General features: G+C 66.3%; 49 protein-coding genes (1 of these 49 running past the window's edge). 32 read left to right on the top strand and 17 right to left on the bottom strand.

The window, feature by feature from the left end; translation table 11 throughout:
• On the bottom strand, nt 1-1,114 hold the 5' portion of the coding sequence (locus AB4061_RS30115; protein ID WP_318235482.1) for an acyl-CoA dehydrogenase family protein. It extends 56 nt beyond the left edge of the window; the window shows 1,114 of its 1,170 coding nt (coding positions 1-1,114); it begins with the start codon at nt 1,112-1,114; its stop codon lies off the left edge, out of view.
• Nucleotides 1,115-1,534: 420 nt separating this feature from the next.
• On the opposite strand from AB4061_RS30115, the gene AB4061_RS30110 reads away from it, so the two are divergent.
• Nucleotides 1,535-2,536 carry a tripartite tricarboxylate transporter substrate-binding protein gene (locus AB4061_RS30110; protein ID WP_441639886.1) on the top strand — a complete coding sequence of 334 codons (1,002 nt, stop codon included), beginning with the start codon at nt 1,535-1,537 and terminating at the stop codon, nt 2,534-2,536.
• A 285-nt stretch (nt 2,537-2,821) separates the two neighbouring features.
• Here AB4061_RS30110 and AB4061_RS30105 read toward each other — a convergent pair whose 3' ends face one another.
• The 3 genes from AB4061_RS30105 to AB4061_RS30095 form a co-directional block, all read right to left on the bottom strand.
• Nucleotides 2,822-3,430: a C39 family peptidase gene (locus AB4061_RS30105; RefSeq protein ID WP_441639871.1), complete on the bottom strand. Its 609-nt coding sequence runs from the start codon at nt 3,428-3,430 to the stop codon at nt 2,822-2,824.
• Between the two features lie 327 nt (nt 3,431-3,757).
• Nucleotides 3,758-4,075 (bottom strand): hypothetical protein, encoded by a 318-nt coding sequence (locus tag AB4061_RS30100; protein WP_441639870.1) that lies wholly within the window; start codon nt 4,073-4,075, stop codon nt 3,758-3,760.
• Nucleotides 4,076-4,090: 15 nt separating this feature from the next.
• Complete coding sequence (locus AB4061_RS30095) at nt 4,091-5,017, bottom strand: hypothetical protein (protein ID WP_441639869.1); 927 nt, start codon at nt 5,015-5,017, stop codon at nt 4,091-4,093.
• 511 nt (nt 5,018-5,528) lie between these two features.
• Between AB4061_RS30095 and AB4061_RS30090 the strand changes: the two genes are divergently transcribed.
• Together AB4061_RS30090 and AB4061_RS30085 are read left to right on the top strand one after the other, a co-directional pair.
• Nucleotides 5,529-6,962 (top strand): TldD/PmbA family protein, encoded by a 1,434-nt coding sequence (locus tag AB4061_RS30090; protein ID WP_441639868.1) that lies wholly within the window; start codon nt 5,529-5,531, stop codon nt 6,960-6,962.
• A complete protein-coding gene (locus AB4061_RS30085; RefSeq protein WP_441639867.1) occupies nt 6,962-8,290 on the top strand; it encodes a TldD/PmbA family protein in 1,329 nt (442 codons plus the stop codon). The genes AB4061_RS30090 and AB4061_RS30085 overlap by 1 nt, the downstream gene beginning before the upstream one ends.
• Nucleotides 8,291-8,456: 166 nt before the next feature.
• Here the strand turns inward: AB4061_RS30085 and AB4061_RS30080 are convergent, their stop codons facing one another.
• The gene (locus tag AB4061_RS30080; protein ID WP_441639866.1) at nt 8,457-9,359 is read right to left on the bottom strand and encodes a LysR family transcriptional regulator; all 903 of its coding nucleotides are present in this window, start codon (nt 9,357-9,359) and stop codon (nt 8,457-8,459) included.
• Between the two features lie 208 nt (nt 9,360-9,567).
• On the opposite strand from AB4061_RS30080, the gene AB4061_RS30075 reads away from it, so the two are divergent.
• The 7 genes from AB4061_RS30075 to AB4061_RS30045 all read left to right on the top strand — a co-directional run bounded on the left by AB4061_RS30075 (nt 9,568) and on the right by AB4061_RS30045 (nt 15,581).
• Entirely contained in the window at nt 9,568-10,560 is a 993-nt protein-coding gene (locus AB4061_RS30075) for a Bug family tripartite tricarboxylate transporter substrate binding protein (protein WP_441639865.1), read from the top strand.
• Between the two features lie 58 nt (nt 10,561-10,618).
• A complete protein-coding gene (locus tag AB4061_RS30070; protein WP_441639864.1) occupies nt 10,619-11,620 on the top strand; it encodes a tripartite tricarboxylate transporter substrate binding protein in 1,002 nt (333 codons plus the stop codon).
• An 86-nt stretch (nt 11,621-11,706) separates the two neighbouring features.
• Nucleotides 11,707-12,621 carry an SDR family NAD(P)-dependent oxidoreductase gene (locus tag AB4061_RS30065; protein WP_441639885.1) on the top strand — a complete coding sequence of 305 codons (915 nt, stop codon included), beginning with the start codon at nt 11,707-11,709 and terminating at the stop codon, nt 12,619-12,621.
• 4 nt (nt 12,622-12,625) lie between these two features.
• Nucleotides 12,626-13,489, top strand: coding sequence for a MaoC/PaaZ C-terminal domain-containing protein (locus AB4061_RS30060; protein WP_441639863.1), 864 nt, complete (start codon nt 12,626-12,628; stop codon nt 13,487-13,489).
• Entirely contained in the window at nt 13,486-14,730 is a 1,245-nt protein-coding gene (locus AB4061_RS30055; RefSeq protein ID WP_441639862.1) for a CaiB/BaiF CoA transferase family protein, read from the top strand. The genes AB4061_RS30060 and AB4061_RS30055 overlap by 4 nt, the downstream gene beginning before the upstream one ends.
• Nucleotides 14,731-14,891: 161 nt before the next feature.
• Complete coding sequence (locus AB4061_RS30050) at nt 14,892-15,110, top strand: YdcH family protein (protein WP_441639861.1); 219 nt, start codon at nt 14,892-14,894, stop codon at nt 15,108-15,110.
• Nucleotides 15,111-15,146: 36 nt separating this feature from the next.
• The gene (locus tag AB4061_RS30045; protein WP_174423784.1) at nt 15,147-15,581 is read left to right on the top strand and encodes a universal stress protein; all 435 of its coding nucleotides are present in this window, start codon (nt 15,147-15,149) and stop codon (nt 15,579-15,581) included.
• 139 nt (nt 15,582-15,720) lie between these two features.
• On the opposite strand, the gene AB4061_RS30040 is transcribed toward AB4061_RS30045, so the two are convergent.
• Nucleotides 15,721-16,899 carry an AraC family transcriptional regulator gene (locus AB4061_RS30040; RefSeq protein WP_441639860.1) on the bottom strand — a complete coding sequence of 393 codons (1,179 nt, stop codon included), beginning with the start codon at nt 16,897-16,899 and terminating at the stop codon, nt 15,721-15,723.
• Nucleotides 16,900-17,234: 335 nt separating this feature from the next.
• On the opposite strand from AB4061_RS30040, the gene AB4061_RS30035 reads away from it, so the two are divergent.
• The 9 genes from AB4061_RS30035 (at nt 17,235) to AB4061_RS29995 (ending at nt 29,521) form a co-directional block, all read left to right on the top strand.
• Nucleotides 17,235-18,239 (top strand): tripartite tricarboxylate transporter substrate binding protein, encoded by a 1,005-nt coding sequence (locus tag AB4061_RS30035; protein ID WP_441639859.1) that lies wholly within the window; start codon nt 17,235-17,237, stop codon nt 18,237-18,239.
• Between the two features lie 64 nt (nt 18,240-18,303).
• Complete coding sequence (locus tag AB4061_RS30030) at nt 18,304-19,296, top strand: Bug family tripartite tricarboxylate transporter substrate binding protein (protein WP_441639858.1); 993 nt, start codon at nt 18,304-18,306, stop codon at nt 19,294-19,296.
• 60 nt (nt 19,297-19,356) lie between these two features.
• Nucleotides 19,357-21,099, top strand: a complete 1,743-nt coding sequence (locus AB4061_RS30025) for a long-chain fatty acid--CoA ligase (RefSeq protein ID WP_441639857.1) — start codon at nt 19,357-19,359, stop codon at nt 21,097-21,099.
• 57 nt (nt 21,100-21,156) lie between these two features.
• Nucleotides 21,157-22,143, top strand: a complete 987-nt coding sequence (locus tag AB4061_RS30020; protein WP_441639856.1) for a Bug family tripartite tricarboxylate transporter substrate binding protein — start codon at nt 21,157-21,159, stop codon at nt 22,141-22,143.
• A 60-nt stretch (nt 22,144-22,203) separates the two neighbouring features.
• The gene (locus AB4061_RS30015; RefSeq protein WP_441639855.1) at nt 22,204-22,983 is read left to right on the top strand and encodes an enoyl-CoA hydratase/isomerase family protein; all 780 of its coding nucleotides are present in this window, start codon (nt 22,204-22,206) and stop codon (nt 22,981-22,983) included.
• A 74-nt stretch (nt 22,984-23,057) separates the two neighbouring features.
• Nucleotides 23,058-24,245 carry an acyl-CoA dehydrogenase family protein gene (locus AB4061_RS30010; protein WP_441639854.1) on the top strand — a complete coding sequence of 396 codons (1,188 nt, stop codon included), beginning with the start codon at nt 23,058-23,060 and terminating at the stop codon, nt 24,243-24,245.
• A gap of 421 nt (nt 24,246-24,666) precedes the next feature.
• Entirely contained in the window at nt 24,667-26,589 is a 1,923-nt protein-coding gene (locus AB4061_RS30005) for a PrkA family serine protein kinase (protein WP_318235460.1), read from the top strand.
• 37 nt (nt 26,590-26,626) lie between these two features.
• Nucleotides 26,627-27,904, top strand: coding sequence for a YeaH/YhbH family protein (locus tag AB4061_RS30000; RefSeq protein ID WP_441639853.1), 1,278 nt, complete (start codon nt 26,627-26,629; stop codon nt 27,902-27,904).
• Between the two features lie 90 nt (nt 27,905-27,994).
• Nucleotides 27,995-29,521, top strand: coding sequence for a SpoVR family protein (locus AB4061_RS29995; protein ID WP_309406016.1), 1,527 nt, complete (start codon nt 27,995-27,997; stop codon nt 29,519-29,521).
• Here the strand turns inward: AB4061_RS29995 and AB4061_RS29990 are convergent.
• A complete protein-coding gene (locus AB4061_RS29990) occupies nt 29,430-29,873 on the bottom strand; it encodes a hypothetical protein (protein ID WP_441639852.1) in 444 nt (147 codons plus the stop codon). The genes AB4061_RS29995 and AB4061_RS29990 overlap by 92 nt on opposite strands.
• Nucleotides 29,874-30,403: 530 nt before the next feature.
• Here AB4061_RS29990 and AB4061_RS29985 point away from each other — a divergent pair.
• Complete coding sequence (locus AB4061_RS29985) at nt 30,404-31,069, top strand: TetR/AcrR family transcriptional regulator (RefSeq protein WP_441639851.1); 666 nt, start codon at nt 30,404-30,406, stop codon at nt 31,067-31,069.
• Nucleotides 31,070-31,103: 34 nt separating this feature from the next.
• On the opposite strand, the gene AB4061_RS29980 is transcribed toward AB4061_RS29985, so the two are convergent.
• The 4 genes from AB4061_RS29980 to AB4061_RS29965 form a co-directional block, all read right to left on the bottom strand.
• Entirely contained in the window at nt 31,104-32,105 is a 1,002-nt protein-coding gene (locus tag AB4061_RS29980; protein WP_441639850.1) for an acyl-CoA dehydrogenase family protein, read from the bottom strand.
• A 13-nt stretch (nt 32,106-32,118) separates the two neighbouring features.
• Entirely contained in the window at nt 32,119-33,279 is a 1,161-nt protein-coding gene (locus AB4061_RS29975; RefSeq protein ID WP_441639849.1) for an acyl-CoA dehydrogenase family protein, read from the bottom strand.
• Between the two features lie 19 nt (nt 33,280-33,298).
• Entirely contained in the window at nt 33,299-33,760 is a 462-nt protein-coding gene (locus AB4061_RS29970) for a MaoC family dehydratase (protein WP_441639848.1), read from the bottom strand.
• A gap of 69 nt (nt 33,761-33,829) precedes the next feature.
• Entirely contained in the window at nt 33,830-35,038 is a 1,209-nt protein-coding gene (locus AB4061_RS29965; protein WP_441639847.1) for a CaiB/BaiF CoA transferase family protein, read from the bottom strand.
• 156 nt (nt 35,039-35,194) lie between these two features.
• Between AB4061_RS29965 and AB4061_RS29960 the strand changes: the two genes are divergently transcribed.
• Entirely contained in the window at nt 35,195-36,085 is an 891-nt protein-coding gene (locus AB4061_RS29960) for a LysR substrate-binding domain-containing protein (protein ID WP_441639846.1), read from the top strand.
• On the opposite strand, the gene AB4061_RS29955 is transcribed toward AB4061_RS29960, so the two are convergent.
• Together AB4061_RS29955 and AB4061_RS29950 are read right to left on the bottom strand one after the other, a co-directional pair.
• Nucleotides 36,082-37,233: a helix-turn-helix transcriptional regulator gene (locus AB4061_RS29955; protein ID WP_441639845.1), complete on the bottom strand. Its 1,152-nt coding sequence runs from the start codon at nt 37,231-37,233 to the stop codon at nt 36,082-36,084. The two genes, AB4061_RS29960 and AB4061_RS29955, sit on opposite strands and share 4 nt — an antisense overlap.
• A gap of 330 nt (nt 37,234-37,563) precedes the next feature.
• The gene (locus tag AB4061_RS29950; RefSeq protein ID WP_441639884.1) at nt 37,564-39,837 is read right to left on the bottom strand and encodes a mechanosensitive ion channel domain-containing protein; all 2,274 of its coding nucleotides are present in this window, start codon (nt 39,835-39,837) and stop codon (nt 37,564-37,566) included.
• Nucleotides 39,838-40,228: 391 nt separating this feature from the next.
• Here AB4061_RS29950 and AB4061_RS29945 point away from each other — a divergent pair, with 391 nt between their 5' ends.
• The 6 genes from AB4061_RS29945 to AB4061_RS29920 all read left to right on the top strand — a co-directional run bounded on the left by AB4061_RS29945 (nt 40,229) and on the right by AB4061_RS29920 (nt 45,015).
• Entirely contained in the window at nt 40,229-40,645 is a 417-nt protein-coding gene (locus tag AB4061_RS29945; RefSeq protein ID WP_441639844.1) for a signal protein, read from the top strand.
• Between the two features lie 31 nt (nt 40,646-40,676).
• The gene (locus AB4061_RS29940; protein WP_441639843.1) at nt 40,677-40,922 is read left to right on the top strand and encodes a GlsB/YeaQ/YmgE family stress response membrane protein; all 246 of its coding nucleotides are present in this window, start codon (nt 40,677-40,679) and stop codon (nt 40,920-40,922) included.
• Between the two features lie 211 nt (nt 40,923-41,133).
• The gene (locus tag AB4061_RS29935; protein WP_043357193.1) at nt 41,134-41,916 is read left to right on the top strand and encodes an SDR family NAD(P)-dependent oxidoreductase; all 783 of its coding nucleotides are present in this window, start codon (nt 41,134-41,136) and stop codon (nt 41,914-41,916) included.
• Between the two features lie 64 nt (nt 41,917-41,980).
• Nucleotides 41,981-43,558 (top strand): fatty acid--CoA ligase, encoded by a 1,578-nt coding sequence (locus tag AB4061_RS29930; RefSeq protein ID WP_441639883.1) that lies wholly within the window; start codon nt 41,981-41,983, stop codon nt 43,556-43,558.
• A 404-nt stretch (nt 43,559-43,962) separates the two neighbouring features.
• A complete protein-coding gene (locus AB4061_RS29925; protein WP_441639842.1) occupies nt 43,963-44,673 on the top strand; it encodes a response regulator transcription factor in 711 nt (236 codons plus the stop codon).
• Nucleotides 44,674-44,700: 27 nt separating this feature from the next.
• Nucleotides 44,701-45,015, top strand: coding sequence for a DUF7696 family protein (locus AB4061_RS29920; protein ID WP_441639841.1), 315 nt, complete (start codon nt 44,701-44,703; stop codon nt 45,013-45,015).
• Between the two features lie 6 nt (nt 45,016-45,021).
• Here the strand turns inward: AB4061_RS29920 and AB4061_RS29915 are convergent, their stop codons facing one another.
• Entirely contained in the window at nt 45,022-46,257 is a 1,236-nt protein-coding gene (locus tag AB4061_RS29915) for an acyl-CoA dehydrogenase family protein (RefSeq protein WP_441639840.1), read from the bottom strand.
• Between the two features lie 47 nt (nt 46,258-46,304).
• Entirely contained in the window at nt 46,305-47,450 is a 1,146-nt protein-coding gene (locus tag AB4061_RS29910) for an acyl-CoA dehydrogenase family protein (RefSeq protein ID WP_441639839.1), read from the bottom strand.
• Between the two features lie 323 nt (nt 47,451-47,773).
• Here AB4061_RS29910 and AB4061_RS29905 point away from each other — a divergent pair, with 323 nt between their 5' ends.
• Both AB4061_RS29905 and AB4061_RS29900 read left to right on the top strand, forming a co-directional pair.
• Nucleotides 47,774-49,318 (top strand): AMP-binding protein, encoded by a 1,545-nt coding sequence (locus AB4061_RS29905; protein ID WP_441639838.1) that lies wholly within the window; start codon nt 47,774-47,776, stop codon nt 49,316-49,318.
• Nucleotides 49,319-49,536: 218 nt separating this feature from the next.
• Entirely contained in the window at nt 49,537-52,308 is a 2,772-nt protein-coding gene (locus tag AB4061_RS29900) for a LuxR C-terminal-related transcriptional regulator (RefSeq protein WP_441639837.1), read from the top strand.
• A gap of 173 nt (nt 52,309-52,481) precedes the next feature.
• On the opposite strand, the gene AB4061_RS29895 is transcribed toward AB4061_RS29900, so the two are convergent.
• Nucleotides 52,482-53,153, bottom strand: a complete 672-nt coding sequence (locus tag AB4061_RS29895; RefSeq protein WP_441639836.1) for a nitroreductase — start codon at nt 53,151-53,153, stop codon at nt 52,482-52,484.
• Nucleotides 53,154-53,181: 28 nt separating this feature from the next.
• Nucleotides 53,182-54,069, bottom strand: coding sequence for a crotonase/enoyl-CoA hydratase family protein (locus tag AB4061_RS29890; protein ID WP_441639835.1), 888 nt, complete (start codon nt 54,067-54,069; stop codon nt 53,182-53,184).
• A 129-nt stretch (nt 54,070-54,198) separates the two neighbouring features.
• Here AB4061_RS29890 and AB4061_RS29885 point away from each other — a divergent pair, with 129 nt between their 5' ends.
• The 3 genes from AB4061_RS29885 (at nt 54,199) to AB4061_RS29875 (ending at nt 57,066) form a co-directional block, all read left to right on the top strand.
• A complete protein-coding gene (locus tag AB4061_RS29885) occupies nt 54,199-55,230 on the top strand; it encodes an NAD(P)H-dependent flavin oxidoreductase (protein ID WP_441639834.1) in 1,032 nt (343 codons plus the stop codon).
• Between the two features lie 12 nt (nt 55,231-55,242).
• Nucleotides 55,243-55,707: a PaaI family thioesterase gene (locus AB4061_RS29880; RefSeq protein ID WP_441639833.1), complete on the top strand. Its 465-nt coding sequence runs from the start codon at nt 55,243-55,245 to the stop codon at nt 55,705-55,707.
• 180 nt (nt 55,708-55,887) lie between these two features.
• Nucleotides 55,888-57,066: an acetyl-CoA C-acetyltransferase gene (locus tag AB4061_RS29875; RefSeq protein WP_441639832.1), complete on the top strand. Its 1,179-nt coding sequence runs from the start codon at nt 55,888-55,890 to the stop codon at nt 57,064-57,066.
• Nucleotides 57,067-57,671: the final 605 nt, after the last annotated feature.

Genomic DNA, 57,671 nt, shown 5'->3' with positions numbered 1-57,671 from the left:
TGGTGGAGATCGGCGCGACCTGGTACAGGCGCGTCTCGCGGAACTTGCGCTCGATGTCGTATTCGGCGGCAAAGCCGAAGCCGCCGTGGGTCTGCAGGCAGACGTTGGCCGCTTCCCACGACGCATCGGCGGCGAGCAGCTTGGAGATGTTGGCTTCCTTGCCGCAGGGCTTGCCGGCGTCGAACAGCGCGGCGGCCTTGTAGCGCATCAGGCTGGCCGCTTCCACGTTCACATAGGCACGCGCGATGGGGAACTGGATGCCCTGGTTCTGGCCGATCGGACGGTCGAACACGATGCGCTCGCGCGCATAGCTGCTGGCGCGCTCGATAAACCAGTAGCCGTCGCCGACGCATTCGGAGGCGATCAGGATGCGCTCGGCGTTCAGGCCGTCCAGGATGTACTTGAGGCCCTTGCCTTCCTCGCCGATCAGGTTCTCGGCGGGGATCTCCAGGTTGTCGAAGAACAGTTCGTTGGTCTCGTGGTTGACCATATTGCGGATCGGCCGCACCGTCAGGCCCTTGCCGATGGCCTCGCGCAGATCCACCACGAACACCGACAGCCCCTCCGACTTGCGCTTGACCTGGTCCAGCGGCGTGGTGCGCGCCAGCAGCAGCATCAGGTCCGAGTGCTGCACACGCGAGATCCAGACCTTCTGGCCGTTGATGACGTAGCGGTCGCCCTTCTTCACGGCGGTGGTCTTGAGCTTGGTGGTATCGGTGCCGGTGGTGGGCTCGGTCACCGCCATCGACTGCATGCGCAGCTCGCCCGAGGCAATGCCCGGCAGCCAGCGCTGCTTTTGCTCGGCCGAGCCGTGGCGCAGCAGGCAGCCCATCACATACATCTGGCCGTGGCAGGCGCCGGAGTTGCCGCCGGTGCGGTTGATCTCCTCCATGATGACGGACGCGGCGGTCAGCGGCAGGCCCGAGCCGCCGTACTCCTCCGGGATCAGGGCGGACAGCCAGCCGGCCTTGGTCAGCGCCTGCACGAACTCTTCCGGGAAGGCGTTCTGCTCTTCCACGCGTTGCCAGTAGGCGGAATCGAAGCCGGTGCACAGGGCACGCACGGCTTCGCGGATGTCGGGATACGGCTGGTCGTGCGATTGTTCTGCGAACATGAAAAGGGGCCCCGGTATGGACTTATCTGGATGTTATGGAATCTAGCTTGCGGCCATTATTCCCGAGGGCCTGCCGTGCGGTAATTCGGATTTGCGAAAGAGCGGCTTAGCGCCCCCGGAAGCAGGCCGGGCGGGCACGGCACGGGTTTGGGCGGCGCCGCGCGCACTCGCCGGCGCCTGGCGGCTTCTGGCCTGCCTTGCCCACCCTTAGGGAAATCCGTATTGCATAGGCGTCGCTTTATCGCCACGCTTGCCGGAAACGATAACGCGGTAACGCGATAGCGCCGCACGCCCGCACGGGCCGACGCAGGCGAGCCCCGGCCGGCATAGCCCGGCCAATCCACCACGATGGAGACGAAAGACATGGCAGGCAGCAAACAGCAGCGGCACCGGCGGGTCGGCAGCGAACACGCAGCGCAGATGAACCGGGCCCAGGCACCATGGCGCTGGATGGCGCTCGCCGCGCTGGGCGTGGCGGCGGCACTCATCGCGCCTGCCCCGGCGCGGGCCGCCGATGCCTACCCCACCAAGCCGATCACCATGGTGGTCCCCTTTGCCGCGGGCGGCCCCACCGACGTGGTGGCGCGCACCATGGCCGCGGCCATGTCCAAGACCCTGGGCCAGAGCGTGGTGGTGGAAAACCGGCTCGGCGCCGGTGGCACCGTCTCCGCCGCCTACGTGGCCAAGGCCGCGCCGGACGGCTACACCATCCTGATCCACCACAACGGCATGGCCACCGCGCCGGCGCTGTACAGCAAGCTCCCCTACAAGCCGCTGACGGATTTCAGCTTTGTCGGCCAGGTAGCCGACGTGCCCATGACCCTGCTCGGCCGTCATGACCTGCCAGCCAGGACATTGCCTGAGCTGATTGCCTACATCCGCCAGAACCAGGGCAAGGTCAACCTGGCCAATGCCGGGCTGGGCGCGGTCTCGCAGCTGTGCGGCATGCTGTTCCAGAAAGCCATCGGCGTGGAGCTGACCGCCATTCCCTACCAAGGCACCGCGCCCGCGATGACCGCCCTGCTGGGCAGCCAGGTCGATATCCTGTGCGACCAGACCACCCAGACCCTGCCGCATATCAAGGCCGACAAGGTCAAGCTCTACGGCGTCACCACCACCACGCGCATCAAGGCCTTGCCTGACACCGCCACGCTAGCCGAGAGTGGGCTCAAGGGCTTCGAGGTCAAGGTCTGGCACGGCATCTATGCCCCGCATGGCACGCCGCCGGCGGTCATCGACCGGCTCAACGGCGCCTTGCGCACCGCGTTGAAGGATCCGGCGGTAGCGGCACGGCTGGCGGACCTGGGCGCCGAGATCGTGCCGCAGGACAAGCAGACGCCAGAAGGGCTGCGCACCTGGCTGAAGGCCGAGATCGAGAAATGGTCGCCGATCATCAAGGCAGCAGGGGTGAAGGCGGACTAATGGCGGGGGGCAGTCTGTCCCGAGAGAGAAGGCAGCGTGTGGCCCTTGCCCAATTGGGAATTTTTCAGCCCTCATATTCAGACACTACTCAATTCTGGCTGCCAATCCTGCCTGGCTCGATCGAACAACGTTGGCTCCGGGAGCGGTTGAGGACGAGCTGACCGGATCGAGTTCGCGGGAGCGGCCGACGGTGGACCCAATGAGCAGCAAATCCTACTGCATTTGTGCTGCCTCCGCGCTCCTATGCCTTCCCAGCAATGTTCCCCTTGCGCAGGACCAGTTCCTCTAGAGCGCCCGCTGAGTCTGCAACGCCACCGGGAGGGTGTGCGGATTGGGCTCGCCAAATGAACCTGATTTCAAGGGGGTTCCGTTAATAGGCTGAACTATAAGCAGTCTCCCCTTTAGAATCTCATCGTCCCGTGTTTGCCACATATTGAGGAATTGATCCCTGGATAGACGCCGATTTCCCCAAGATGGATCGCCGATCCAAACGTGGTCTCGAGATACACCCCGGATAACAGTGAAGTGATCCTCACTTTCAGGGCGCACATACGCCACTGCAGGAATCTCAAGCAACGTTAATTGTTCATACGACAATGCTATTCCTTGAGCCTTGAAGCCGAATTCTGGCAATACTTTAGCCATGTCGTCGAATGAGGCGACGTTATTGTTTTTTCCCATCGCATCCATAATTTGTTTTTCGGTGAAATTCGCCCCATAAAAACTCAAAATGGTGGCAAGAGAAGCGGCTCCGCAAGAGTAGTCGTATTTCTGCTTAACAACGCCATCGTCGCGCAGTGATTTCCAGCTTCTTGTGGGGGTATTTGATTTAAGTGTTGGTGTGGGAATAATCAAGTCCGCAATGGAATTAAGCGGAAGAAGAAGCGCTATCAAGGCAGTCAGCGATCTAATTTTAAATCCCTCGTAAAAAATAAATCAGGGCGATGTCAATGAAAATATACTCCAATTGTTGGTGGTAGGGTTAAATTTAACTGAAGAAATACTCTTTGATCAGAGAGAAGGAAATTAATATAATGAGTGGAATAATGACGGCCAAGTGCACAAGATTAAAAAGATAGGCGCCAGAGTTTACGTCGCAACCGCGCATGTCCTTAATGCTCCTGATGAAATCTTTTATTAAATTCAAGACTATCTCCAGTAACGATGGGAGGGTGGATCCTCCCATCGGCCTCTATGGACTATAACTCCTTTTTGGAAAAATCACCTCCTGATAAAATTACCAATACCTACGCCGGCGTGATATATCGGCATGTAAGCTGAAGTTTGATAGGCAACCCATAGGTGTCCCGCCACGGCTGGCGCGTAGTAGAGTGGCACCCAAATCCACGCGCCCTGCGTGTCTTGCATTTCCTGTTCAGTTAATCTAGCAACTTGCATCGGACGATCGACCTGCTTGAACGCGGAAACGAGATTTACTTCGATATTTTTTTGTGGAATATCGTAGCTGCCTGCGTTAGCCGTACTTGCAGCTCCTAGTGCCCCTGCCAATGCAAAAACCATAACTGTCTTCTTCAACATATCTACTCCTACCAATTAATTTGGGGTAGAGGATTGCGCCGATTTTACATGGCGCGCCGGAAACAAATCCCCCAATTTGATCTGTACCGACAAACCGATCTCCGTCCCACCCTTGCCTGAGACATCCGATCGACTTGTCAAGTTAAGGATGGTATTTTTGTTCCATAGATAGGCAAGGCCGAGATTGAGAGTTGAACTGGTATTTCTTTGGCCTTGGCGCATCCCATTTATTTTTTCTGCCGCCTGACTGCGCCAAGTCAACCCCGTACTGAGCGTGACCGCCTCGTTTACCGCAAACGAAACTTGAGGGTTGATGATGAATATGCTGCCTGGAATCGTCGAGTTTCCGCCGATGTCTCGCCTTCCCCGATGAAGAAATGCGGTGGTTAGCGAAAGAACCACGGGGTCTATGGCTCTATAGACTGTGGCCCCAACAGATAGTGATCTGCCGTAGATTGCACTATGATTATTCTTCTCCGCCAGTGCGAGCTCTGTGAAACCCAACAATGCGGGAAATTTTTCATCACGTAAAAATCGATAATTTAATCCGATCCATGCATCGTTAAAATTACTGTAGCTATTTGATGCTTCGCCACTTTCGCCCTGTGAACGAGAATATTCGGCTATCCAAGTGGCCTTTCCATACACTTCAGCATCCGCTGAAAGTCCGTAGCGCAATCCTATATTCGGAATTATAATGTCGCTATTAATCCGGCTTTCCCCAATGCTGGTCGGTAAACTAATGAACTGTGTCGGGCCAATCTGAATTGTTATCAACTCTCCAGCGGAGATTCCAGATCGGTTGTTATTTGCATAGGCCGTACCGAACTCAAGCTTAAATTCACCGCGATCTGTTAGTAAGCCCTCAATGTTCAGAGGCAGGTCTGCCTTTGTGGTGCCAGAATAAATTAACAAAAAAATGAAAATACCAATCCAACGCATGTCGCACCATGTTATTTTGTGATTGATTTATTACTGTGCCTCGCCAACAAGCGAAGCCAATCGAGGGAAAAGCTCCGCCAACACCTAATGGAATACGATAGGTGTTACTTTTAACTTGCAATAATTATTTTCCGACGAGTCTGAACTCTACCGGGAGTTCTAGTGCGAAGCTGAGCGGATCAATCCGTAAATCAGTCGCATATTTGATCGCTATTCGAGCTAAATCGCGAGTAACGGCGGTGAAACTCTATCACTCCTTGTCCATTAAAAGTTGCCGGAGCGGAAAAACCAGATATTTCTGAATGCGGTTGGGAATTTTCTGCATCGCGATCGGACATTGTCTGGCTCGGATCTACCGTGGCTGGCGGCTTCCGAAGAGCGTTCGAGAAGCTGCTGCTGGCATCGATAAAGTGCAAAGGTAGTAAGATTTACAGTTCATGGGTCATTGCTGCTTGCGTGTGAACGCAACCGCGTCAGGTTGACTCGTCCGCAACCGTGGCAGGAGCCCCCTTTGTTCGAACGCGCCAGACAGCACTTCGCAGCGCTCACCACCCGCGCCGGGTTTCACTCGTTGCGTCTCGTCCGCCAGACCGGCGAGCACTGCATAATGCGGCGCGGCATCGCCGAGCCGCCATCCTTCATGCAGGACATGGGCGCCATGCTCAGCGTGCGCGTGGATGGCGTGGAGGCCTACGCCGCCACCAGCGATCTCAGCGTGGCCGGATTGCAGCGCGCGCTCGACAGCGCCGAAGCACTCGCCCGGCGGATCGCCGGGCGGGGCCTGGTCGACCTGCGTGGGCTGGAGCCGCCGCAAGGCCAGGCCCGCTACGAATCCCCTGGCCTGCATGGCGCGTTCCCCGGGCTGGCCGAGCGCTTCGCCCTGCTGGCGGCGGTATCCGCCAGCGTGCCCGCCGATCCGCGGCTGGTGAACTGGCTGGTTTATCTCGATCACCAGCGCCACGAGCAGCTCTACCTGAATAGCGCAGGCGCCGAGCAATGGCAGGCGCTGCGCTTCGTCTATCCCGGCATCAGCGTGACCGCCTTCGACGGCAGCGACAGCCAGACCCGCAGCTTCGGCGGCTTCGGCAGCGGCCAGCAGGGCGGGGCGGAGGTCATCGCGCGGCTCGGCTTTGCCGGCGCCGCATCGCGGGTGGCGGACGAAGCCTTGCAGTTGCTGCTGGCGCCAAACGCGCCGAGCGGCCCTACCGACCTGCTGCTGATGCCGGACCAGATGATGCTGCAGATCCACGAATCCATCGGCCATCCGCTGGAACTGGATCGCATCCTCGGCGACGAGCGCAATTACGCGGGCACCAGCTTTATCGGGCTGGAGGATTTCGGCCGCTACCAGTACGGCTCGGACCTGCTCAATATCAGCTTCGACCCGGGCATCCCCGAGGAACTGGCCAGCTACGGCCACGATGACGAAGGCCAGCCCGCGCAGAAGGCATTCCTGATCCGGGATGGCCTGCTGTTGCGCCCGCTGGGCGGCGCGCTGTCGCAATGGCGCAGCGGGCTGCCGGGCGTGGCAAACAGCCGGGCCTGCAACTGGAACCGCCCGCCCATCGATCGCATGGCCAACCTCAACCTGGAGCCGGGCGACCGCACCATGGCGCAACTGGTCGGCGGCATTGAACGCGGCATCCTGATGTCGTCCAACCGTTCGTGGTCCATCGACGATGCGCGCAACAAGTTCCAGTTCGGCTGCGAATGGGGGCGCCTGATCGAGGACGGCGAGCTCAAGGGGGTGGTCAAGAACCCGAACTATCGCGGCGTTTCCGCGAATTTCTGGCGCAGCCTGGCTGCGGTTGGCGATGCCAGTACCTTCGAGGTGCACGGCACGCCGTACTGCGGCAAGGGCGAGCCCAACCAAGTGGTGCGCGTCGGCCATGCTTCGCCGGCCTGCGTGTTCAAGCAAGTGGAAGTCTTTGGAGGCGCCGCGTGATGGCGGATGCGCAGTCGTTGTTTGCGGCGCTGGCCGATGATGTGCGTAAGGCGCTGGGCGAGGGCGAGGCCTTCACGCTGTGGTACAGCGCGGAGGAGTCGGAGTTCATCCGCTTCAACCGCGCGAGGGTGCGCCAGGCTGGACAAGTGCGGCAGGCCACGGCCCGGCTCCAGCTGATCCGCGACGAGCGCCACGCCAATATCGGCGTCGCGCTGTCGGGCGATCCCGCGACCGATCGGCAGCGCCTCGCCGACGGCTTGCTGCGGTTGCGCGAGGCCATCGGCCAGTTGCAGCCGGACCCCTACCTGATGCTGGAGCGCGAGCCCTGGCAGCGCACGCTGGCCGATGCGGCCGCGCCGCCGGACACCGCCGAAGTGCTCGCGCAGATCGAAGAGGCCGCGCATGGGCTCGACCTGGTCGGCATCTACGCCGCCGGCCCGCTCTACCGTGGCTTCGCCAGCAGCTTCGGCGCTTTCGGCTGGCATGCCGCGCAAGGCTTCCACTTCGACTGGAGCCTGTTCCACGAAAACGGCCAGGCCGTGAAGGCCGACTACGCGGGCTCGCGCTGGGACGCCGCCGAGTTCGCCAGCCGCTTTGCACAAGCGCGCCAGCAGCTGGAGCACCTGGGCAAGCCGCAGCGCGTGCTGCCGCCCGGCGCCTACCGGGCCTACCTGGCCCCCGCGGCCCTCGATGAAGTGCTCGGCATGTGTTCCTGGGGCGGCTTCTCGGCCCGCGCGCTGGCGCAGAAGGAAAGCCCGCTGCAGCGGCTGTACGATGGCGGCGCCCGGCTTAGCCACTTGCTCGACCTGGACGAACGCGCAAGCGGCACACTGGCTCCGGCCTTCGGCCCCGAAGGCATTCCACGCAGCGACGTGACGCTCGTGCAAGCGGGGCGGCCAGCTGGCCGCCTGGTCTACCCACGCAGCGCGCGCGAGTACGATCTCGCTGCCAATTCCGCCAGTGCCGGTGAGGCGCCGCAGTCGCTTGCCATGGCGGCCGGCAAGCTCGCGCAGGACGACGTGCTAGCGGCGCTCGGCACGGGCCTCTATATCGGCAACCTCTGGTATCTCAACTGGTCCGATGCGCCGGCGGCCCGCATGACCGGCATGACGCGCTTCGCCACGTTCTGGGTGGAAGATGGCCGCATTCAGGCGCCGCTTGGCACGATGCGCTTTGACGACAGCATCTACAGCTTCCTGGGCGAGCACCTTGAGGCGCTGACCAGCGAGCGGCAGTTACGGGTGTCGAGCAATACTTATGGCGAGCGGCAGACCGATTCGGCGCTGTTGCCAGGTGCGCTGACTGGAAAACTCACGTTGACGCTCTGAGCGGGTGAGGCGCTAGCGCACAGGCTCCTCAGCTTTGCCTGAACGGCATCCTCGAACGCAAAAAGGGCTGAGTCACCATGGCCTCGTAAGCCGCCGGCTCAGGAATTCCTCGAAGTCCTGGACTTGCCCGCGGAATGACTACCTGCAAGCCGGCCGGGAGCCCCGCTCAAACCGGTTCCCGCGCCGCATCCGTCAAATACTGAATCAACGTCTCCGCAAACTGCGGCAACTCCCGCCCTGGCCGGCGCACCAGGCGCAGATCGCGCTTGGCCCATTCATCCTCAAGCGGAATAAACCGCAGCACCTTGCGGCTGGCATAACGCCGCGCGCAGCTATTGGGCACGATGGCAATGCCCGCGCCTGCTTCCACCATCCGGCACACGGCGTCGAAGCTGCCCAGCTGGATGCGCAGGCTGATGCGCTTGCCCATGCCGCTGGCGATGCGATCCAGGAAGGACTGGATGGCGCTGAACTGGTTCAGGCCCACGAAGCGGCAGGTATCCAGCAGGTCTGCAAAGTGCAGGCTGGTGAATTGCGGCAGCGGGTGGTTGACCGGCGCGATCACGATCAGTTCGTCGCTGCAGAGCTGCATGACCTCCAGGTCATTGGTGGCGACCTCGCCAGCGACGATGCCAAGATCCGCGGCGCCGGCACTGATGGCCGAGACGATGGCCTGCGAGAGTTGCTCTTCCAGTTCGACATCCACATCCGGGTTCTCCGCCAGGAAGCGCGACAGCGCGGTGGCGAGAAAGGAATTGGTGGCGGTAGTGTTGGCCAGCAGGCGCACGCGGCCTTTGACGCCTTTGGCATAAGGGCGCAGGTCGGAGTGCAGGCACTCCAGTTCGCGGAACACTTCGCGCGCATGGCGCAAGAGGGCGTCGCCGGCGGGCGTCAGGCGCACGCCCTTGACCTGGCGGATCAGCAACTGGGTCTGGAAGGCCTCTTCCAGTTGCTTGATGCGGGTGCTGGCGGCGGGCAGGGAAAGGAAGCTGCGCTCGGCGGCGCGGGTCAGGTTTTCGGTTTCGCCGACGTTGAGGAACAGGCGCAGGTCGGTCAGGTCGTAATGCATGTGTTTCGCTGGGCCAAAGGCCTCTTTTGTCAATCGTGAATAGCAATGTCCCCGCCGTCAATTTATCGTATTCGGCGTGGCAAGAGAACCATAAAGGCAGGCTCGTCCGTATTGCGCGGGCGGTTACCGGCTTGCCTCGTGCAAAGGCGGCACAAAACCCGGGCTGCCGGGCCACCGGGCCGCCGCGCAGCCACCCAGGAGACGACACATGACAGTTCGGCGCTACAGCGCAAGCAGGCTGGCGGGCGTGGCCACCATGCTGGGCGTGGCCACCTTGGCCACCATGGGCGGCGCTGCCGCGGCCGACTATCCGGACAAGCCGGTGCGCCTGATCGTGCCCGCAGCGGCGGGAGGCACCACCGATATCGCTTCGCGGCTGGTCGGCAAGCGTCTCTCCGAGCTGCTGGGCCAGCCCGTGGTGGTGGAAAACCGTGCCGGCGCGGCCGGCATCGTCGGCGTGCAGGCGCTGCGCCAGGCCGCGCCAGACGGCTATACGCTGATGATGGGCAATATCGGCCCCAATGCCATCAACTACGGCCTGTACAAGCAACTTCCCTACCGTGCCGAGGACTTCGCGCCGATCACCATGGTGGTCTCGGTGCCCAATGTGCTGGTGGTCAACGCCAAGGTGCCTGCCCGCAACGTGGCGGAACTGGTGGCGCTGGCCAAGTCCCAGCCGGGCAAGCTCTCGTTTGCCTCGTCGGGGACCGGGCAATCGGTGCACCTGTCCGGCGAGCTGTTCAAGAAGCGCACCGGCATCGACATCATCCACGTGCCGTACAAGGGTGCCGCGCCGGCCGTGGCCGACCTGGTTGCCGGGCAGGTGACGATGATGGTGGACAACCTGCCCAGCTCGCTGCCGCATATCCAGTCCGGCAAGCTGCGCGCGCTGGCGGTGACCAGCGCCACGCGCGTGGCGGAGTTGCCCGATGTGCCCACCATGAAGGAAGCCGGCCTCGATGACTTCCAGGTGACCGCGTGGTTCGGCCTGGTGGCGCCGGCGGGCACGCCGGCCGCGGTGGTCGCGCGCCTGCAAAAGACAGTGGCCGGCATCCTGGCCGAGCCCGAAGTGAAAACGCGCCTGGCCGATCTCGGCGGCGTGCCGGGCGGCGACACGTCCGCGCATTTCGCCAGCTTCATCGACGCGGAGCGCGTGCGCTGGGCCAAGGTGGTGAGGGACACCGGCATTCCACAGCAATGAGGGCGAGCCCGAAGCATGGCACGCAACACCACAGCACAACGCAACGACAGGGGAAGGCATGGAAGCAATGAAAGCGCGCCACCGCAGGTCATGGCTACAGGCCGTGCTGATTGCCCCGCTCGCGGTGGGGCTGCTGGGCGCGAGCGCTTCGGCGCTGGCCGACAGCTGGCCCAACAAGCCGATCCAGTTGCTGATTCCCTATCCGCCGGGTGGCAGCGCCGACCTGCTGGCGCGCCCCGTGGCGGCCAAGCTGCAAGAGCGGCTGGGCCAGCCCGTGGTGCTCGACTACCGGCCCGGCGCCGGCGGCACCATCGCCTCGCAGCAACTTGCGCGTGCCAAGCCGGACGGCAACACGCTGATCCTGGTGCTGGCCGCGCATGCCATCAATGCCAGCCTCTATCCCAAGCTGCCGTATGACACCCGCAAGGATTTCGCGCCGGTATCGCTGGTGGCCAACCTGCCGCTGATTCTGGCCGGCAGCCCCTCGCTGAAGGCCAGGACCGTGCCTGAGTTGATCGCCGCGGCCAAGGCCGCGCCGGGGCAGCTCACGTTTGCCTCCGCGGGCAACGGCAACACGGGCCACCTGGCCGGCGAGCTGTTCGACAGCCTGGCCGGCGTCAAGATGACCCACGTGCCGTACAAGGGCAGCGCGCAGGTGGTCAACGCCATGCTGGCTGGCGAGGTGCAACTGACCTTCGACAGCATTTCCACCTCGATGCCGCATATCCGCAGCGGCCGCCTCAAAGCGCTGGCCGTGACCAGCGCCAGGCGCGCCACGCTGGCGCCGGACGTGCCCACGCTGTCCGAGGCCGGCGTGCCCGGCTTCGACATCAATGGCTGGTACGCGGTGCTGGCGCCGGCCGGCACGCCGAGCGCCATTGTCGAGCGGCTCAGCAAGGAGATCGCGGCTGTATTGACCCAGCCCGAGCTGCGCGCGAACCTGGCCGCCAACGGCTATGAGCCGGTGGGTTCCACGCCGGCGGCGCTGGGCGCGCATATCGATGCGGAGATCGCGCGCTGGAGCAAGGTCGTGAAGGACTCGGGCGCACGCCTGGAATAAGAGATCAACCAGAAAAGATCAACCAAAACCCGGCCTGGCGCGTGCCAGGCCGCCGAGCAAACAAAGGTGCAGACAGGGGTATGAACATGAGTGGAGTGATGGCAGGCAAGGTAGCGCTGGTGACTGGCGCGGGTGGTGGCATCGGGCGCGGCGTAGCGCTGGAACTGGCCAAGGCCGGCGCCAAGGTGGTGGTCAACGACATCGGCGTATCGCTCACAGGTGAAGGCGGCGATGCCGGCCCCGCGCAGCGCGTAGTCGATGAGATCGTCGCCGCCGGCGGCATTGCGGTAGCCAACACCGATAGCGTATCGAGCTGGCAGGGCGCCAACGCGATCGTGCAATGCGCGATCGACAACTTCGGCCGCATCGATGCCGTGGTCAACAACGCCGGCAACCTGCGCGACCGCATGTTCTTCAAGATGAACGAGGAAGAATGGCGCTCGGTGATCGACGTCCACCTCAACGGCACGTTCTTTGTCAGCCGCGCCGCCGCCAACCACTTCAAGGACCAGGAGAGCGGCGCCTACGTGCACATGACTTCCACCTCCGGCCTGATCGGCAACCTGGGCCAGGCCAACTACTCGGCCGCCAAGCTTGGCATTGCCGCGCTGTCGAAGTCGATCGCACTGGACATGGCTCGCTTTAACGTGCGCTCGAACTGCATCGCGCCGTTCGCCTGGAGCCGCATGACCAGCTCGATCCCCTCCGAGACCCCGGAAGAAAAGGCGCGCGTCGCCAAGCTGCAAAAGATGGAAGCCAACAAGGTCGCGCCGATGGCCGCCTTCCTCGCCAGCGATGCCGCGCATGAAGTCAACGCGCAGATCTTTGCCGTGCGCGCCAACGAGATCATGCTGATGAGCCAGCCGCGTCCGGTGCGCTCGGTCCACATGAGCGAAGGCTGGACCCCTGAATCCATTGCCGAGATCGCCATCCCCGCCATGCGCAACAGCTTCTACAAGCTCGAGCGCTCGCCCGACGTGATCAGCTGGGACCCGATCTGACGCTATGCCGCTCGACTACAACCGCATCAAGAACTGGGACTTTCCGGAGGTCACGCAAACCTACGGCGAGAAGGATTCCATCCTCTACGCGCTGGGTCTTGGCCTGGGCGAGCAGCCCACCGATCCGCGCCAGCTGCGCTACGTCTATGAAGCGCAGCTCAAGGCCTTTCCAACGCAGGCCGTGGTGCTGGCCTATCCCGGCTTCTGGATGCAGGACCCGGCGAGCGGCATCGACTGGGTGCGCATCGTCCACGGCGAGCAGCGCCTGCGCCTGCACCGTCCGCTGCCGGTGTCCGGCACCGTGCGTGCGCGTGCACGGGTGACCCATGTCATCGACAAGGGGGCCGACAAGGGCGCGCTCGTGATCGTGGAGCGCACGCTGGTGGATGCGGCCACCGGCGCCGAACTGGCCACCGTGAACCACACCACCTTCTGCCGCGCAGATGGCGGCTTTGGCCAGGGCGATACCGCGCCCGAAGCACTGCCGGCAGCGCCGGCCCGCGCGCCGGATGCGGTTCGCAGCCAGGCGATCATGCCGCAGGCCGCGTTGTTGTACCGCCTCAATGCCGATCCCAACCCGTTGCATGCCGATCCGGAAGTGGCGCGCGCGGCGGGCTTCGATGCGCCCATCCTGCACGGCCTGTGCACCTATGGCGTGGCGGCGCGCGCGCTGGTCGATACCTTCGCCAGCGGCGACGGCGATCAGCTGCTCGAACTCAATGTGCGTTTTTCCCGCCCGGTATTTCCCGGCGAAACCCTCGAAGTGCGCATGTGGCGCGAAGGCGGTGGGCGCGTGCTGTTCGACGCCCGCGTGCCCGCGCGCGACGTCACCGTGCTCAGCAACGGCGTAGCGGAGTTCCGTGCATGACAACAAGGGCAACAACCATGAAGAGCGCGCTCGACGGCGTACGTGTGCTGGACCTCTCGCGCATCCTGGCCGGCCCCTGGTGCGCCCAGAACCTGGCCGACCTCGGCGCCGAGGTGATCAAGGTCGAGCGCCCCGGCGTGGGCGACGACACCCGCTCCTGGGGCCCGCCCTGGCTGCCCGACGGCGACGGCAAGCCCTCGCGCGATGCGAGCTACTACGCCGGCGCCAACCGCGGCAAGCGCTCGGTCACGCTGGATATCGCCAGCGCGCAAGGGCAGGCCATCGTGCGCGAGCTGGCGGCAAAATCGCAGATCGTACTGGAGAACTATAAGGTCGGCGACCTGAAGCGCTATGGCCTGGACTATGACAGCCTCAAGGCCATCAACCCGGCGCTGGTCTATTGCTCCATCACCGGCTACGGCCAGGAGGGCCCGAGCGCGCACAAGCCCGGCTACGACTTCATCTTCCAGGGCATCGGCGGCCTGATGAGCATCACCGGCGAGCGTGACGACCTGCCCGGCGGCGGCCCGCAGAAGGTCGGCGTGGCCGTGGTCGACATGCTCACCGGCATGTATGCCACCGTGGCCGTGCTGGCGGCACTGCGCCATGCCGAGCGTACCGGCGAGGGGCAGCGCATCGATATGGCGCTGCTCGATGCGGTGGTGGCGATCGGGGCGACGCCAATCCTGGCGCAGAAGATCACCGGAAAGACGCCACAGCGCTTCGGCAATGCGCATGCGAACATGGTGCCGTACCACGTGTTTGCCACGGCGGATGGCTACATGATCGTGGCCGCTGGCAACGACGGGCAATGGCAAGGGTACTGCCGGGGCGTGGAGCGCCCGGACCTTGCCACGGACGAACGCTTCACCACCGGCACCGGGCGCATCGTCAATCGCGATGTGCTGGTGCCGCTGCTCGAATCCCATATGCGCACTGGCACGACCGCGCATTGGGTGCAAGCGCTGGAGCGCGAGGGGATTCCTTGCGGGCCGATCAACGACTATGCGCAGGTGCTGGAGGATCCGCAGGTCAGGTACCGTGAACTGCAGGTGGATATGGTGCGCAGCGACGGCGGGGTTTGTCCCACGGTGAAGAGCCCGTTGCGGCTTTCGGCTACGCCGGTCAGGTATGACGCGGCGCCGCCGCGGCTGGGGGAACATACCGAGGCGGTGCTGGGCGAGGTGCTGGGGATGTCGGCGCAGAGGATTGCGGCGTTGCGGGGCCAGGGCGTGGTTTGAGTGCCGTTGCGGCGAGCGGATGCCATTCCCGGATTCGCTGGCCGCTACGTCCCTGGTTCCCAGCCCACCGGACATGATCCATATCAAGCCTCGCGTGCCCGGTTAACGGCACAATGTCCCTGAACTCCCCAGCGTCCCAACTCCCATCCAAGGTGAGGCCCATGTTTCCTGAATTCCGCGATCAGATATCCATCCTCAAGACCCAGGACGCCCACTTTGCGCGGCTGTTCACCCGCCACAACGAACTGGACCATGAGATCAAGAACATGGAGGCGGCAAAGGTTCCCGCAGATGGCACCGCCATCGAGATCCTCAAGAAGGAAAAGCTGCACCTGAAGGACCAGCTCTACGTCATCCTGCGCAAGGTCTCGGCTTCCTGAAGCCCATTTCAAATCCGCCAATCGAAAGGTCATCCCATGTTCAAACATATCCTGCTCCCCATCGACGGATCGGAACTCTCGCAAAAGGCTTTCCCGGCCGCCGTCGAGTTCGCGCGGACGACCGGCGCCAAGCTGACCCCGTATATGTGCCTCGAGGAGTATCCGTTCCTGATGTCCAGCGACGCGGGCCATGAGAAGAAGTCGGTCTTCGAGCATCGCATCGAGGCCGCGGCGCGCGAGGAGCTGGCCAAGGTGGAATCGGCCGCGGCACTGGCCGGCGTGCCGTGTTCGGGCGCCACGTCCATTGCGTCCGCGCCCTATCGGGGCATCATCGGCATGGCGAAGGAACTGGGCTGCGACGTGATCTTCATGGCGTCGCATGGGCGGCGTGGCATCAGCGGCCTGCTGCTCGGCAGCGAGACCCAGAAGGTGCTGACGCATAGCGATATTCCGGTGCTGGTGTTCCGCTGAGCCGGCCAGGGGATTTGTGATTTGTTGCGACGCACTAGCGGCGCAATCTCCCCGCGTCACACGGATCCCGCCGACCCGAGCGCTCGCCGGCGACTCGACGGGATCTTCATCTTCATCTTCATCTGCCGCGCCCAGGCACTCAGGCCGCGGACTCCATCATCTGCCGCTGCCGGTATTCGCCCGGCGCCACGCCCGTCCATTTCTTGAACGCGCGATGGAACGTGCTGGGTTCTGAAAACCCCACGCGCAGGGCCACCTGCTGCAGTGCAAGGTCCGTGTGTTCCAGGAAGGCGATGGCCGCGTCGCGGCGCAGGCTGTCCTTGATGCTCTGGTAGCCGCGCCCTTCGTCGCGCAGGCGGCGGCGCAGGGTTTGCGGCGTCAGGCGCAGGGTCTCGGCCATTTGTTCCAGCGAGGGCAGTTCGTCATCGAGGTGGCAGCGCAGGTGGCGCCGGATGCGCTCGGCCAGGCAGGAGTCATCGCGGTAGCGGGTGAGCAGGTTGCGCGGCGTGTCGTTCAGGAAGGCTTGCAGGCTGCTGGCGTCCTGGACTACGGGCAAGCGCAGCCAGCTGGCGTCGAAATGCAAGGCCGTGTGCGGCTGGCCATAGCGGACCTGGGTGTTGAATACCCGTTCGGTGTCGGTGAGCCGGGATGGCCCGCGCGCCGGTTCCGGCGCGCGCGCGGCCAGGTCGACGCCGGCGAGGGGGATGCGTTGCGCCACCAGCCAGTTGGCCACCCCGTAAGCCTGGAAGGCGAAGGTGGACTCCGCGTACTGGCGGCACGCCGTGGCGGGCGCGCGAGGCAGCAGGAGCAGGGTGGCGCGGCCGTCGCGCTGTTGCAGCCGCGGCACGAAATCGGCCAGGTGCAGGCGATACTGGTTCAGCCCGGCGCGCATGGCGTCTTCCAGCGTGGCGCAGTGGATCAACGCCTGGCAGGCCTGGGCGAACACGCCCGGCGCCACGGGCCGGCTGAGCAAGCCCCAGAACTCGTCGCGCGTGACGCGCCGCATCGAGCGCATCAGCGCGGCAAACTGGCCCTCGCTCACGCGCGCGTTGGGCGACTGCAGCAGCGCGGGCGAAATGGCGGCGCGGCGCAGCAGGGCGTCGATGTCGCAGCCAAGGCGGCGTGCGCCTTGCACGATCTGGTGCAGCTGCAGCACGGAAATGGTGTGGCGCGTGGGCGGCTGGGCGGCGTCGGCGCGCGGCGCCTCTTGCTGGCGCGCGCTTAGCGCGCCAGCTGCGCCCGGTGTGCCTGGCGGGAGGGAACTGAGCGGCACCGTCATCGATGGCGGTGCGGATGCCCTGAGTGCGGCGATTTGCATGGTCTCCTCGTCTCAACGGACTCCCCGGTCCTGTTCCGGATCTACCCTGGGCTGCATCTCGCTGCAGTGCACCGCTGCATCGCTGCACTGCAGCGCAACGGGCGGGCTCGCCGGACCGCTGCCGGTTCTGTGCCGGCTATGTGCGCCAGTTGACCCGATGCTGCGCCCCAGCACAATCCGGATTTACCAAAGGCAGGCTTTTCCCTGAACGATTCGGCCAATCATTTTGGGCCGAAAGGTCATTGTCCACGCAGTGCACCATCGCGCAATCTCATCCCTTGCCGGCCTGCGCACCCGCAGGGCGCGGCATGGCGGTTCACGAGGGGGGAGGCAGGATGCAGATAGAACGTCGCAGGACCCTGTTACGGCTTGGCGCGGCCTCGTTGGCCGCTGGCGGCAGCATCTCCGGGATCGCCAGCGCGCTCGCGCAAGGCGCACTGCCCACCGGATACCCCGCCAAGCCGGTGCGGCTGGTGGTGCCTTATCCGGCGGGCGGCGCCACCGACGTGCTCGCCCGCGCCATTGCCGCGCCGCTGGGCCAGCAGTGGCAGCGCACGGTGGTGGTGGAAAACCGCCCGGGCGCCAGCGGCATGATCGGTGCCGATGCGGTGGCCAAGGCGCCAGCCGATGGCTACACCTTGCTGCTCACGCTGACCAGCGTGGTGCAGTTGCCCAGCCAGTATGCAAAGCCGCCCTTCGACCCGATGCGCGACCTGGTCGCGCTGTCGGAGCTGGCGACTTCGCACCTGGTGCTGGCCGCCAGTTCGTCCATGCCGGGCAGCCTCGCCGAGGTGGTGCAGATGGCGAAGGGCAAGCCGAAAGGATATTCCTACGGCACCTACGGTACCGGCAGCGGTGCGCACCTCTATATGGAAGTGTTTACCGGCGCCGCCGGGCTGGACATGATCCATGTCCCCTACAAAGGCGAGGCGCCGCTGCTCAACGACCTGCTGGGCGGCCAGGTGTCGGTGGGCACCATCTCCGTGATGGGGATCAAGCCGCATGTGCGCACCGGCCGCCTGCGCGCGCTGGCGGTGGTGGGCAACACCCGGGCGCCCATGCTGCCCGAGGTGCCGACCTTCCAGGAACTGGGCTACAGCGGCCTGGACGGGCCTGGCTGGTTCGGCCTGTTTGCCCCGGCCGGCACGCCCCGGCCGATCGTGGACAAGGTGTCGGCGGACGTGAACGCCATCCTGGCCACGCCCGATATCCGCCAGCGCATGACCGACCTTGGCGTGATCGTCAAAGGAACCCGGCCGATGGAGTTCGCCGAGGTGGCGCGCGCCGACCAGGCTTACTGGAACGGCGTGATCCGCAAACTCAATATCCGGCTCGACTGAGCCTGCAGCATTTCCCAACTCTCTCTTTCTCTCTTGCCCGTTCGGGGCGGATTCAGGAGCAGCGATGCAGCACACGCGCCGCAAGGCATTGCAGCAGATCGGAGCCGGCGCCCTCGCCGCCGGCGGCCTGGGCCTGGGGCTGAGCCCGGTGCGTGCCGGCGCTTTCCCGGCCAAGCCCGTGCGGCTGGTGGTGCCCTACCCCGCGGGCGGCGCCACCGATGTGCTGGCACGCGCCATTGCCGAGCCGCTCGGCAAGATGTGGCAGCGCCCCATCGTGGTGGAAAACCGCCCGGGCGCCAGCGGCATGATCGGCGCCGACGCCGTGGCCAAGGCCGATGCCGACGGCCATACCGCGCTGCTTACCATCACCACGCTGGTCCAGGCCCCCAGCCTCTACGCCAAGGCGCCGTTCGACCCGGTGCGCGATTTCGCCCCGGTGTCCAATCTTGGCACCACCAGCCTGGTGTTTGCGGTGCACAACTCGGTGCCCGCCACAACGCTGGCCGAGTTCATCGCGCTGGTGAAGTCCAGGCCAAAGCAGTTCAACTATGGCTCCTACGGCACTGGTTCAAGCGGCCATCTCTACTGCGAGGTGTTCAACGAGGCAGCGGGCCTGGACATGACCCACGTGTCGTACAAGGGCGAGGCGCCGGAACTGAACGACCTGCTCGGCGGGCAGATCCCCGCGGCGATCATCTCGGTGATGGGCGCGCGCCCGCACACGGCAACCGGCCGCCTGCGCGCGCTGGCGGTGACCGGCCCCGCGCGCGCGCCGCAACTGCCAGACGTGCCGACCTTTCGCGAGTCTGGCATCGCGGGCATGGATTCGATGGGCTGGTTCGGGCTGTTGCTGCCGGCCGCCGCGCCGCGCCCGGTGATAGAAAAGTTCTCCTCGGACGTCAACCGCGTTCTGGCCATGCCAGCTGTGCGCGCGCGCATGAACGACATGGGCGTGGTGCTTGCCGGCAGCACGCCCGATGCCTTCGCCGAGACCATGCGCAGCGATTACGCGCGCTGGGGCAAGGTCATCCGCACCCGGAACATCCGTCTTGACTAACGCCGCCTCGATGCCCGCCAGGCCGGTGGTGGCCGGCAATTTTCCCACTTTATGTTTCTTATGAATCAAGCTGCTTCTGCTACCCACGCTCCGGCCTACCGTTCTCCCCACTGGCCGCCAGGCATGCCCGCCGAGGTGTGCGTGCCGCGCACCAGCCTGGCCTACAACGTCGAGGTGGCCGCCCGGCGCTATCCGGACAAGACCGCGATCCAGTATTTCCACACGGGCATCTCTTACGCCAGCCTGCACGCGCAGATCGAGCGCATGGCCGGCTACTTGCAGCAGGCTTGCGGCGTGGCGCCGGGCGACCGCGTGATGCTGTTCAGCCAGAACTGCCCGCAGTTCATCGTGGCCTACTACGCCATCCTGCGCGCCGAGGCGGTGGTCGTGCCAGCCAACCCGATGTGGCTGACCGGGGAGCTCGAACACGTGGCCGCGGACAGCGGCGCGGTGGCGGCTTTTGTCGCGGCGGAGCTTTATCCGCAGATCGCGCCCCTGCATGGCGCCAGGCTGGCGCATGTCATCGTGCATCAGTACGGGGACATGCTCGAGGCGGCCGGCGGCACAGGCGGCGTGCCCGCCTGGCTTTACGAGCGCGCCCCGCCGCCCGCCTGCGCGCCCGCGGGCGCCACGCTGGCGACCTGGACACAGGCCGATGCCGCCGGCCATGCCCCGCGCGCGCATGAAGCCGGCTACGACACGCTGTGCATGCTGGCCTACACCTCGGGCACCACGGGCCATCCCAAGGGCTGCATGCATACGCACGGCACGCTGATGAGCGCGGCGGTGGGCTCGCAGCTGTGGCGCAGCGCCAGCCCGCAGAGCGTGTGCTTGTCGGTCGCGCCGATGTTTCATCTGCTGGGCATGCAGAACGGCATCCACGCGCCGCTTTACCTGGGTGCCACCATCGTGCTGCTGCCGCGCTGGGATCGCGCGCTGGCAGCAGACCTGATCGAGCGCTACCAGGTTTCCACCTGGGGCGCGCCGCCCGCCATGCTGGTGGATTTCTTCGCGCAGCCGGGCATCGGCGAGCGCAACCTCTCCAGCCTTGCCTACCTGGGCGGCGGTGGGGCCGCCATGCCGGACGCCGTGGCCACCATGCTGCAGGAGCGCTTTGGCCTGCCTTACGTGGAGGCGTACGGACTGACCGAGACCGCCGCCTTCCTCCTGTCCAATCCGCGCCACCGGCCCAAGCGCGAATGCCTGGGCATCGCTACGTTCGGCGTGGACGCGCGCGTGATCGACCCGCACACGCTGGCCGAGCTGCCGCAGGGCGAACTGGGCGAGATCGTGACCCATGGCGCGCAGGTGACGCGCGGCTACTGGCGCAACCCGCAGGCCGACGCGGAATCGTTCATCGAGATCGATGGCAAGCGCTTCCTGCGCACCGGCGACCTCGGCTTCATGGATGAGGAAGGCTACTTCTTCATGCGCGACCGGCTCAAACGCATGATCAACGCATCCGGCTTCAAGGTCTGGCCGGCGGAGGTGGAGAACCTGCTCTACGGGCATCCCGCCGTCCACGAAGCCTGCGTGATCGCCGCGCGCGATGCGCGCCGCGGCGAGACCGTCAAGGCCGTGGTGGCGCTCAAGCCGGCCGCGCGCGGCACGCCCGAGGCCAGCGCCGAGCAGATCATGGCGTGGTGCCGCGAGCGGCTGGCGGCGTACAAGGTGCCGCGCATTGTCAGCTTCGTCGATGCCTTGCCCAAATCGGCCACCGGCAAGATCCAGTGGCGGGCGCTGCAGGAGCTGGAGCAGGACCAAGGCGGGGATCAACCGGCCGCCGCCGGCAGCGTGGCCTGAGCCAGAGCAACGAGAACCACGAGAACCACGAGAACCACGAGAACGATGAGAGACATCATGAAGACATCGAGACGAAACTGGCTGGGCCAGGCGGCCGCGCTGGGCGGCGGTGCGTTGCTGGGCGGATGGCAGTGGCCCGCGCAGGCGCAGGGCACCTATCCGGCGCGGCCCATCCGCATGGTGGTGCCGTATCCCGCCGGCGGCGGCACCGATACCATCGCGCGCATGATCGGCCAGCGCCTGACCGAGGCCTGGGGCCAGCCGGTGGTGGTTGACAACAAGCCCGGCGCCAGCGGCATGCTCGGCAACGACATCGTGGCCAAGGCGCCGCCCGACGGCTACACGATGCTGCTCGGCATCACCGCCATGATCCAGTCGCCCAGCCTGTACAAGCGCATTCCGTACGACGTGGCCCGCGATTTCGCGCCGGTTTCACTGCTGGCCAGGTCCTCCGACCTGTTCGTGGTGCCCAACCGGGTGCCGGCCAGCACGCTTGCCGAGTTCGTGGCCCTGGCCAAGGCCGGCAAGCTCAGCTACGGCTCCTACGGCAACGGCACCTCGTCGCATTTGCATGGCGAGCTGCTCAAGATGCAGGCGCACGTGGACCTTGCACACATTCCATACAAAGGCGCCGCGCCGCTGATGAGCGACGTGCTGGGCGGGCAGGTGGATTCGGCGTTCGTCGACGTGACCTCGGCCAACAGCTATCTAAATAGCGGCAAGTTCAAGATCCTCGCCATCACGGGCACCCAGCGCTACAAATCGATTCCCTCGGTGCCGACGTTCGCGCAGGCCGGCTTCACCGGGTTTGAGCCGAGCGGCTGGTTCTCGATGTTCCTGCCCGCCAATACGCCGCGCGACGTGGTTACCCGGCTCTCTACCGAGATCGCCCGCATCGTGCGGCTCCCGGACATCTCGCAAAAGCTGGCGGCGATGGGGCTGCAGCCGGTGGGCTCGTCCCCGGAGGAACTGGCCGCCGTGATCGCGACGGACACGCCCAAGTGGGCGCGCATCGTCCGCGACGCCAACATCCAGCTCGACTGAGGCGCCGATCGTATGACTGCTACAGCATTTATTCACCGAGGCCACCCAGAGGAGCTCGCCATGGAGACCATTCGCTACGCCGTTGCCGACGGGGTTGCCACCCTGAYGCTCGACTTCCCGAAGCGCAAGAACGCCCTGAACGGCACCATGCGCCGCGAGATCGGCGAGGTCGTGCACCAGTTGCGCCAGGACACCAGCGTGCGCGCGCTGATCCTGACCGGCGCGGGCACGGATTTCTGTTCCGGCGGCGACATCAGCTCGATGCAGGGCGAAATCAGCGCTGACCAGGGCCGCCAGCGCCTGGCGGCCATCCATCCCTGGCTGGAAGACCTGATCCACCTCGACCGTCCCGTGATCGCGGCGGTAGACGGCGCGGCCTATGGCGCCGGCTTCAGCCTGGCTCTCGTGGCCGACATCATCCTGGCCACGCCGCGCGCGCGCTTTGGCCTGCCTTTCCTGCGCCTGGGCCTGATCCCGGATTGCGGCGTGTTCTACACGCTGCCGCGCATGATCGGCCTGCAGCGCGCCAAGGCGCTGATGTTCTCCATGCGTGAACTGAGCGCCGCAGCGGCGCTGGAGCAAGGCATCGTGATGGAGATCGTTGCGCCGGAGGCGCTGCAGGCGCGCGCGCTGGCGCTTGCCTCGGCCTTTACCGAAGCCTCGCCGGTAGCGGTTGCGCTGACCAAGAAGGCGCTCAATACCTCGCTGAACCAGGACCTGCACAGCATGCTGGAGATGGAGGCGGACGGCCAGGGTATCGCTTTCGCCACCGAGTACCGCAAGGAGGCCGCCTCGCGCTTCCTGGAAAAGCACCCGCCGCGCTATCGCTGGCCCGACTGAACAACCACATGGCAACAACTGCGTGGTGCTGCAGCGCAACACCCGCAACACCGGCAATCATCAAGGAGAACAACATGGGAAATTCCGACAAGAACATGGCGATGGCCGCCCGCAAGGTGCCCTGGATGAGCGAAGACCTGGTCATGTTCCAGGACACCGTCCGCCGCTTCGTGGAGCGCGAGCTGGTGCCGAACGAGGCGCGCTGGGCCGAGCGCGGCTACATCGACCGCGAAGTCTGGAACCGCGCCGGCGAGGTTGGGCTGCTATGCGCCAGCATTCCCGAGGAGTACGGCGGCGGCGGCGGGAACTTTGCCCACGAGGCTGTAATCTGTAACGAAATGGCACGCGCCATCGCCACCAGCCTGGGCAATGGCGTGCACAGCGGCATCGTGGCCCATTACTTGCTCAACTACGGTACCGAGGCGCAGAAGCGCAAATGGCTTGCGCAGATGGCTTCAGGCGCCATGGTGGCCGCCATCGCCATGTCGGAGCCTGGCGCGGGCTCGGATCTCAAGTCGGTACGCACCCGAGCGGTGCGCGAGAAGACCCAGAACGGAGACATCTATCGCATCAACGGTGCAAAAACCTTCATCACCAATGGCTATCACGCCGACCTCGTTTGCGTGGTAGCCAAGACCGATCCCGATGCCGGCGCGAAAGGGGTCTCGCTCATCATGGTCGAGACCCGGGACCAGCCTGGCTTCAGGCGCGGCCGCATTCTGGAAAAAATTGGGCAGAAAGGCCAGGACACCGCCGAGTTGTTCTTCGACGACGTGTGCGTGCCGGTGGAGAACCTGCTGGGCGACGAGGAGGGCAAGGGCTTCTATCAGCTGATGCAGCAACTGCCGCAGGAGCGCATGATCATCGCGCTTGGTGCGGTGGCGAGCATGCAGCGCGCGATCGAGCTCACCACCGACTACGTGCGCGAACGGCAGGTGTTTGGAAAACCGCTGATCGATATGCAGAACACGCGCTTCAAGCTGGCGGAGTGCAAGACCGAGGCAACCATCGCCGCTACCTTCGTCGATGATTGCATGGTGCGCTTGCTGAAAGGCGAGCTCGATGCGCCCACCGCGGCCATGGCCAAGTGGTGGTGCTCGCAGAAGAACTGCGAGATCATCGACGAATGCCTGCAGCTGCATGGCGGGTATGGCTATATGCTCGAGTACCCGATCGCGCGCATGTATGCGAACGCGCGGGTCAGCAAGATTTATGGCGGCTCCAACGAAATCATGAAGGAGCTGGTGGCACGCACGCTGTGACGCGTGTGCGCGGGGCCATGTGGCAAGCCTCTCATGCCAACGTCGTAGTGCGTTGGAAGTAGGCCGGCCGCAAAGCCCCGCCCAGCGCGGGTTGCGAGGGGAAAAGCGCGTGTTTCGTTACAAAAGCAGGTGTGCACGGAATAACGGAAAGGTGTAATGTGTGTCACAAGACATGGTTCAAATGCCCGTCGCGAGTGGGGCCTGGAGTGGTAGTACGGTGAGCCGAGCTGATTCGTTGCGCCATTGCAAAGTTCGTCAACCGACTCTCAGCTCTCGCCGTTATTTGACTATGATTAAGTAAAGATTTCGCAACATGGCAGCACCGCCAAGCCGGGGTGGCGGAACCGCAAGCGCTGCCGCGAAATCTTGAGTTGTAGTAGATCTACCTTCGCCTCGGACGGGTCTCTGACGGGAGTGAGGTATGGACATTTTCGGCCACTACGCCACACGCTTCGAAGGTCGCAAGGAAGAGGAATACAGCATCCAGGAGTACCTGGATATCTGCAAGAAGGATCCTTCCGCCTATGCAACCGCATCCGAGCGCATGCTCGCCGCCATTGGTCAGCCCGAACTGGTGGATACCCACCACGATCCTCGGCTGTCCCGCCTGTTCTTCAACAAGGTCATCAGGGTCTATCCGGCCTTCCGCGAGTTCTACGGCATGGAGGACACGATCGAGCAGATCGTCGCCTTCTTCAAGCATGCCGCGCAAGGGCTCGAGGAGCGCAAGCAGATCCTTTACCTGCTTGGGCCTCCGGGGGGGGGCAAGTCCTCGCTCGCGGAAAAGCTCAAGGCGTTGATGGAGCAGATTCCCATCTACGCATTGAAGGGTTCACCTATCCATGAATCGCCGCTCGGGCTGTTCTCGCCCGAGGAAGACGGCAAGATCCTGGAAGAGGACTACGGCATCCCGGTGCGCTATCTCAACACCATCGCCTCGCCGTGGGCGGTCAAGCGCCTGCATGAGTTCAACGGCGACATCACGCGCTTTCGCGTGGTCAAGCTGCGCCCGTCGGTGCTGTCGCAGATCGCGATTTCCAAGACGGAGCCGGGCGATGAAAACAACCAGGACATCTCCTCGCTGGTCGGCAAGGTAGATATCAGGAAGCTGGAAGATTTCCCGCAGGACGATCCGGACGCTTACTCGTATTCCGGCGGGCTGTGCCTGGCCAACCGCGGGCTGCTTGAGTTCGTGGAAATGTTCAAGGCGCCGATCAAGGTGCTGCACCCGCTGCTGACCGCCACCCAGGAAGGCAACTACAAGGGTACCGAGGGCTTCGGCGCGATCCCCTTCGACGGCATCATCCTGGCGCACTCGAACGAAGCCGAGTGGACAACCTTCAAGGCCGACAAGAACAACGAGGCTTTCCTCGACCGGATCTACATCGTCAAGGTGCCGTACTGCCTGCGCGTGTCGGAGGAGGTGAAGATCTACGACAAGCTGTTGCGCAGCAGTTCGCTGTCGGCCGCGCCTTGCGCGCCCAACACCTTGAAGATGATGGGGCAGTTCGCCGTGCTCACCCGCATCAAGGAGCCGGAGAATTCGAACATCTTCTCCAAGATGCGCGTCTATGACGGCGAGAGCCTGAAGGATGTCGACCCCAAGGCCAAGTCGTACCAGGAGTATCGCGACTACGCTGGCATCGACGAAGGCATGAACGGCTTGTCCACGCGTTTCGCCTTCAAGGTCYTGTCCAAGGTCTTCAACTTCGACAATACCGAGGTGGCCGCCAATCCGGTGCACCTGCTCTATGTGCTCGAGCAACAGATCGAGCGCGAGCAGTTCCCGCCGGAGCAGGAAGCCAAGCTACGGTCGTACATCAAGGAGTACCTGACCGCACCGTTCGTGGAGTTCATCGGCAAGGAGATCCAGACTGCTTACCTGGAGTCGTACTCCGAATACGGCCAGAACATCTTCGATCGCTACGTGGTGTTTGCCGACCTATGGATCCAGGACCAGGAATATCGCGACCCGAACACCGGCGAGATTCTCGATCGCAACGCGTTGAACGACGAACTTGAAAAAGTCGAGAAGCCCGCTGGGATATCCAACCCCAAGGACTTCCGCAACGAGATCGTCAACTTCGTGCTGCGCGCGCGGGCCAACAACGCGGGCAAGAACCCCGCGTGGACCAGCTACGAGAAGTTGCGCATGGTGATCGAGAAGCGCATGTTCTCCACCACCGAAGATCTGTTGCCCGTGATCTCGTTCAACGCCAAATCCTCTCGCGAGGATCAGGACAAGCACGCGAACTTCGTCAACCGCATGGTTGAGAAGGGATACACCGCGAAGCAGGTCCGCTTACTTGTGGAGTGGTATTTGCGCGTAAGAAAATCATCGTAACGGCGCCTGAACGAGGCCTCTAAGCGAGGGCAAGCATATGGCCACGGTCATCGATCGGCGCGAGAACGGCGGCAACAAGAGTGCCGTCAACCAGCAACGCTTCATCAAGCGCTACCGCGAACAGATACGCCAGGCGGTGGCGAAGGCGGTGTCCGGCCGGAAGATCATGGACATCGAGCAAAGCGGGCAGGTGTCCATTCYGGTCAAGGACATCTCCGAGCCAGCTTTTCACCACGGCCAGGGCGGCCGGCGGGAGTGGATCCACCCGGGCAACAAGAAATTTGTCCGGGGGGACAGCTTCGACCGCCAGCAGCAAGGCGGGGGTGGAGGCGGCTCCAAGGCGAGCGATTCGGGTGAAGGCGAGGATGATTTCGTCTTCAGCCTGTCGCGCGAGGATTTCCTCAATTTCTTCTTCGAGGACATGGCGCTGCCGGACATGGCCAAGCGCCACCTTGCCAAGATCGCCGAGGTCCGCAAGGTCCGGGCTGGCTTCTCGATCGACGGCACGCCGTCCAACCTGTCCATCCTGCGCACGATGCGAAGCTCGCTCGGGCGCCGCATTGCCTTGTCCAGTCCTTACCAGAAAAAGCTCGCGTTGCTGGAGCAGGAGTATGGCGAGGTGCTGGAGCAGGACGGGCCTTACTCGGCACGGGCGCTGGAGCTGATGAAGGAGATGCGTCACCTGCGCGCCTGCGTGGAGCGCGTGCCCTTTATCGAAAAGCTCGACCTGCGCTACAACAACCGCGTGCTGAAAAAGCGCCCGCAGGCACAGGCGGTGATGTTCTGCCTGATGGATGTGTCCGGGTCCATGGATGAGAGCCGCAAGGATCTCGCCAAGCGCTTTTTCATGCTCCTGTACCTCTTCCTCAAACGCAACTACGATCGCATCGACGTGGTGTTCATTCGTCATCACACGGTGGCGAAGGAAGTGAACGAGGAAGATTTCTTCCATTCGCGCGAATCCGGTGGTACGGTCGTATCGAGCGCGCTCAAGCTGATGGTCGAGGTAATTCAAGACCGCTATCCCGCCAGCCAGTGGAACATCTATTGCGCCCAGGCCTCGGATGGCGACAACTGGGCGGGTGATTCGGAGTTGTGCGGGCGCTTGCTGCGCGAGTCCATCCTGCCGCTGGTGCAGTACTACGCCTATGTGGAAGTGGCTTCGGAGGAGCCGCAGAACCTGTGGGAAGAGTATCTGGCGGTCAAGGACCGGCATGAGAACTTCGCCATGCAGCGCATCATCGGGGCGGACGAGATCTACCCTGTGCTGCATGACCTGTTCCAGAAAAAAGCGGCATGGCCATCCAGCCGCTGAGGTCGCCCTGGTTTTTGGCAGGTGTTTTCCCCTCTCCCGCAGGGCGGTAGAGAGGCGCAACCCTAGCTTTACCCGCAACGGGGGTCGTAAATGGCATATCTCTCTACCGGCTCGGAGTGGACCTTTGAGCTGATCCAGCGTTATGACCGCGAAATCGCACGCATTGCCGGGGATTTCGGTCTGGACACCTATCCCAATCAGGTTGAGATCATTACCGCGGAGCAGATGCTCGATGCCTATGCGTCGTCCGGCCTGCCGGTGGGCTACAGCCATTGGTCGTACGGCAAGCATTTTCTCGCGTCCGAGCGCAGCTACCAGCGCGGGCACATGGGCCTGGCCTACGAGATCGTCATCAACTCGAATCCCTGCATCGCGTACCTGATGGAGGAGAACACCATGCCCATGCAGGCGCTGACCATCGCGCACGCCTGCTACGGCCACAACTCCTTCTTCAAGGGCAACTACCTGTTCCGCACCTGGACCAACGCCGATGCCATCATCGACTACCTGCTGTTCGCCAAGAACTATGTAGCCGAATGCGAGCAGCGTTACGGCGAGCAGGAAGTGGAACTGCTGCTCGATTCCTGCCACGCGCTGCAGAACTACGGCGTGGACCGCTACAAGCGGCCCAAGAAGCTCTCCATTGCCGAGGAGCAGGCGCGCCAGACCGAGCGGGAGAACTACCTGCAGACGCAGGTCAACGACCTGTGGCGCACCCTGCCCAAGCATCGCGCGCACGCGCTGGAAGACGATGAAGGGTTCGAGCGCGATGCCGCCTTCCCGCCGGAGCCGCAGGAAAACCTGCTCTACTTCATCGAGAAGAACGCGCCCAAGCTGGCGCCGTGGCAACGCGAGATCGTGCGCATCGTGCGCAAGATCGCGCAGTACTTCTACCCGCAGCGCCAGACCAAGGTCATGAACGAAGGCTGGGCCACGTTCTGGCACTACACCATCTTGCACCAGCTGTATGAAGAAGGCCTGGTCAACGACGCCTTCATGATGGAGCTGCTGCAGGCGCATACCAATGTGATTTACCAGCCGCCGTATAACAGCCCTTATTACAGCGGCCTCAACCCGTACACCGTGGGCTTCCTGATGTTCCAGGACCTGCGCCGGATGTGCGAGAACCCGACCGAGGAAGACTACCGCTGGGCGCCGGAATTTGCCGGCAGCGACTGGCGCAAGACGCTCGACTTCGCCATGCGCAACTTCAAGGACGAAAGCTTCCTGCTGCAGTTCCTGTCGCCGCGGGTGATCCGCGAGCTCAAGCTGTTCTCGGTGCTCGACGATGACCGCGAAGGCAAGCTGCGCGTGACTGCCATCCATGACGACGAGGGCTACAGGAACATCCGCCAGTTGCTGGCCAACCAGTACGACTTGTCGAACATGGAGCCCAACATCCAGATCACCAATGTGGATGTGGGCGGAGACCGCTCCCTGACCTTGCGCCACCTGCAGAACGACCGCCGTCCGCTGGCGCAGAACTTCGACGAGGTGATCCGCCACGTCACGCGGCTGTGGGGCTTTACGGTGCGCCTGGAAGTGGCCTATGAAGATGGCCGGCGCGAATCCAAGTACGAATGCAAGCCGGAACGCCGGCATCGCAAGGCGGCTTGAGCGGGCATGGCAGCGTCAGCCCGCGCGGGCGGTGGATGACACCGCCCGCATGATGGCCTGCGCGGCCCACAAGCCGGTCGCCGCGGCCGACCGGCACCGTGGGCATCGCCTGCGCCCAGCGCGTGACCAGGCAGTCCTGCAATTGCCGCGAGATGCCCGGCAGGTAATGTTCGACCTCGGGCAGCACGCCGGCGAGGATCTGCGCATCGCTCGCGCCCAGCTGATCCGCGGCGGCGCGGTCTTCCAGCATGACCTGGATGACTTGCCCATGGCCGCTGGCGGGATGCGCTAGCGGGCGCTTGCCGGCGTCCAGCGCCAGCGCGGCCACAAAACGGCGCTCGGCACGCGGCACCAAGACGCCGTAGACGCCCGGTCTCCACCCGCAACGTGCGTGCCAGCGCGCGTGGCAGGCTTTGCATGCCGCCGGCCAGCGAAGTGTTGGCGCAGCGGCGCCAGCCGAAGCCGCTGGCCATCAGCATCAGCGCGGCGGAGGACGACTCGGGCGTGAGGAAATAGAACCCCTGCGACAGCGGCTCCGTGACATAGGCGAGCGCCTCGCGGCAACCACGCTGGCCAAGCCATTCGCTGGTGGAATCCGCATCGTAGCGCGCCCATTGGCCAAGGTCGTCAAGCGGCAGCGTGCGCAGCGCGCGGCCTTCGCGGCCTAGCGCCAGCCCCAGGCCCACCCAGGCTGGCAATCCGAGCAAGCCGCTGCGCAGCGGGTCCAGCCGGCTCTGCGCGCGCACGCGGCGCAGGCCGGGCGAATGCACCGGCAGCGCCGATGCGGGCGGAACGGGCGGAACGGGTGGAGTGGGTGGAGCGGGCAAAACGGGTGAAGGCGAGGACGAGGCGTGCATGGTCTGGGACTTGTCCGGTTAGCCCGTGCCCGAACCGCCGAAGCGCAGCCAGCCCTCGCAGCAGCGCGCGCAACATACTGTCCAAGTCATCTTGCAAGCCGCGGCGAAACTGTTCGCCGAACACGAGATGCGCGCCCAGCCCGAGCCCACCACCGAGCAGATCGCCGCGCTGGCAGGGGTCGCGGTTGGCTCGCTTTATCAGTACTTTGCCGACCGCGCGGCAATTGGCCGCGCCTTGATCGAGCAACAGCGCGAGGCGGCCATGGTGGCCCTGGAAACGATGCTGGCCGAGCGCCTGGCCGCCATGCCGGCAGCGGCGGGCCTGCCGGAGCCGCAAGCCGCGCGCGCCGCGCTGCGGGCTTATGTGCAGGCCTATGTGCTCAGCTTCGGTGGCTACGATGCGCATAGCCGCGCCCTGGCCCGCCTGGCCTGGCGCCATGATCGCGACGAGGATGCCGTGGCGGCGCTGCGCCTGGCCAGCGAAGGGATCGGCGCGCAGTTGCAGGCATTGGGCATGAGCGCGCTGCGCTTGCCCGCCCCGGTCCAGATGTTCGCGCTCACGCGGGCCTTGTCCGGGGTAGTACGCTCGGCCGCGCTGGAGCGCTCGCCCTTGCTCGGCAGCCCGGCCCTGGAGGACGAGCTGGTTCGCCTGTGCTGGAGCCTGCTGCAGCGCGAGCCCGACGCCTGCTGATCTGGCCGGCCCCGGCCCCGGTCCCGTCCGGGGCTCAGGCCGCGTCGGTGCTCCAGCTTCGCGTCAGATCGACCACGCCCGTTCCGGGCTGGCCGCACACCGCCTCGCCCACCACCCTTGCCCAGTAAGTCTGCGACCCGTCCGCCAGCTGCCAGGCATGCAGGCGGCGGGTGTAGATCTGCAGGTCGTACTCCTCGGTGATGCCGATGGCGCCGTGCACGGCATGCGCAATGGCGGCCACTGGCGTGACCGCTTCGCTGGCGTTGAGCTTGCCGATGGCCGCGCGCAGCGGGTCCGGCCGCCAGCCGCCGCCGGCGCAGGCGATCTGCGCGGCCATGCGCGCGGCGGTGACATGTTCTGCCATCACGCTGATCTGGTGCTGGATGGCCTGGAACTTGCCGATGGCGCGGCCGAACTGCTGGCGGTCGTTGGCATATCGCAGCGTCATGTCGAACACATGCGACAACGCGCCGGCCAGCTGCACAGCGTGCAGGCAAGCTCCGATCTGGCGCAGCGTGCCCGCGGGCAGCGCAAACCGTAGCAAGCCGTCCGATGCGGGGCGCAGCAGCACCACGGCCAGATCCGCATGGGCGCCGGTCGGGCGGACTTGCGCGCGGGCGCGTGGCAGCAACAGGCATTGCGTGCCTTCCTGCACCAGGAACCAGGCCGCCTGCGCGCCGCCGGCCACGAGAACCGCATCCGTGGCGCTGTCTTCCATGTCGAAGCTCGCCAGTGCGATGGGCTCGGCCGGCACCGCCAGCCCGGCCGCGTGCAGCAGCGCGCGCGCGAACAGGGTCTGGCCCAGCGGCAAAGGCAGCGCGCGGCGGCCCAGCGCGAACAGTACCGGCGCCAGTTCATCCAGCGGCAAGCCCGCCCCGCCGGCCGCCTCGGGGAGCAGGCAATCGGCAAAGCCGCTGTCTTGCAGTGACTGCCACAGGGCCAGGTGATCTTCGCCGCGTTCGATGGCGCGGATGACGGCGGGCGTGCAGCAGTCACGCAGCACGCTGTCGAGCGCGTCCGAGTAAGCGTTATGCATAGGGAACTCCGGTTCAGCGCAGGCCAAGGCCCCGGGCGATCATGCCGCGCAGGATCTCGCGCGTGCCGCCGCGCAGCGAATAGGACGGGGCGACCTGGCTGACGTAGGCCAGGGTGCGGTACAGGTCGGGATCGGCGGCCAGGCGCGGGTCGTCGCCGAGCGCGGCCTGCGCCAGCGCCGGAATGGCCTGCTCGAACTCCGTGCCCAGGTCCTTGACCAGCGCGGCTTCCACCACCGGGCTCTCGCCTGCGGCAAGCCGGGCGGTCACCGCCAGCGACATGGCCCGCAGCACCGCCAGCCTGCCTGCCAGCCGGCCGATGGTGACGGTGTCGCGCCGCGCGGGCGGCGCGCGCCGCATCGCCGCAATCCAGGTTTCGAGCAGCACCACGCTGGAATACAGCCGCTCCGGCCCGCTGCGCTCGAAGGCCAGCTCCGCGTTGACCTGCTCCCAACCGCTGCCTTCGCGGCCCACCAGCGCCGCTTCAGGCAGCATCACGTCCTCGAAGCTGACTTCGGAGAAATGCGCGTCGCCGGCCAGGTCGCGGATCGGGCGCACGGTCACGCCCGGCGCCGAGAGATCGATGATGACCTGCGACAAGCCGCGCTGACGGTCTTCGCCCGTGCCGGAGGTGCGCACCAGCGCCAGCATGTAGTGGCAGCGATCGGCATTGGTCGTCCAGATCTTCCGGCCGTTCAAGCGCCAGCCGCCATCCGGCTGCGGCACCGCGCGGGTCGCGACGCTGGCCAGGTCGGAGCCAGCGTTGGGCTCGCTCATGCCGATGCAGAAGAAGGCCTCGCCCTTGCAGATGCGCGGGAGGTAGAAAGCCTTCTGCGCGTCGCTGCCGTAGCGCAGGATCAGCGGCCCGCTCTGGCGGTCGGCGATCCAGTGGGCCGAGACCGGCGCGCCGCACGCCAGCAGCTCCTCCACCAGCACGAAGCGCGAGAACGGATCGAGCCCGGCGCCGCCATATTGCGCGGGCAAGGTGATGCCCACCCAGCCGCGCCGCGCCAGCGCGCGGCTGAAACCGGCGTCGAAGCCCATCCATGAACGGGCGCGGACCTCGGGCGCAAGGGCTGGCAGGTGTTCGGCCAGGAATGCCTTCACCTCGCGCCGGAAGGCGGCAGCGGCCGGCGGCAAGGCAGTCAGCTGGAACGTGCTGGGCAGTGAAGTCAAGACGGGCGTCTCCGTGTGGCTAGCGGCCGGCCAGCAAGCGCCGGGCGGAATAAGTCATGACACGCTCATGGCGCTGGTTGAAGACTTCGATGTCCGAGTCCACCACGGCGCGGCCGTTGCGCGAAGTGGGGCGGATGCCGGTCACCGTGACCGTGGCCCAGATGGTGTCGCCCACCATCACCGGGGCGTGGATCTTCTGCGTCAGCTCCAGCATGGCCAGCCCCGTGCCCTGGATCATGGTCTGCAGGATGAAGCCTTCGATCATGGCGTAGGTCAGCGCGGCGGGCACGGGCCGGCCATGGATGGCGCCGCCTTCATAGCCCGTCTCGATAAAGATCGCCTCCAGCATGCCGGTGACCGAAATGAAGTTGATCAGGTCGGTCTCGGTCACGGTGCGGCGGAAGGTCTGGAAGGCCTGGCCCTCCTTGATGTCTTGCCAATAAAAGCCCTGGCCGAGGCGGGGTAGTTGGGTATGGGGCACGGCGTCTCCTGGTGAGGGCCGCCATCGGCGGCCGGCTTCCTTTATGTTAGGAGCGGGAATGCGGCAGGGTTAGGCATTAGTGGCCGGCGACGCACAATAGGCCGCGCCGGTGCGGCCCAGCTCATCGATCTGCTCGCCGCTCAGGCCTGCCTCGCCAAGCAGGCTGCGGGTGTGCTGACCCAGGCGTGGCGGCAGCGCGCTCGGCGCGCGCTGGCCGTCAAAGCGCACCGGCGCGCCGGCGAAGCGCAGCGTGCCCATGACCGGGTCGTCCAGCGTGTCGAAGAAGCCGGTGGCGCGCAGGTGCGGGTCATCCACCAGTTCCGCGAGCTGGTTGACCCGCGCCACCGGGATCTGCAGCGTTTCGCATAGCGCCAGCCAGGCGCCGGTGGTGCGCGTGCGCACGATCTCGCCGGTCAGCTCGTACAGGGTTTCGATATGCTGCGTGCGCGCGGCGATGCCGCCAAAGCGCGGGTCGGCGGCCAAGTCGGGCCGGCCCGCGGCGGTGAAGAAGTCGCGCCAGTGGGCATCGGTGTACGGCATCATGCAGACGTGGCCGTCGGCGCTCTGGTAGGGCCGGCGCAGCGGCGCCAGCACGCGCGGATAGCCGGTGGGCCCGCGCGGCGGCTCGAAGTGCTGGCCATAGAGATGCTCGACCAGGTTGAAGGCCACCATCGATTCGAACATCGGCACTTCCACCAGCGCACCCTTGCCGCCCTGGCGCTCGCGCCCGGCAATGGCGGCCGAGATCGACATCGCCGCCACCAGCCCGCTGGTCTTGTCGGCCGCGATGGTGGGGAAGTAGCGCATGGTGCCGGTCTGCGCGGCCATCAACGCGGCATTGCCCGACAGGCCCTGGATGATGTCGTCGTAGGCCGGGCGGCCGCCATAGGGGCCATCCTCGGCAAAGCCCAGCAAGCTCACGTAGACCAGGCGCGGGTGGCGCGCCATTACGTCGGCGGGGTCCAGCCCAAGGCCGGCCAGCTTCTGCGGGCGCATGCTGTGCATGAACACATCGGCGCTGGCCAGCAGGCGCTCCAGCGCGGCCTGCGCCGCGGGCAGCTTGAGGTTGAGCACCACGCTTTTCTTGCTGCGGTTCACGCCCAGGAAGATGGCCGACATGCCATCTTCGGCGGCCGGGCCGGTGCGCCGCGTGGAGTCGCCCTCGGGGGGCTCCACCTTGATGACTTCGGCGCCGAGGTCGGCCAGCCACTGGCTGGCGTAAGGGCCCATCACGACCGTGGACAGGTCGATGACGCGGATGCCTGAGAGGGGCAACATGCCTGGGTGTCTCCTGTCTGTTCTTGTGCCTGGCTTGCGCCGGGCCGGGTGCCCGGGCGCGCGCCAGATGCCACAGGGTAGATCAGGCGGGTCGCTTGCGTCTAATATTAGATTTTTAGGATTCGATATCTCCCAGATATCAATGCGGACATCAGCGTGGACCTTCGTCAACTTCAGCAGTTTGTCGCCCTGGCCGAAACCGGCAACTTCCACCGCGCGGCCGAGCGCCTGCACATGGCGCAGCCGCCGCTCTCCATCTCGATCCGCAAGCTCGAAGATGCGCTCGGCACGCCGCTGTTCGTGCGTACCTCGCGCGGGGTGCGGCTGACCCAGGCCGGCGAAGCCGCGCTGCATGACGCGCGGCGCGCGCTGTTCCATGCCGGCCAGGCTCGTGCGGCGGCACTGGCGGCGGCGCATGGCGAGCGCGGCGCACTGCGCGTGGGCTTCGTGGGCTCGGCAACCTACGCCTTGCTGCCCAAGCTGATCACGGCGTTTCGGGCCGCGCACCCGGGGATCGAGCTGATCCTGCATGAATCCACCTCGGCGTCGATCCTGGACCGGCTGGAACGCCATCAGCTCGATGCCGGGCTCGTGCGCTTTCCCATCTTGCACAGCGGCGGCTACACGCTGATGCCGCTGGAGAACGACGAGTTCGTGGCGGCGGTGCCAGCCGATAGCCGCTTTGCCGAGCGCGACGCGATTGCGCTCAAGGCGCTCGCCGGGGAACCCTTCATCATGCATCCCAGCGCCGAGGTGCCCAACCTGCAGGCCATCGCCATGCTGCTGTGCCAGCAAGCCGGGTTCGTGCCGCGTGTGACGCAAGAGGCGGTGCAGGTGCAGACCATCGTCAGCCTGGTGGAAAGCGGCCTTGGGGTGGCGCTGGTGCCCAGCGTGGCGGCGCGCTATATCAACCGGCGCGTGCGTTTCCTGCGGCTGGCCAGCCCGCGGCCGGCGGCGCGCATCGGCATCGCGCTGGCCACGTCCACGGATAGCGATGACCGGCAGGTGCAGCGCTTGCTGGAGGTGGCCAGCGCCGTGGTTGCCTAGGCCAGCGGATCAGGCGGGCGCGCGCGCTCCAGCGCCACGCCCGGCAGCAGGTGCAGCAGGCGCACCAGCTCGCTTTGGCGATGGGTGCCGGTCTTGCGCAGGATGTCGCGAATATGCACGCGCACCGTGTGGGGCGAGACGAATTCGTGGTCGGCGATCTCGGTCAGGGTTTCGCCGGCGGCAAGGCGGATGGCAATCAGGCTTTCCTTGCGCGACAGGCCGAACAGCGACGTCAGCACCGAACTGTCGAGCACCGAGCGCGATTCCGAATTGCCCATCAGCACCATCGCGAACGGCAGTTGCCACGGGCCTTCCACCGGCTGGCGGGCCACCAGCGGCAGCACGATGATGGGTACCGGCTGGCCGCCCGACGTAATGTGCATCCACGAGCCGGCCGCCGCCTCGCCGCCACGGGATTGCATGGCGCGGTCGAGCAGCTTGTGCAGGGTGGCGTGCAGGGTCTGGTCGTGGGCCTTGAGCACGCCGTTTTCCAGCGCGAGCTGGCTGTCGGCCTGCACCAGCGCCTCGGCCCAGATATTGGCGTAGCGCACGCGCATATCGGCTTGCAGCACCATCACGCCGAAGTCGAGCGTGTCCAGCCCGGCCAGGCCAAGGGCCGCCAGGCCGCTCAACTCGAAGTTGCGCTGTTGCATGCGCGCGGCGCGGGCCCAGTGCGGCAGCACGCGCGCGAGCCGCTTGCTGCGGTGGCTCAAGCCCTCCGCCCCGTCGAAACCGGAGTCCGGGCGGCTGCCCCGGTCCGTGCCGCCCATCAGCACGCAGACCTCGGCGGTATCGAGCAGGCGCACGCCATGCTCCAGGTCGGCGCCATGCGCCGGCGCGCGCCAAGGCGCGCCGTCCCGCAGGTTGCCAGGGTGATCGCCCGCGAGCGCGCGCCTGGGCAGGCTTGCCAGCGCATGCAGGCCTTCCGGCACGTAGGTGCCCTGCGCCGGGAAGCAGCCATGCGGGGTGACGCCGAGGCGCGCTTGCCCGGACAGTTTGTCCCAGACCAGGTAATGCGGGCTTTCGATGTCGGTATAGCGGGAGAAGAGATCCAGCGCGGCTGGCATGGCAGTGACGTCAAGCGCCGACTCGTAGATCGAATCGATCAGACGATGGAAGTCTTCATCCGCCGACGGATGTTCGCCCATAGTGTTTTCCCCGGTGGCTCTCGCCTGATCCTGCTTTTCTCTTTTTATTGGCCCGCTGGTAGCGGTACGGCTGGCTCGCTGTGGCCGGCTCCGAAGTGGCAGGTGCCATCGGACGGGGTCGGGCGCCCGGTATGCCGGGTATGTCAGCGCTGCGTGTTGCCGTGTGGCGGCATTATGCGGATGCGGGCATAACTTCGCAAACGGGGAATGTTGCCTGGGCAATTATTAAAAATTATTTCAGCGCCGAAATGCCCGCGAAACGGGCCATGGCCGCGCAAAGCGTACCCGTTTCTGCGTGCGCGTTGCGGGCCCCATAGTGACTCAGCCGGCTCAGCCTGGCCCGGGCGCGCCCTTTGAAAGCGCCGCAGCGCCCCCGGCGCCGGCCGCCAGCTCGCTGGCCTGCGCGCCCTGCGCCGGGGGGAGCCCCGGCCCGCCCTCGACCTGCACCGTCACCCGCTGCGTGGCCATGCTGATGCCATGCTGGTCGAACTTGCGCTTGAGCCGCACGTTGAACGCGCGCGTGATTTCCGCCTGGGTCAGCGGGCGGGTCCTGAACTGGGCCAGCACCACCGAGCCGTTGGGGTCGAAGCGATCGAGGCCCAGGATGTCGAGTCCGGAAAGCAGGTTGCGCGCGTAGCGGAAATCGCGCGCCACCTCGGCGCCGGTCTCGCGGATCAGCTCGATGGCCTGGTCGAGGTCGCTGCCGTACGCCACGCCGATGTTGAACACGGCAACGGCATAGCCGCGCGACATGTTCTTGATGGCCTTGATCTGGCTGTAGGGCAGGATATGAAGCGCGCCCTTGCCGTCGCGCAGCTTGACGGTGCGGATGGTCATGGCCTCCACCGTGCCGATATGGTCGGGCAGTTCCACCGAGTCGCCGATGGCGATCGAATCCTCCACCACGATGAACAGGCCGGTGATCAGGTCCTGCACCAGGCTTTGCGCGCCAAAGCCAATGGCCAGGCCGACCACGCCGGCGCCGGCGAGCAGCGGCGTCACGTTGACGCCGAGGTTGGCCAGCACCACGATCAGCGTGATGACCAGCAGCGCGACGAACAACGCATTGCGCACCAGCGGCAGGATGGTCCTGGCGCGCAGGCTGGGCGGCTGCCCGCGGCCGTGCGCGGGCGTCAGCGTCTGGGTGATGGCCGTATCGATCAGCAGCCACATCAGCCACGACAGCAGCACGGTGGAGGTCACGCTGAACACGGCCTCGCCGATGCGCTTGCCGAGCGTGGTGGATTCAATCACCGAGAGCAGCGACACGCCCCAGATCCGGCTGGCCAGCTCGAAGTAGGCGAACCAGATCACCACCCGCACCAGCGCGACCGCGAAACGCCCGAAGCGTGCCAGGTAGGCCGAGCGCTGGCGGTCGCGAAAGCGCGGCGCGCGGTGCGTGGCCTTGGGCGAGCGGCCGGTGATCAGCGTCAGCAGCAGCGCGGCGACGAACAGCGCCACCGAGCCCACCGTGCGCCGCAGGAAGATGTCGGCGTAGCCGGTGGCTAGCAGCGTGCCGGCCACCGAGGCCACCACCACCGCCAGCACCGGCAGGTGCCAGCTCGCGCCTACCAGGCGCAACAGGTCCATGATTGCGGGATGCTCCTGACGGAAAACCAACGGCCGGTTGCTGATGATCTGGCCGATCTGCCGGCGAAAGCGCAGTGTGAAGGCGCCGATCAGCAGCGCCGCGGTGATGTTGGCCGCAGTGGAGGTCAGCGCCGACAGGTTGGTGCCGAGCGCGGCGATCACGCGCGCGTCGGTGGTGACGTCGCCCAGCGCCGCCAGCGCGCCGGTGGCGAACAGCAGCCTGCGGGAGTGCAGCAGCAGGTCGCGCACCGCGTGCGCACGGTGCGCCGAGGTAAACAGCGCGAAGATGACCTGGCACACCGCACCCATCACGGCGCCGGCCACCACCGAGTAGGCAATCACCATGCCGGCCATGCTGGCGGGCGAGCGTCCGAACATTCCGCTCGAGAGCAGCATCGCCAGGGCGAAGGCCACCACCCACGGCGCCACCCTGCGCAGCATGTAAAGCCCGACGTCCATCCAGGACGGCACTGCGGGCAGCTCATAGCGCACCGCTGGCTGCAGGCGCCGATTGCGCACGCGTCTCACCGCCTCCCGCAACAGCCATCCGGCGAAGAACCAGGCCGCGAGCACGGTGGAGAACTCCCGTGCCGATTGCCAGGGCGAGCGCGTCCCGTTGATGGTCAGTGCGGCCAGCCACTCCTCGCCCGCGAAATCGATGCGCCAGCGCCAGTAGTGCCACGGCCCCTTGTCCTTGCCGAGCGACGCATCGAGATGGTCGACCGCCTCGGCCAGCGCCCCGAGCAGGCCGGGCTGTGGCGCCGACGCCGCACTGGCGCCGCCTATGCCCTTGCGCAGCGTCTGCAACTGGTCGACCAGGGCCTTGCGGTCCTTGTCGCTCTGCAGCGTGGTGATGACCTGGTCGAGCGACTGCGCGAGCGGCTCGCTGGCCGCGGGCTGCGAGGCCGGCGCGGACTCAGCCTTGACGACCGCCGCCAGCGAGCCCAGTCCGGCCGGCGCCGCCAGTGCCGGCTGCGCTGCCAGCGCGGCCAGCGCCAGCCAGATCATCAGCATCGGCAGCCGCGCGCCGGGCCGGCATGCGGCCGGTAATGTGAATCGGGACCTGATCACGAGCGTCATCTCATGCGGGTAGAGAGTGCCGGGCAACCCCGGGGGATGCCTGACACTGTAGCGCATTGCGGATACCGCACATGCCGTGGATTCGTGCGGCGCCGCAATCGGTGTTGCCGCCCGCGCCGGGCACCCGGCAAGGCGTGTCGCATGGCCGCAGCAGCGGGTGGCGTGCAGCGGGCGTACCATGGCAGCGAGCCTGTGCCGCCCGGTTGCGGTCAACGCAGTGACGGTGCGGGCCGTTGAGTGAGGTATTGCGTGTCGGTCGGGTTGCGGCTGTATGCAGCCCTGTCGTTTCGTTGTCCCAATGGCATTGTTACCGCAGGAGCCTGTCATGAATGCTATGAAAGCCGTGAACGCTGTTACCGCAGTTACCGCCTCGCCTGCCTCGTTCGGCCGGCGCGCCGGCTTGCCCATGCTGCTGGCCGCGGCGCTCATCGCCTCGGTCCCGCACCTGGCGCGCGCTCAAGCCACGCCAGCCACGCCAGCCGCACCCGCCGCTGCCGCGCCGATGGCCAAGCCTGCCGCGCCCGCGCCCTCAGCCTCCATGCCGATGGCCAAGCCGGCCGCGCCCGCCGCCGCCGCGGCCCCGGGTGGCGGCCCTGGGCAGGTATGGGCCAACAAGTCTTCCAAGGTCTATCACTGCCCTGGCACGAAGTACTATGGCAAGACCAAGAACGGCGCTTACATGAGTGAGGCCGACGCCACCGCGCAAGGGTTCCACGCGGACCACGGCAAGGCATGCAAGTGAGCCGCGGGAAGCGCCGCCGGGAGGGCATGACATGCACCTGATCTGGATCATTCTCATCGGTTTTCTCGCCGGCCTGGTGGCGCGCATGCTCACGCCCGGGCGCGGGCCAAGCGGCTTTTTCCTGACCGCCGGCCTCGGCATCGTCGGCTCGCTGGCCGCGACCTTCCTTGGGCAGGCGCTGGGCTGGTACCGCCAGGGCCAGTCCGCTGGCTTTATCGGCGCCGTGCTGGGCGCTGTGATCCTGCTGGCGCTGTATCACCTGGCAACGCGGCGCTAGACGGGCCGCGGATTCTTCAAGTGGCCAATGCTGCTGCCCGGGGGGCAGCAGCATTCGCGCCGCGCGCTGGCGTGCTCACGCTTTCATGCGCTTCACGTGCTTCACGTGCTTGATGTGCTTTCATGCATTCGTCGCTTCGGACGATGCGTTGCGCGCTGTCATCCCTGAATCTCCATACCACCAACACACATCAGGAAAACGTGGAGACAAGATGGAACTCAATGCATCGGTAACGGCAGTGATCACGGGCGGCGCGTCGGGCCTGGGCGAAGCCACCGCGCGGGCGCTGGCGGCGCACGGCGTGCGCGTCGCGCTGTTCGACATGAACGCGGAAAAGGGCGAGGCCGTGGCGCGTGAGCTTGGGGGCGTGTTCTGCCAGGTCAACGTGACGTCGGAAGCCGAGGTCGAAGCCGGCTTCGCCAAGGCGCGCGCCGCGCTCGGCCAGGAACGCATCCTGGTGAATTGCGCCGGCACCGGCAACGCCATCAAGACCGCATCGCGCGCCAAGGAAGCGCCGGACCAGATCCGTTTCTTCGCCTCGGATGCGTTCGAGCGCATCATCCAGATCAACCTGATCGGCTCCTTCCGCTGCCTGGCGCGCTCGGCCGCCGGCATGCTCACGCTGGATGCGCGTGACGGCGATCGCGGCGTCATCATCAATACCGCCTCGGTGGCGGCGCAGGACGGGCAGATGGGCCAGGCGGCGTACTCCGCCTCCAAGGCCGGCGTGGTCGGCATGACCCTGCCGATTGCGCGCGACTTGTCCGGCGAAGGCATTCGCGTCAACACCATCATGCCCGGCATCTTCAACACGCCGCTCTTGCAAGGCGCGCAGGAACATGTCAAGGCTGCGCTGGCCGCCTCGGTGCCGTTCCCCAAGCGGCTCGGCGCGCCGGAAGAGTTTGCCTCGCTCGCGCTGGAGATGTGCCGCAACAGCTATTTCAACGGTGAAGCGGTGCGGCTCGATGGCGCCATCCGCATGGCCCCGCGCTGATCCGGCAGTTCACAACAATAAAAAGGACGCGCGCATGCAGCAGGACCGAGAGGAGGAGACGCTGATGGACTTCAGTTACCTGACCACACTGCCGCATGCGCTGCGCCACTTCGCGCAGCGGCGGCCCGATGCGGTGGCCTATGCCTTCGAAGGCAGGCTGACCACGTATCTGGCGCTGGACCGCCAGAGCGATCGTGTGGCCCAGGCGCTGGCCGCAGCGGGGGTCGGGCCCGGCGAGCGCATCGGCTATATCGGCAAGAACAGCGATCACTACTTCGAGCTGCTGCTGGGGGCAGCCAAGGTGGGCGCCGTGATGGCGCCCGCGAGCTGGCGCCTGGCGCCGCCGGAAGTGGGCTATATCGTTGGCCACTCCGATGCCGCGCTGCTGTTCGTTGGGCCGGAATCGGCAGAGCTGGTGCGCAAGCTGCTGCCCACGCTGCCGCTGGTGCGCGAGGTGGTCGCCATGGAGGGCGGCCAGCCGGACTGGCCCGCCTATGTGACGTGGCGCGACGCGCATGCGCCCACGCCACCGGCGCACCAGCCCGCCGCGCACGACGTGGTGCTGCAGCTTTATACGTCGGGCACCACAGGCCGCCCCAAGGGTGCCATGCTGACCCACCGCAACCTGACCGCCGGCACCGAGGCCAGCGAGCGAGAAGATATCTCGTGGTCGCGCTGGACGGACGACGATGTCTCGCTGGTGGCCATGCCGGTGGCGCATATCGGTGGCTCGGGCTGGGGCCTGCGAAGTTTGCTCGCGGGGGCCAAGGGCGTGGTGGCGCGCGATTTCGATCCCGGCGCGGTGCTGGACTTCTTTGAGCGCGAGCGCATCAGCAAGCTGTTCCTGGTGCCCGCCGCGATGCAGTTCGTGCTGCGCGATCCGCGCGCGCGCCGCATCGACTACTCCCGCCTGAAGACCTTGCTCTATGGCGCGGCGCCGATCCCGGCAGCCTTGCTGCGCGAAGGCATTGAAGTCTTCGGCTGCGGGTTTGCGCAGCAGTACGGCATGACCGAGACCACCGGCACGGTGGTGGCACTGGCGCCGGAAGACCACACCACCGACGACGTGCCGCGCATGCGGGCCGCCGGCAAGCCGCTGCCCGGCGTGGAAGTGGTGGTGGTGGACTGGGAAGGCCGGCGCCTGCCGCCAGGCGAAGTCGGCGAACTGATGATCCGCTCGCCGCAGAACATGGCCGGCTACTGGAAGCAGCCCGACGAAACCGCGCGCACCATCGACGCCGACGGCTGGCTGCGCACCGGCGACGCCGGCTTTCTCGATGCCGAGGGCTATGTCTACATTCACGACCGGGTCAAGGACATGATCATCAGCGGCGGCGAGAACGTGTATCCCGCCGAGGTCGAGAGCGCGATCTATGGCCACCCGCAGGTGGCGGATGTGGCCGTGATCGGCGTGCCCGACGAAAAATGGGGCGAGGCGGTCAAGGCCATCGTCGTGCCCCATCCCGGGCAGGCGCCGGATCGCGACAGCATCGTGGCGTGGGCGCGCGAGCGGCTGGCCGGCTACAAGATCCCCAAGAGCATCGAGTTTGTCGATGCGCTGCCGCGCAACCCCTCCGGCAAGCTGCTGCGCAGGAAGCTGCGCGAGCCGTATTGGGAAGGGTACAACCGGCGGGTCAACTAAGGCTGGCGCACAGGTATGCAAGAGCGCAGCGCTTCAGTGATCATCGGGGCACATTCCTTAGCGCCTCCACCTGCCCCACGGAACGCGTTACGTAACGCGTAACACGCAGCCGGCCCGCCGCTCGCGCATTCGCGGCTGGCAAGGGGCGCCACCAGGTCCTTCAGCCTGGCATGCCCTCCCGCCAGCCGTTATGGCGCCTGCCTTCCCGGCCGGTGCCACCCCTGCCGCAATCCCCTTCGCACCCGCTGCGCTCAACGCCTTGCCGCTGGCACACGGCTTGCAGTATTGCCTGTGACAACGCTGCCGCGAATACCAGCCAAGCCGGATGGGCACGTCGTTGCCAAACGGGGAGAAGGGGAGCAGATGGAACCGGAACGCAGCAGCTCGCACGGAGGCACGCCGTCATGAATGCACTCCTGCTTGAAGACAACCCGCTCTTGCGGCTCGGCCTGCTGCGCATGCTTGGCGGCGTCGAGGCCTTGGGCCATGTGATCTGCGTGGATCCGGCCGATCTCGCCATGCTGCAGGGGCAGATGCACGACATCGAGCTGGTGATCCTCGGCTTGCCGCCGGCGCAGGATCGCGCGCGCGCATTGCTGGAGACCGCACGCACCGTCCTATCGGCGCAGTACCTGCTGCTGCTGGTCGATGGCACGTTACCGTCCGTGTTGCCGCCGGACCTGGCGTGGGGCATCTGCGCGTGGCTGCCGAAGGCGTCATCGCCGGCGGCGATCGAGGCGGCGATCCGGCTGGTGCTGGCCGATGACGCGCGCTGGCACCAGCCGGCCCCATGCCCCACGGCGCTGTTGCAGGCGCTGGCGACGGAAGGCGCCCGCATCGACCTGCTGCGCGACGAGGCGCGCATGTTGAAGCTCACGCCGCGCCAGTACGAGGTGCTGGTCCTGCTGTCGCACGGCTATCCGCTCAAGACCGTGAGCCGCGTGCTCAATATCTCGGTGGCGACCGTGAAGAGCCATGTCGCGCTGCTGTACCAGCGCCTGCAGGTCAGCAACAGGAGCGAAGCCATCCATGCCGCGCGCCAGCGCGGCGCCAGGTTCCAGACCGGCAGCAGCCACGGCTGCAACGATCATGGCACGGCCCACGCCTGGCCCTAACCCCGGTTTCCCGTTCAGGAGAGCACCATGCGCAATCACACCGTGAGGGACGCGGACGTCGCCGCCGCCATCGACGCCACCCTGCTGCGCCGCCGGCAACAGTTCGACGGCCAGCCAGCCGCATGGCATGTGCTGTGCGAAGCGGCACACGTCGCCACGCTGGGCGAACCGGCGCGCCGGGCCTTCATTGCGCGCGTGGCGGCCAGCCGTGGCGCCGACATCGCCCTGCGCCTGCTGCTCAAGGCGGAATCGATCCGGGCCACGGTGACCGAGGCGCTGGAAGCCGGCGACGAGCTGGACGCCGGCCAGGAGCGCAGCCCGGCTGGCGGGCAGCTGCACTGACCTGGCTTACAGCCCTAGCACCAGCTTGGCGATGATGTTGCGCTGGATCTCGTTGGAGCCGGCGTAGATCGATGCCTTGCGGTAGTTGAAATAGCGCGGCGCCAGCGGCGCGGCGTAGTCGGGGCCCACCTGTGGCCCCGTGGCGCGGCCTTGCAGTTCGCCCCAGCCGTCCTGCACAAAGGGCAGCGCGTACGGGCCGGCCGCTTCCACCGCCAGCTCGCTGATGGCCTGGATGGTCTCGGTGCCCACCAGCTTGAGCATGCTGGAGGCGGCGCCGATCGAGGTGCCCGACGTCACGTTGGAGAACAGCCGCAGCTCGCTTGCCTCCAGCGCGGCCGCGCGCACGTGCAGCTCGGCCAGCTTGCGGCGAAAACCCGGATCGTCGAGCAAGCGCCCACCATTCTCGCCGGGCTCCATTTCCGCGATGCGCGCCACCTTGGCCAGTTGCTGGCGCAGCATCGGGCCGTAGCTGCCGCCGCGCTCGAACTCAAGCAGGTACTTGGCGTAGGTCCAGCCCAGGCCTTCCTCGCCGATGCGGTTTTCCACCGGCACGCGCACATCTTCAAAGAAGACCTGGTTGACTTCCTGCTGGCCTTCGACCGGGCCATCCAGCGTGGGCAGCGGCGCCACCGTGATGCCGGGTGTGCGCATGTCCACCAGCACGAAGGAGATGCCGTCCTGCCTGCGCGCGTCGCGGCTGGTGCGCACCAGGCAGAACATCCAGTCGGCCCACTGCGCGTGCGTGGTCCAGATCTTGGAGCCGTTGAGGATGTAGTGCTCGCCGTGCGCATCGTCCCCGCGCTCGGCGCGCATCTGCAGCGAGGCCAGGTCGGAGCCGGAGTTGGGTTCCGAGTAGCCCTGGCACCACCAGATGTCCGAGCGCAGGATGGGCGGCAGGAAGCGCGCCTTTTGCTCCGGGCTGCCGTATTTCATGATCACCGGCGCCACCATCTTCAGGCCCATCGGCGACACGGTCGGGCAGCCGGCGGCGGCCGTCTCGGCCTGGAACAGGTAGCGTTGCGCCGGGGACCAGCCAGGGCCGCCATATTCCTCGGGCCAGTTGGGCGCGGCCCAGCCGCGCTCGAACAGCTTCTTTTGCCAGCGCACCTGGCCTTCCTTGTCGAGGTAGCCATTCTTGGTGCGCGCCATCAGGGCCTTGAGGCCGGGGTCGAAGGCTTCCTTGATCCAGGCACGGACCTCGTCGCGGAACTGCAGCTCTTGCGGGGAGAAATCGAGATTCATCGATGGGCCTCGGGATGTTCGTCAGTGCGGGGCAGGCATGCGCAGGCTCACGCGGCGACCGGATACAGCAGGTCGGCGTAACGGCGCAGGTGGTGTTCGGCGGAGCCAAACTGCAGGTCGATCGCGGTGACGCGCTTGAAGTAATGGCCAACCGCCAGTTCCTCCGTCACGCCCATGCCGCCATGGATCTGCACCGCGGCCTGGCCAACGAACCGGCCGGCCTGCCCGGCCTGCGCCTTGGCGGCGCTGGCCGCCAGCGCACGCTGCGCGGGCTGCGCGCCAGCCTGCATGGCGGCGACTTGCGTCAGCGCCACGGTTTGCTCCAGTTGCACATACATGTCGGCCATGCGGTGCTGCAGCACCTGGAAGGTGGCAATCGGTACGCCAAACTGCTTGCGCTGGCGCGCGTAATCGACCGTGTCGCCGAGCATGCGGCTCATGGCGCCGCCAGCTTCGGCGCACAGCGCTACCGCGGCCTCGTCGCTCAGGCGCTCGATCAGCGCCAGCGCTTCGCCCTCGGCGCCGAGCAAGCCGCCATCCGGCACGAAGACGTTGTCCAGGCGGATGTCGGCCGCCCGGGCGCCATCCACGGTGGGGTATTCCTGCAGCGTCACGCCGGGTGCGTTGCGCGCGATCCAGAACAGGCTGATGCCGTCCCGGTCGCGCCGGGCGCCGCTGGTGCGCGCGCTCACCACCAGGTGCRTGGCCCACGGCGCGGCCACCACCACCGCCTTGTGGCCGCCAAGGCGCCAGCCGCCTGGCGCGCGGGCGGCGCTGGTCTCTACATCGTGCAGGCAGTAACGGCTGCGCGGCTCGGCGTGCGCCCAGGCCACGGTGGCCTCGCCGCCGATGATGGCAGGCAGCCAGTTGGCGGCAAGCGTCTCGCTGCCATGCAGCAAGGCGCCGCCGCCGAGCACGACGGTAGACAGGTAGGGCTCGACCACCAGGTGGCGGCCAAACTGCTCCATCACGATCGTGTGGTCGACGGCATTGCCGCCGAGCCCGCCAAAGCGTTCCGGGAACGCGGCGCCCAGCAGCCCTAGCTCCTGTGCCAAGGCTTGCCAGCAGGACGCCCGCCAGCCAGCCGGCGAGCGGATTGCCGCCTGGCGGGCTTCGAAGCTGTAGTGGTCAGCCAGGTAGCGCGCGAGCGTGTCGCGCAACATCGATTGTTCTTCGCTGAGTTGGAAATCCACGGTGGTTCCTTGGCGCGGTTGCTGGGGCACTTGCCATTATGTGAAGGGGCCGCCGGTTCGCATCGTCGGATGCGACGAATCGACTTGGCGCGTGGCGCGCCGCACGGGTGGCCGCACTGGCGTTTGCGGCATTGCACCAAGGCGCGTTCGTCGCTTCGGACGATGCCCGCGCGGGGTGCCTGTCCCGACAATGTGCCGCACGCAATGCCATCCCGCCGGTTCCGCGATACCGAAGCCTCCAACGCATCCAGTCACCCAGTCACCCAGTCACCCAGTCACCCAGTCACTCAGTTCGGCCACACCCACTTCCAGGAGGGTCAGTCATGCACCCGCATGTTCATGCGCAGCGCACCCCGGACAAGCCGGCCATCATCATGGCCGGCGGCACCGTCGTTACTTACCGCGAGCTTGACGAGCGCTCCAACCAGGCGGCGCGGCTGTTCCGCGACCATGGGCTGCAGCCGGGCGACCGCGTGGCCTTCCTGCTGGAGAACCACCCGCGCCTGTTCGAGCTGTGCTGGGGCGCGCAGCGCTCGGGGTTGATCTACGTGTGCATCAGCACGCGCCTGAACGTGGACGACGCGGCGCATATCGTGGCCGACAGCGGCGCCAGGATGCTGGTCACCTCGCACGCGCAGGCCGCCGTCGCGCAGGGGGTGGCGGCCAAGGTGCCAGGCCTGGTCGCGCGCCTGATGATGGATGGCGCGGCGCCGGGCTTTGCCGCCTACGAGACGGCGCTGGCGCAGTACCCCGGGTGGCGCATCGAGGACGAATGTGCAGGCACCGACATGCTGTACTCCTCCGGCACCACCGGCCGCCCCAAGGGTGTCTTCACGCCGCCCGCCAACCCGCAGATCGACGTGCCCGGCACCATGGTGCTGATGTGCCAGTCCCTCTACCAGTTCGGCACGGACACGCGCTACCTCTCGCCGGCACCGCTCTATCACGCCGCGCCGCTGCGCTACAACATGGCGGTGCAGCAGCTCGGCGGCACCTCGGTGGTGATGGAGCATTTCGACGCGGAAGCATTCCTGCGCTTGCTGGCACAGCACCGCATCACGCACACCCAGGTCGTGCCGACCATGTTTTCGCGCATGCTCAAGCTGCCCGAGGATGTGCGCCTGCGCCACGACGTGTCCTCGCTGCGCTTTGCCGTGCATGCCGCCGCGCCTTGCCCGGTGGCCGTCAAGGAGCAGATGATCGACTGGTGGGGGCCGATCATCTGGGAGTACTACGCCGGCACGGAGGGCAACGGCTCCACCGCCGTGGGCTCGGCCGACTGGCTCACCCATAAAGGCACGGTGGGCCGCGCCTCCGTTGGCCAGCTGCGCATCTGCGACGACAGCGGCGCGCTGCTGCCGCCGGGCGAGCCCGGCACCATCTACTTTGCCGAGGGCCGCAGCTTCGTCTACCACAACGACCCCGGCAAGACCGCGCAGTCGCGCCACCCGGTGCACGCCGGCTGGACCACGCTGGGCGACGTCGGCTACGTGGACGAGGAGGGCTTTCTCTACCTGACCGACCGCAAGGCCAACATGATCATCTCGGGCGGGGTCAATATCTATCCGCAGGAGGCCGAGAACCTGCTGATGACCCATCCCGAGGTCATGGACGTGGCAGTGATCGGCGTGCCAAACGAGGACTTTGGCGAGGAGGTCAAGGCGGTGGTACAGCCACTCGACATGGCGCGCGCCAGCCCGGCCCTGGCCGACGAGCTGCTGGCCTTCTGCCGCACCCATCTGTCCGCCATCAAGTGCCCGCGCTCGGTGGACTTTGCCGCCGAACTGCCGCGCCTGCCCACCGGCAAGCTGCTCAAGCGGCTGCTGCGCGAGCGCTACTGGGCGGGGCGGGAGAACAAGCTGGTATAGCCTGCTTGTGTAGCCGGTATTGCGGCCGGCATCGTGGCCGGCATTGAGGCCGCCGGCCCGGCATCGCGGCCGCGCCGCATGCCGGGCGGGCGTTTACGCCATAATCAGCCGTTCGATCCCTGGCGCATGTGGCGCCAGCAGCCGGCAACCATAAGCCGGTGCCGATCGCGTGGCATCCACCGCTCGTGGATGCCACCGCCAACAGGAAGACACGGCGAATGGCAACAATCGAGGAGACCAGCGCGGGCCAACGGGGCGCCGCCCGCGCCGCCACGCTGGTGGCGAAGCTGCGCCCGCCCATGCTGACCCCGTTCCAGGTGGAGCGCCGCGCCATTTGCGACGCGGTGTGCGCGGCCGGCTTCGTCAAGCTGGTGCTGGTGCGCGCGCCGGCCGGGTTCGGCAAGACCACCGCCATGCTGCAATGCCGGGCGCGGCTGGACGCCGAAGGCGTGGCCACCGCCTGGCTCACGCTGGACCGCGCGGACAATGACGCCACGCGTTTTCTCGGCTCGCTTGAAGCTGCCTTCGAGCTGGTGCTGCGCAAGGGCGGCGCGCCGCTCGCCGCGGCCCTGCCTGCGCCGCAGTCGGCCGGCGAGCACGCGCTCGCGCTGATCGACCGCATGGCGGCCCACGACCGCCCCTTCACGCTGTTCCTGGACGACTTCGAGGCCTTGCAGAACCCCGCCGTGGCCGGCCTGGTCTGGCAGGTGGTGGAGCAATTGCCACCCGGCGCCCGCCTGGTGGTGGGCACGCGCTGGGTGCCGGAGTCCGGGCTGGCGCGGTTGCGTGCGCGTGGCGAGCTGCTGGAGATCGAGCCGGCCCAGCTGCGCTTCACCGCCGAGGAGACCGATTCCTTCCTGCGCCGCGCGCGCGGCCTGGCGCTACAGCCCGCCGCCATTTCCACGCTGCACCGGCGCACCGAAGGCTGGGCCACCGCGTTGTGGCTGGCGTCGGTGGCGCTGGAGCGGCGCGGCCAGCCGGATGCCTTCATCGCCGGTTTTTCCGGCTCGAACGCCGCGATTGCCGATTACCTGGTGGAGGACGTCTACCTGCACCTGCCCGACGCGGTGCGCGCTTTCCTGTTGCGTACCTCCATCCTCGACCAGCTCAGCGGGCCGCTGTGCGATGCCGTGAGCGGCACCGCCGACAGCGAGGAGATCCTCGCCTGGCTGGAGCGGGCCAACCTGTTCCTGATGCCGCTGGATGGCGAGCGCCACGGCGGCGCGCAGGCGCCCGTCCAGACCCATCAGCCCAATGCACGCTGGTACCGCTATCACAGCCTGTTCTCCAGCTTCCTGCGCGCGCAGCTGCAGCAGGCCATGCCGGACGAAGTGCCCGCCTTGCAGATGGCCGCCTCGCGCTGGTACGAGCAGCAGGGCCGGCCGGTGCCGGCCATCGAGCATGCGCTGGCGGCCGGCGCGGTGGCCCACGCGCTGCCGCTGCTGGCGGGCAAGGTGGACGAGTTGCTGGCGCAGGGCCGCATGCGCCTGCTGACGCGCTGGCTGGACGCGGTGCCGGCCGATGCGCTGGGCGCGTGGCCCAAGCTGCAGATCGCCCATGTGTGGGCGCTGTCGTTTACGCGCGGCCCGGCCGACGCCATTGCGCTGCTGCAGACCATCCCGCTGGCCGGCGCCGAGGGCGACCTGCTGGCGCATGTGCGCGCGTTGCGCCATATGCTGCTGAACATGATGGACCGCTTCGACGAGGCGCGTGCCTGCAGCCGCGACGATCCGCTGCCGCTGCCCATGGGCTATCCGTTCCCGGACTCCATCCTTGCCACCTCGATGGCGCGCATGGCCGCCGTCACCGGCGACTACCGCGAGGCGCGGCGCCTGCTGGGCGTGGCCCGGCAGGTGGTGCGCGGCTCCGACAGCAACTTCAACAAGATCTTCTCGGAATCGGTGGAAGGATTGATCGACCTGCGCCAGGGCCGCCTGCAGCAGGCGCTGGCGCGGTTTCGCATCGCCGCCAGCACCATGCTGCCGAACCGCTACGGCCCCACCAACGGCAACGCCATGGCCGGCATCCTGCTGGCCGATGCGCTCTACGAGATCAACGAGCGCGAGCGCGCGGAGCGCCTGCTTACCGTGTACGTGCCGCTCGCGCGCGACCTCGGCCTGCCCGACCAGATCATCACCGGCCACACCGTGCTGGCCCGCATTGCCTGCGATCGCGGCGACGTGGACGGCGCGCACGAATGGCTGGCCGCCCTCGAGCACCTTGGCCATCATCGCGGCCTGCCGCGGCTGGTGCTGGGCGCCATGCTCGAGCGCGCCCGCCTGGCGCTRCTGCAAGGCAATCAGCATGCCGCCGAGCAAGCGCTGCAGCACGCAGCCGACCCGGCGCTGTGGCGCGCGCGTCCCGGCCTGAGCGCGGTCAGCTCTTTCGCCAACGACCTGGAAGACGTGGTCATGGGGYGCCTGCGGCTGGCGCTGTTTACCGAGCCCTCCGTGCACACGCGAGAGRCCATCGAGACGGAGCTCGCCGCCACCGAGCGCGCGCAACTGATGCGCAGGGCGCTCAAGCTGCGCATTCTGCTGGCGCTGGCTTGCCAGCGCTGCGGCGAAGCTGCCCAGGCGTTGCAGGCGATGGGAGAAGCGCTGCGCTTCGGCGCGGCGGAAGGCTTCATCCGCATCTTCGCTGACGAAAGCGCGGACGTGCGCCGGCTGGTGGCCGAGGCCTGCCTGCGCCAGGGCAGTGCGTTGCCCGCGGGGTATGTGGAGCGCCTGCTGCAAGCCTGCGGCGGCGCGCCGGAGCCGGTGGACCCGGCCGCCATGCAGGCGCGCCATGGGCTGCTGGAACCGCTCACGCCCAAGGAGCAGAAGGTGCTGCAGCTGCTCGCCGAAGGTTTCTCCAACGTGGCGATGGCGGATCGGCTCTTTGTCTCGGAAACCACCGTGCGCACCCACCTGCGCAATATCAGCGCCAAGCTGCGGGCCAGCAACCGCACGCAGGCGGTTGCCATCGCGCGGCAACTGGGTTTGCTGTAAGGAAGCGCAGGCGGCCAAGCGGGCCCAGGCAGCGTCCGGGAAGATGGACGCCCCTGCTGCGGGGCACTCGGGCGGGCTGCTGGCTTGTGGCTTCTCGCGCAAGCCGACGATGAAATCGGCATGGTCATGGCATTCAGCCGTTCACCAGTTCACCAGTTCACCAGTTTATCGGTTCAGATGCCGATGAACTCGGCATACTCGGTGAGCGGCGCGCGCGTGGCACGCAGCTGGTTGACCGCCGCTGCCGGATCCTCGTAGCCGATCGCCATGCCCGTAAACAGCATGCGTTCGGCGGGAAGGCAGAGAAAGCCCGCAATGGTCTCCGGATACATCGCCCAGCATTCTTGCGCGCAGCTGTCCAGCCCATGCTCGCGCAGCAGCAGCATCACCGTTTGCAGGTACATGCCCAGGTCCGACCATTGCGGCGGGCCCATGCGGCGGTCCACGGTGCAGAACAGCGCCAGCGGCGCGCCGAAGAACGTGAAGTTGTTGGCAAACTGGGCAAGGCGCGCCGGCTTGTTCTCGCGCGGGATGCCCAGGCAGCGATAGAGCTCCTCGCCCACCTGGAAGCGCCGTTCGCGATAAGGCGAGACCAGCTCGCGCGGGTAGACGTCGTACTCGGTCCCTTCGCCGCGGGGCGCGCCGGCGACGCGCTCGCGCATGGTGGCTTTGAGCCGTGCCAGCGGCTCGCCGCCCACCACGTGCAGGTGCCACGGCTGCAGGTTGCCGCCCGATGGCGCGCGCGCGGCCTGCTCCAGCACGTCGCGGATGATCTGCGGCGGCACCGGCGTGGGAAGAAAGCCGCGTACCGATTTGCGGCTCCGGACTGCCATGCTGACTTTCACGCTGCTCTCCTTGGGGCTCAACCGGGGGTCAGATGAAGGGCGGCTCGTTGCCCCAGTCGAAGAAGTCCGGCATGTCCTGCGACACGCGCTCGGGGAAGCTGGCCGGGCGTTTTTCCAGGAAGGCGCTGACGCCTTCCTTGACGTCGGCCGACTGGCCGCGCGACTGGATCGCGCGGCTGTCCAGGCGGTGCGCCTCCATCGGGTGGCTCGCCCCGGCCATGCGCCAGATCAACTGGCGCGAGATGGCGACGGATACCGGCGCGGCATTGTCGGCGATCTCCCGGGCCAGCGCCTGCGCGGCCGGCAACAGGTCCTCGGGCGCGTGCAGCGAGCGCACCAGCCCGCGCTCCAGCGCCTCCTGTGCGGAGAACACGCGGCCGGTGTAGCACCATTCCAGCGCGGTGGAGATGCCTACCACCCGCGACAGGAACCACGACGATGCCGCCTCGGGCGTGATGCCGCGGCGCGCGAACACAAAGCCGAACTTGGCGTCGGTGGAGGCCAGGCGGATGTCCATCGGCAACTGCATGGTCACGCCGATGCCCACCGCCGGGCCGTTGACCGCCGCGATGACCGGCTTGAGGCTGCGGAAGATGCGCAGCGCCACGCGTCCGCCGCCATCGCGGTGGGCGGCTTCCTTGCTGGCGCCGTAGCGCTTCTCGTAATCGAAGGTAGAGCCGCCGGAAGACAGGTCGGCGCCGGCGCAGAAGGCGCGCCCGGAGCCGGTGACGATCACCGCGCGGACGTCGTCGTCGGCGTCGGTGGCGTCAAAGGCGTCGATCAGGTCCTGCATCATGCGCGGGGTAAAGGCATTGAGCTTTTCCGGGCGGTGCAGGGTGATGGTGGCGACGCCCTTGTCGACGGCGTATTGCAGGGTCTCGAAGCTGGGGGGGGCGGCTGGTTTCGGGGTGCTCATGGCTGGCCTTGGCTGTCTCGAAATGGGTGTGGATAAGGTAGTGCAGAATCGGGCGCCTGCAATCGTCGAATCCGACGAGGTAGGCACGGCAGCGCCGCCGTAGACTGGCGCCAGAACGCCTGGCGGCCCATGCCCGGCAGAAGACAGACCAGAGACGATACAAGACCCGAAGCCAGAAGGAACGACATGAAGACGCGCATTACCGAATTGCTGGGCACCCGCTACCCCATTATCCAGGGCGGCATGCAGTGGGTTGGCTACGCCGAGATGGCCGCCGCGGTCTCCAATGCCGGCGGGCTTGGCGTGCTCACCGCGCTGACCCAGCCCACCCCGGAAGCGCTGGCCGCGGAGATCCGCCGTACCCGCGAGCTGACCGACCAGCCCTTCGGCGTCAACCTGACGCTGCTGCCCTCCATCAACCCGCCGCCGTACGCCCGCTACCTCGACGTGATCATCGAAAGCGGCATCAAGGTGCTGGAGACGGCGGGCAACAACCCCAAGGAGCATATCGCGCGCGCCAAGGCGGCCGGCATCAAGGTGATCCACAAGTGCGTGGCGATCCGCCATGCGATGTCGGCCGAGCGCCTGGGCGTGGACGCGGTGTCCATCGACGGTTTCGAGTGCGCGGGCCACCCGGGCGAGGACGACGTCCCGGGCATGGTGCTGATCCCGCTGGCCGCGCGCCGGCTGGGCATTCCGGTGATTGCATCGGGCGGCATCGCTGACGGGCGCGGCATGGCGGCGGCACTGGTACTGGGCGCGGAGGGCATCAACATGGGCACGCGCTTTTGCGCCACGCGCGAGGCGCCGATCCACCACAACGTCAAGCAGGCCCTGGTGGACGCCAGCGAGCGCGACACCAACCTGATCTTCCGCACGCTGCACAACACCGCGCGCGTGCTCAAGAACGCCATCTCCGATGAGGTCGTCACCATCGAGCGCCAGCCGGGCGGCGCCCAGTTCGAGGACGTCAAGCACCTGGTGGCGGGCGTACGCGGCAAGGCCGCGCTCGCCGCCGGCGAGACCGATGGCGGCATCATCAGCGCCGGCCAGTGCGTGGGCTTGATCGACGACATCCCGACCTGCGCCGAGCTGATCGAGCGCATGGTGGCCGAGTGCCGCGAGCAGCTCGGGGTGGCCTCGCGCTACTTCGCAGCATAAGGCGGCGCCTCCATGGCTGAAGCCAATCAACCTTCCGATGCCGGCTCGGGCGCAGGGCAATCCGAAGGGGCCGAGGCGGCGCCGCCAGGCTTTGTCGCCTTGCGTGGCGCCAAGGGCTTCCTCGAGAACTTCGGACAGATCTACGTGGACCGGGCGCGGCGCGTAGTGGCCATCCGCATCGGGCCGCATCACCTCAACCCGCTTGGCATCCCGCACGGCGGCATGCTGGCCACGCTGGCCGACACCGCCATCGGCATGATGATGGCGCTGGAGACCGACCGCAAGCAGCCGGCGGTGACGGTCAACCTCAGCATGGACTACTTCGATGCCGCGCGGGTGGGCGACTGGGTGGAGGCGCACGTCGAGTTCGACAAGCTGGGCTCGCGGCTGCGCTTCGGCGGTTGCCGCCTGATGGCCGGGGAGCGCTGCCTGCTGCGCGCCACCGCCATCTTCTCGGTGCTCACGCCGCGCACATGATGCGCCGCCGCCGCTTGGCGCGTCGGCGGCGCTGCGCAATCGTCGCTTCCGACGACGCCGGGCGCCCCGCTGCTGCGCCAGAATCCGCAACAGGATAGCGAGGCTTGGCCGTGCCCTTCCCGGGACGCGGCCATCACGGGCGGGTTCGCCCCGGAACGACGAACGACAAGAGGAGACGACATGGCAGAGGCATACATCGTAGCGGCCGCGCGCACCGCGGGCGGGCGCAAGGGCGGCAAGCTGGCAGGCTGGCATCCGGCGGATCTCGCCGCGCAGGTGCTGAACGCGCTGGTCGAGCGCAGCGGCGCCGATCCGGCACTGATCGACGACGTGATCATGGGCTGCGTCGGCCAGGCCGGCGAGCAGGCCGGCAACGTGGCGCGCAACGCCGTGCTGGCCTCGAAGCTGCCGGAAAGCGTGCCCGGCACCTCGGTCGACCGCCAGTGCGGCTCGTCGCAACAAGCCCTGCACTTTGCCGCGCAGGCGGTGATGTCCGGCACCATGGACATCGTGATCGCCGCCGGCGTGGAAAGCATGACCCGCGTGCCGATGGGCCTGCCCTCCACGCTGCCCTTCAAGAACGGCTTCGGCAGCTCGATGAGCCCGGCCATGCAGGAACGCTATCCCGGCGTGAAGTTCAGCCAGTTCACCGGTGCCGAGATGATGTCGCGCAAGTACGGCCTCACGCGGGACGACCTGGACCGCTACGCGCTGGAAAGCCACCGCCGCGCCATCGCCGCCACGCAGGCCGGCCGCTTCAAGGACGAAATCGTGCCCGTTGCCGTACGCACCGCCGACGGCAGCGCCAACGGCGAGCTGCATACGGTGGACGAAGGCATCCGCTTTGAAGCCAGCCTGGAATCCATCGCCAGCGTCAAGCTGATCGAGGAAGGCGRCACCGTCACCGCCGCCAGCGCCAGCCAGATCTGCGATGGCGCGGCGGGGCTGATGGTGGTCAACGAAGCCGGCCTGAAGAAGCTGGGCGTCAAGCCGCTGGCACGCATTCACCATATGTCGGTGCTGGGCCATGACCCGGTGATCATGCTGGAAGCGCCGTTGCCGGCAACGCTGCGGGCGCTGCAGAAGGCCGGCATGAAGATCGGAGATATCGACCTGTTCGAGATCAATGAAGCGTTTGCGCCGGTGCCGCTGGCTTGGTTGCAGACCACGGGCGCGGATCCGGCACGGATGAATGTGAATGGCGGGGCTATTGCGTTGGGGCATCCGCTTGGTGGCTCGGGGGCTAAGCTGATGACCACGCTGGTGCATGCGCTGCATGCGCAGGGGAAGAGGTATGGGTTGCAGACGATGTGTGAGGGTGGGGGGATGGCGAATGTGACTATTGTTGAGAGGTTATAGGGTTGATTGTTGGGGGGGTCTTCGTCGCTTTTATTTTGCGGCGATGGCTTTTGGGCCCAAGGGCGGCACATTGGGCTCTTGTTGCCTTGGTCGGTATTTCTTTGATCGGCGATAGCTTTTGCACCCAAGTGCCATACGACATCCCCCTGCGGGGGCTGCCGGTCACTTTTCTTTGACCGGCAAAGAAAACTAACGAAAAGAAAGCCGCCCTGCCGGGAGCAGAGCAATAAGGCTGTTTGGGCCTCGGTGGTTGCGTCGTACGGCCCGGAGTGTTGGCTGGCGTGTCCAACCGGCCCGAAGGATATCGCTATGGCATGACCCAATGGTCACGTGGTGGTGCCCCTCATCGCTTTGCTCGGTGAGTGTTCGGGCATCTGCCGTTCGCGGTGCGGAGCGCCACGATCCTGCCTGACTTGGTGGTTTCGTGGTTTTGTCTCTGGCGGTGGCCGCCCGGCCGGGCCTGTCAGAAATTTTGTGTTTAGGGCATAACATGTCGCCAAGGAGCATGTATGCCACGCAAGACGAAGACCAGCCAAGCCGCAGACCGTGAACTGCCGGCCATTCCCGAAGACCTGATCGCCCATTTCGTTAAGGGTCCCATGATG

The sequence above is a fragment of the Cupriavidus sp. YAF13 genome (genome assembly GCF_052113425.1).
Lineage (GTDB): Bacteria > Pseudomonadota > Gammaproteobacteria > Burkholderiales > Burkholderiaceae > Cupriavidus.
This window is presented reverse-complemented; position numbering and strand designations above follow the sequence as displayed.

What these genes read in the sequence shown, in the direction of transcription:
- AB4061_RS30110 (WP_441639886.1), top strand. Translation starts at nt 1,535, where the DNA reads ATGAACCGGGCCCAGGCACCATGGCGCTGGATGGCGCTCGCCGCGCTG.
- AB4061_RS30100 (WP_441639870.1), bottom strand. Translation starts at nt 4,075, where the DNA reads ATGTTGAAGAAGACAGTTATGGTTTTTGCATTGGCAGGGGCACTAGGA.
- AB4061_RS30095 (WP_441639869.1), bottom strand. Translation starts at nt 5,017, where the DNA reads ATGCGTTGGATTGGTATTTTCATTTTTTTGTTAATTTATTCTGGCACC.
- AB4061_RS30085 (WP_441639867.1), top strand. Translation starts at nt 6,962, where the DNA reads ATGGCGGATGCGCAGTCGTTGTTTGCGGCGCTGGCCGATGATGTGCGT.
- AB4061_RS30080 (WP_441639866.1), bottom strand. Translation starts at nt 9,359, where the DNA reads ATGCATTACGACCTGACCGACCTGCGCCTGTTCCTCAACGTCGGCGAA.
- AB4061_RS30075 (WP_441639865.1), top strand. Translation starts at nt 9,568, where the DNA reads ATGACAGTTCGGCGCTACAGCGCAAGCAGGCTGGCGGGCGTGGCCACC.
- AB4061_RS30070 (WP_441639864.1), top strand. Translation starts at nt 10,619, where the DNA reads ATGGAAGCAATGAAAGCGCGCCACCGCAGGTCATGGCTACAGGCCGTG.
- AB4061_RS30065 (WP_441639885.1), top strand. Translation starts at nt 11,707, where the DNA reads ATGAGTGGAGTGATGGCAGGCAAGGTAGCGCTGGTGACTGGCGCGGGT.
- AB4061_RS30060 (WP_441639863.1), top strand. Translation starts at nt 12,626, where the DNA reads ATGCCGCTCGACTACAACCGCATCAAGAACTGGGACTTTCCGGAGGTC.
- AB4061_RS30055 (WP_441639862.1), top strand. Translation starts at nt 13,486, where the DNA reads ATGACAACAAGGGCAACAACCATGAAGAGCGCGCTCGACGGCGTACGT.
- AB4061_RS30050 (WP_441639861.1), top strand. Translation starts at nt 14,892, where the DNA reads ATGTTTCCTGAATTCCGCGATCAGATATCCATCCTCAAGACCCAGGAC.
- AB4061_RS30045 (WP_174423784.1), top strand. Translation starts at nt 15,147, where the DNA reads ATGTTCAAACATATCCTGCTCCCCATCGACGGATCGGAACTCTCGCAA.
- AB4061_RS30040 (WP_441639860.1), bottom strand. Translation starts at nt 16,899, where the DNA reads ATGCAAATCGCCGCACTCAGGGCATCCGCACCGCCATCGATGACGGTG.
- AB4061_RS30035 (WP_441639859.1), top strand. Translation starts at nt 17,235, where the DNA reads ATGCAGATAGAACGTCGCAGGACCCTGTTACGGCTTGGCGCGGCCTCG.
- AB4061_RS30030 (WP_441639858.1), top strand. Translation starts at nt 18,304, where the DNA reads ATGCAGCACACGCGCCGCAAGGCATTGCAGCAGATCGGAGCCGGCGCC.
- AB4061_RS30025 (WP_441639857.1), top strand. Translation starts at nt 19,357, where the DNA reads ATGAATCAAGCTGCTTCTGCTACCCACGCTCCGGCCTACCGTTCTCCC.
- AB4061_RS30020 (WP_441639856.1), top strand. Translation starts at nt 21,157, where the DNA reads ATGAAGACATCGAGACGAAACTGGCTGGGCCAGGCGGCCGCGCTGGGC.
- AB4061_RS30010 (WP_441639854.1), top strand. Translation starts at nt 23,058, where the DNA reads ATGGGAAATTCCGACAAGAACATGGCGATGGCCGCCCGCAAGGTGCCC.
- AB4061_RS29995 (WP_309406016.1), top strand. Translation starts at nt 27,995, where the DNA reads ATGGCATATCTCTCTACCGGCTCGGAGTGGACCTTTGAGCTGATCCAG.
- AB4061_RS29980 (WP_441639850.1), bottom strand. Translation starts at nt 32,105, where the DNA reads ATGCATAACGCTTACTCGGACGCGCTCGACAGCGTGCTGCGTGACTGC.
- AB4061_RS29965 (WP_441639847.1), bottom strand. Translation starts at nt 35,038, where the DNA reads ATGTTGCCCCTCTCAGGCATCCGCGTCATCGACCTGTCCACGGTCGTG.
- AB4061_RS29955 (WP_441639845.1), bottom strand. Translation starts at nt 37,233, where the DNA reads ATGGGCGAACATCCGTCGGCGGATGAAGACTTCCATCGTCTGATCGAT.
- AB4061_RS29950 (WP_441639884.1), bottom strand. Translation starts at nt 39,837, where the DNA reads ATGCTGATGATCTGGCTGGCGCTGGCCGCGCTGGCAGCGCAGCCGGCA.
- AB4061_RS29945 (WP_441639844.1), top strand. Translation starts at nt 40,229, where the DNA reads ATGAATGCTATGAAAGCCGTGAACGCTGTTACCGCAGTTACCGCCTCG.
- AB4061_RS29940 (WP_441639843.1), top strand. Translation starts at nt 40,677, where the DNA reads ATGCACCTGATCTGGATCATTCTCATCGGTTTTCTCGCCGGCCTGGTG.
- AB4061_RS29935 (WP_043357193.1), top strand. Translation starts at nt 41,134, where the DNA reads ATGGAACTCAATGCATCGGTAACGGCAGTGATCACGGGCGGCGCGTCG.
- AB4061_RS29930 (WP_441639883.1), top strand. Translation starts at nt 41,981, where the DNA reads ATGGACTTCAGTTACCTGACCACACTGCCGCATGCGCTGCGCCACTTC.
- AB4061_RS29925 (WP_441639842.1), top strand. Translation starts at nt 43,963, where the DNA reads ATGAATGCACTCCTGCTTGAAGACAACCCGCTCTTGCGGCTCGGCCTG.
- AB4061_RS29920 (WP_441639841.1), top strand. Translation starts at nt 44,701, where the DNA reads ATGCGCAATCACACCGTGAGGGACGCGGACGTCGCCGCCGCCATCGAC.
- AB4061_RS29915 (WP_441639840.1), bottom strand. Translation starts at nt 46,257, where the DNA reads ATGAATCTCGATTTCTCCCCGCAAGAGCTGCAGTTCCGCGACGAGGTC.
- AB4061_RS29905 (WP_441639838.1), top strand. Translation starts at nt 47,774, where the DNA reads ATGCACCCGCATGTTCATGCGCAGCGCACCCCGGACAAGCCGGCCATC.
- AB4061_RS29890 (WP_441639835.1), bottom strand. Translation starts at nt 54,069, where the DNA reads ATGAGCACCCCGAAACCAGCCGCCCCCCCCAGCTTCGAGACCCTGCAA.
- AB4061_RS29885 (WP_441639834.1), top strand. Translation starts at nt 54,199, where the DNA reads ATGCCCGGCAGAAGACAGACCAGAGACGATACAAGACCCGAAGCCAGA.
- AB4061_RS29880 (WP_441639833.1), top strand. Translation starts at nt 55,243, where the DNA reads ATGGCTGAAGCCAATCAACCTTCCGATGCCGGCTCGGGCGCAGGGCAA.